Genomic DNA, 57,671 nt, shown 5'->3' with positions numbered 1-57,671 from the left:
CAATCAGCAGTCCCAGTGCAATCCAGATAGTGTTGAAACCCTGCACAAACATGGCACCGGGTAAGCCCATCAGCATCCAGCCACTCATATCAGAAGCGCCCGCCGATAGCGCGGTCACCTGAGGACTGACTTTACGTCCCCCAAGAATGTAGCCGGAAATATCATCTGTGGAATTGCGATAGGCAAATAGACCTATCGCTAACATGACCAGAAAATAGATGGCCAAAGCAATATACGTTGAATTATCCATGTAGTGGGTGCCTGTGTTTATTTGCCAATAATTTGGTTGAATTTTTGTTTGCACATGGGGAATAGGTAGGTCGCCAGTATTAGCCAGAAACAACTGAGCTGTAGCAGGTAACTGGCATGCTCTTTCAGGCTGATATGGTGATGACTGTCAGCCTCCAGAGAGTTGTTGGCATTCATCGTAAGTTCTCCTTGCATGATTGTCGTTGCAACACTGTCACGGAAAACTATTTGAGTACTAACCAAACAATTAATTAGTGTTCAAATAGTTTTTATTGGACGGTATTATTCAATATTTGACAACAATTATCAACTTTATCACGCTGTTAGGCTCTTGCTAAGGTAGGACTTTATAAATATAATTTATTGAAATAATTAATTTTTACTAAAAATAAAAAGGTTTTTTGACAACAAGGTTAGCGTTTTATTTTGGATGGTTACAACTTCTCTACATGATGTTTTTCTTATAAATGCCATAAATATAATTTGAGTTAAAAACAATTTTTAGAAATTATTCAATCATTGCTACAGATCACATTGTCATCAAAATTTCATCAACATATATGTTTTTACGTATATATTAATATCCATATGTATAAGCTCGTTCGCTGTTGTCAATGACCATGGCGCACTAACCGATGCTGGAGTATCCAATGGAACCAAGCGTATTTTTCAAGGCGATGGCGGATGACACCCGTCTGTGTTGTTTGCTGCTGATCCAACAGCAGGGCGAGCTATGTGTGTGCGAACTGACGGCAGCATTAGCACAGAGCCAGCCAAAAGTGTCCAGGCATCTGGCGCAATTGCGTAATCAGGGGATTTTGCAAGATCGCCGTCAAGGTCAATGGGTGTTTTATCGCTTTGACGAGACACTGCCCACATGGTGCCGACAGGTCCTAGAGGCGACCTTGCAAGACAATCAAGCCATGCTGGCAGCCCCCATTGAACGACTGCATGCGATGCACTGGCGTCCAGAACGTTGCTGCGCTGCGGCCGCTTGTGGTGATTGATTGTGTCCTAACCGTTATTGCTGCCTGAGGTACTCAAATGTTCGCAATTTTCACCGCGTTAGCGGATTGGCTGGTTTACGGGGTGTTGTCGCTGGCGCCTCAAAGTCGTCTGGGCGAAGCGCTGCATTTTTTTGTGGAAGACACCAGCAAGATTTTTGTGCTGTTGCTGTTGATGATTTATGTGATTGCCTTGTTACGGGCATCGCTCAATGTTGAAAAAGTCCGGGATTATCTTGCAGGTAAAAACCGCCTGACAGGTTATCTGCTCGGTTCCGCCTTTGGCGCAGTGACCCCTTTCTGTTCCTGTTCCAGTATTCCGGCATTTCTTGGATTTACCTCGGCGGGGATCCCTATAGGGATCACTATGGCGTTTCTCATCACTTCACCGCTTATCAATGAAGTGGCGGTGTTGTTGCTTGTGGGCTTGTTGGGATGGCAGTTCACGTTGATTTATGTGGTCGTCGGTATGTTGGTGGGGGTGGTGTCGGGTGCTTTTCTGGATGCGATTCACGCTGAGCGCTGGTTACAGTCGTTTGCTGCCAAAGCGCTACAGCGAGGGCAGCAGCAACAAGTTAGCTGCTGCGGAACGCCACAAACACTCCCGCAATTGAGTTGGCAAGCGCGCCACGATTTCGCGGCGGCGGAAACCAAAGAGATTGTCGGCCGGGTTTGGAAATGGGTGTTTATTGGTGTTGGACTCGGTGCCGCGTTACACGGTTTTGTGCCAGAAGGCTGGGTGGCAGACCATTTAGGGCAGGGACAATGGTGGTCAGTACCGCTGGCAGTGTTAATCGGAGTGCCGTTGTATTCCAACGTGACGGGCATTGTGCCCGTGATGGAAAGCCTGTTGCAAAACGGTTTACCCGTTGGTACCACTTTGGCGTTTTGTATGGCGACAGTTGCCGCCAGTTTTCCTGAATTTGTGTTGTTGAAACAGGTAATGCAGTGGCGTTTGTTAGCCAGTGTTTTTGGCATTTTGCTGCTGGCATTCACCTTGATCGGTTGGTTATTTAATCTGATAGGTCCAATGCTTTAAGGAGCAAAATATGAAAAATATCATTGTGTTGGGAAGTGGTTGTACTAAGTGTGTCAAAACTGCGGAGTTGATTGCTGAAGTTGTGAAAGAACACGGCGTTGCTGCCACCGTCAGCAAAGAAACCAATCCAGAAGTGATCATGGGTTACGGTGTGATGAGCACGCCGGCAGTAGTCATCGATGAACAGGTAGTGCACAGCGGTTCTATGCCACAGAAAGCACAGATTGAAGCCTGGTTAGCCAAATAAATAAAGAGGATATCCGATGACGATCCGTGTAGGAATCAATGGCTTTGGCCGTATTGGCCGACTGGTATTACGTGCCGCCTGGGAATGGCCAGAGCTGGAGTTTGTGCAGATCAACGATCCGGCTGGTAGTGCTGCCACCCTAGCGCATCTGCTGGAGTTTGATTCGGTGCACGGTCGTTGGCGGCGACAGATTAGTGCCAACGGTGAACAATTACTGATTGATGGCAAGGCGATTGCGGTGAGCGGCAACAAAGCCATTGCGGATAGCGACTGGTTCGGCTGCGATGTGGTGATTGAAGCCTCGGGCAAAATGCGCAGTAAGGCGCTGTTACAAGCTTATTTGCAACAAGGGGTGAAACGGGTCGTGGTTACTGCCCCGGTCAAAGAGGAAGGGGTACTCAATGTAGTGATGGGGGTGAACCAGCAGTTATTTGATCCGGCATTGCACTCCATTGTCACGGCTGCCTCCTGTACCACTAACTGTCTGGCGCCGGTGGTGAAAGTGATCCATGAAAAACTGGGGATCCGCCATGGGTCAATGACCACCATTCATGATTTAACCAATACCCAAACAATTCTCGATGCACCGCATAAAGACTTGCGCCGTGCCCGCGCGTGTGGTGAAAGCCTGATCCCGACCACTACTGGCAGCGCCACGGCGATTACCCATATCTTCCCGGAACTCAAGGGCAAGCTGAATGGCCATGCAGTGAGGATCCCGTTAGCTAATGCTTCGCTGACCGATTGTGTGTTTGAATTGCAACGGTCAACGACTGAAGCCGAGGTGAATCAGTTACTGCGAGAAGCCGCTGACGGCGAATTGAAAGGTATTCTGGGTTATGAAGAACGGCCGTTGGTGTCAGTGGACTACCGTACCGATCCGCGCTCCAGCATCATTGATGCTTTGTCTACTATGGTGATCAACGGCACTCAGCTAAAGCTGTATTGCTGGTACGACAATGAATGGGGTTATGCCAATCGTACCGCTGAACTGGCAGTGCTGGTCGGTCAGGCCGATAGTGGAGATGCCCATTAATGATCCCTGTGAGTCCGGCACTGCGCCAGTATCTGATTATTACCGGCAATTATTGGGCGTTTACGCTGACTGATGGTGCCTTACGGATGTTGGTGGTGCTGTATTTCAATGATTTGGGGTACAGCGCCCTATCGATTGCCATGCTGTTTCTGTTCTACGAGTTTTTTGGGGTGGTCACTAATCTGATTGGCGGTTGGCTCGGTGCCAGAATCGGCCTCAATCGCACCATGAACCTAGGCCTTGGCATACAGATTATTGCGTTGGCGATGCTGTTGGTGCCCGCAGCTTGGTTGACGGTGCCTTGGGTGATGGCCGCACAGGCCATGTCTGGGATTGCCAAAGATCTCAATAAAATGAGTGCCAAGAGCGCGGTGAAAACTCTGGTCAGTGGCAATGATACGCAAGGTCGCTTGTACCGTTATGTGGCGTTACTGACCGGCTCGAAAAATACTCTGAAAGGCGTAGGTTTTTTCCTCGGCGGCGCGCTACTGACGCTATTAGGTTTTGAAGGTGCAGTGCTGGTGATGGCGCTAGGATTGCTGGTGGTCTGGCAGTTGTCGCTGACCCTCTTGCGTCAGGATTTAGGCAAGGCCAAAAATAAACCTAAGTTTCGTGATATTTTTTCCAAAAGCCGCGCGGTGAATATCTTGTCTGCGGCAAGGTTATGTTTATTTGCTTCCCGCGATGTGTGGTTTGTGGTGGCGGTGCCGGTGTATTTAAGTGTGCATCTAGGCTGGGATAACTGGCTGGTCGGCTCATTTTTGGCGAGTTGGGTGATAGCGTATGGCATAGTGCAGGCACTCGCGCCAGTGCTCACTGGCACCAAAAAAGGGGCAGTGCAAACACCGGGCCGGATGATGGCCGTGTTTTGGGTGGCATTGTTGATGGCGTTACCGGCAGTTATGGCCTCAATGTTACAGGCGGGCGCTGATCCGCACTGGTGGCTACTGGGAGGACTGTGGCTGTTTGGGGCGGTGTTTGCAGTGAACTCGTCACTGCACAGTTTTCTGATTGTGCATTATGCCAGCGAAGACGGGGTATCTCTGGATGTTGGTTTCTACTACATGGCGAATGCTGCCGGGCGTTTGCTGGGGACCGTTCTTTCAGGAGTTTTGTATCAACAATATGGATTGAACGCTTGTTTGTGGTTTAGCAGCGGTTTGTTGTTACTCACGTTTGCCATCTCTTTTGCCCTACCAAAACAGTAAAAATGCTAAACGAAACAGGCTTTTTGTCGCAATAGCGCGTAGGATTAAGGTAAAGGACAGCTGGCGGAGATGGCTTATGACTATGACGCTGCAATGCTTGGGTGCCACAGGAGAAGTGACGGGTTCCTGTCACTTGTTGGAACTCAATGGTGCTCAGTTACTGCTGGATTGTGGCTTAATTCAGGGCGGTAAAAAGGACGAACTGCGTAATCAAGACCCTTTTGCGTTTGACCCCCATACGCTCACTGCCGTGGTGCTTAGCCACGCACATATTGACCATTCCGGTCGGTTACCATTGTTGATGAAGCGCGGTTATGACGGCCCCATTTATACTCAAAAAGCGACCGCTGAGCTGTGCGCTTTCATGTTGCGTGACGCGGCATCGCTGCAACAACGTCAAGTTGAACGAGAAAACGAAAAGCGCTTAAAGCAGGATCTGCCGCCATTGGCACCACTGTTTGATGACCAAGATGTCGATAATGTCTTGCGGCACTTTGTGCCGTTAGAATACGGCGTACGTTTTGAACCTGTTCCCGGCATCAGTGTGTGCTTGAGTGATGCTGGGCATATTCTCGGCTCCGCGATGTTGGAGCTGTGGCTGGACGATGGCCGTTGTCAAAAAAAACTGGTGTTCAGTGGTGATCTCGGGCGTGCTGGCATGCCAATTTTACGGGATCCCACCTTAATCGACGCAGCAGATCTGGTGTTGATGGAAAGCACTTATGGTGACCGCAGCCACCGTAGCTGGCAAGCAACGCTAGAGGAACTGAAAGCCATTTTTGCCAAGGCGATCAGTGAAAGCCGTGGCAATATTCTGATCCCGGCATTTTCCGTAGGGCGGGCACAGGAGCTGCTGTATCTGTTTCATCTGTATGCTAAGGAGTGGGATCTGGGCCGTTGGCAAGTGTGTCTCGACAGCCCGATGGCCATTGAGGCCACTAAAGTTTACGTGCGCAATTATCCCTTGATGGATGACGACTTCCGTCGTTTTGTACAGCTTAATCCTGGTAACCATCCGTTACTCAGTAATGTGCAGTTTATTCAAAGCACTGAAGAGTCGAAAGCGCTGAACCATATCCACCAAGGGCTGATCATCATTGCGGGCAGCGGTATGTGTAATGGCGGCCGCATCCGCAGTCATTTGGCACATAACCTGTTCCGGCCTGAATGTGACATTATCATTTGTGGCTTCCAGGCGCGGGGCACGCCAGGACGCTTATTAGTGGATGGTGCCACTGAGCTGACGGTACATGGTGAAAGTGTGCCGGTAAATGCGCTGATCCATACGGTCGGTGGTCTGTCAGCCCATGCGGATCAACAAGAACTATTGCATTGGTACCAACATTTCAACAATTCGCCACCATTATTGCTAGTGCACGGTGAACCAACGGCACAGGAAACTCTGCAGCAGGTGTTACGTCAGCAGGGAGGTGCGGAAGTAGTGATTGTCAATCTGGCCGATAAACTGGATTTGACGCAGTTACCCCGTTTAGCGTGGCTGAACTGATATTGCGGCCTATGTAAAAATGCTGGCGCATATCCAATAGCGCTTGGCGGCGGTGCGCTATTTCGGCAAAATACAGTGGTCCGGCATAGTCGCTGTTCGCGAATCCTTCCCTGCAGTCGTGCCTCGTTCGTTGTTCCGGAGTCTTCCTTGTCTGCTAGTGCTGCCCGTTTAGGGTTAATTTTTATGTCCACCACGGTTATATTTTGGGGGGTAATGCCTATTGCCCTGAAATTGTCTGCGGAGTTTATTGATCCTGTGACCTTGACTTGGTTCCGGTTTGGCGTTGCATTTGTGGCAACCTTGTTGCAGCAATGCTTGCTTGGTGGCTTGCAGCAATTTGCGCAATTACGTCGGCGAGATTGGTTGAAGTTGGCGCTGGCTGCGCTGTTGCTCATCGGTAACTATGTCAGCTTTGTGTTTGCCTTGAAATACTTGGCACCTGGTACAGTGCAGCTCAATTTCCAGACCTCATCGTTCTTTTTGGCGCTTGGTGGCGTACTGTTTTTTGGGGAGCGTTTCTCTCGTACTCAGTTGCTGTGTTTTTCTGCCCTCGCTGGCGGCATGTTACTATTTTTCAATCCATTTCTTAGCGGTGCCAGCGGTGCGGGTAAGATCCTAGTGGGTGTCGCTATTGTGCAGCTATCGGTGATCAGTTGGGTCAGTTATGCGTTATTGCAGAAGTCACTAGGACGTCGTTTGTCGCCTGCAAATGTGTTGCTGTTCATCTATGGTTTTTCTTTGCCGGTGTTATTGCCATTTAGTGACATATCGCCGTTCTATACGATGAATATTGAACAATGGTGGATCGCCATTTTCTGTGCAGTAAGTACTTTGGTGGCTTATGGCTGTTTTGGCCAAGCAATGAAATACTGGCCAGCGGCACAGGTAGGCGCGTTGATGGCACTGACGCCGGTGCTGAGCTTTGCCGCTACCGATCTGGTGGTGCAGTTGGGTTGGTGGCGTGGCAGTTTTTCTGCTACTCCATTGAATCTGCTATCTCAGGCGGGAATAGTGCTTATTGTACTGTCAGTCATGTTGGTACAGTTGTTACCTCACTGGCAGCAACGCCAGCGCCATTGCCCACAGAACTGAATCTCGCAAACATCGGCTTACAGAAGATACCACCGTAGGTGGCATTGGCTATTTCCAATTGTTAATCATTCGTTGTAACCTGAGGCTTCATTGTGCCAGTCATGGGTTTTTCTACTAAGTCTGGCATGACGTTTATAACAATAACAACGACATGAGGTTTGGATGGAAGTCATAGTCTCGCTGGTCAATCAAGTTAATTCACTGGTATGGGGGGTTCCTATGCTGGTGATGATCCTCGGTGTAGGATTGTTTCTCTCTATTGGTTTGAAATTGATGCCAGTACTTAAATTAGGTACTGGCTTTAAATTGCTTTGGTCTGGCCGTATTCCGGAAAAAGATGCGGATGTAAAAGGGCAGATCAGCCCGTTTAATGCCTTGATGACCTCGCTGTCAGCCACTATTGGTACTGGCAATATTGCAGGCGTTGCTACCGCCATTGCGGTGGGCGGACCTGGTGCGTTGTTCTGGATGTGGTGTACAGCCTTGGTCGGTATGGCGACTAAGTTTTCTGAAGCGGTGCTCGCTGTGAAGTACCGCGAAGAAGATGAACACGGCAACCATATCGGTGGTCCGATGTATTACATCAAGAATGGTCTTGGCAGTAAATGGGCTTGGTTGGGTACCTTGTTCGCCTTTTTTGGCGCGTTTGCTGGTTTTGGTATCGGTAATACGGTGCAGGCAAATTCAGTCGCCGATGCGTTGTCCTCTAACTTTCACGTTGAGCCGTGGATTACCGGTGTGGTAATGATGTTGTTGGTGGGGGCGGTGTTGATGGGTGGTATCAAACGCATCGCTGATGTTGCTGGCAAGCTGGTACCTCTGATGACGATTTTTTATGTGGTATCAGGTTTGGCCGTATTAGTCGTTTATATCGATGATGTTCCAGCTGCGTTTGTGTTGGTGGTAAAAAGTGCCTTTACACCGGTGGCAGCACAGGGTGGTTTCGCTGGCGCCGCCGTCTGGGCAGCTATCCGTTATGGTGTTGCCCGAGGGGTTTTTTCCAATGAAGCAGGTCTTGGTAGTGCGCCAATTGCCCATGCGGCTGCTCAGACTAATAACCCGGTAACTCAGGGGTTGGTAGCCATGCTCGGTACGTTCATCGATACCATAGTGGTGTGTTCCATTACTGGGTTGGCCATTGTGGTTTCTGGTGCCTGGAGTTCTGGTGAAAACGGTGCGGCGCTGACATCTTATGCCTTCAGTCATGCCTTTCCTATTGGCAATTATGTGGTTGCCGTAGCGCTGGCGATATTTGCCTTTACCACCATTCTTGGTTGGAGTTTCTACAGCGAGAAATGTGTGCAGTTTTTGTTTGGTGTTAATGCCATTAAACCGTTTCGCTTGCTCTTTACGCTGGTGGTACCGATTGGCGCGATAGCAAAACTGGAGTTTATCTGGTTACTGGCTGACACCCTCAATGCCATGATGGCATTGCCAAATCTTATCGCTTTGTTGCTATTGAGTCCGGTAGTGTTCCGCTTGACCCGCGAATATTTTAAAAAGCAGAAAGCGCTGGCGGCGCAGAAGTCAATGTGAGTGGAAAATCCCATTAAAGAGGGCAGCAACCGCTGCCCTCTTGGGTTAATCAGGATGGGTCGTTTAGTAAGAGCCTGTCAGGGTGACGCCAGAATATGCTGAGTATCCCTTCAACATGATATAGAAGGTTCCCGCGCTTGGACGTCTGAAGCTGCAACTTTCGGTGTTGCCACTGCGATAGGGGCGACAATCATAGCTGCTGCTGGTAGGCTCGCTGCCATATTTCACATACAGATCCACATCACCGCTACCACCACTGGTGGAGATAGTCACTGTTTGCACCCCAGAAGGTACGGCAAAGGTCCAGCGTTGTTCAGAGCCACTAGTCCCTGTGATACCGCTAATCGGCTGACCGTTTAACAGCTCGCCAGTTGTGGCAGGTGGCGGGGTGGTATTACAGCTTGCATCCACATCAACGCCAGCAAAAGCAGTTTCCACATCGCTAGCACTGTAGCCCAGATCGTTTGCTGCTTGAGAAACGCCGCATGCGGCGTCATCAAAGCCAGAGTTAGCGTTCCAGTAGAGCTGGTTGGCTTTTACAAAAACTTCAAAGGCCTTTTTGGTATCCCAGCCGCTGCTGGTTGCCAGCAGATAGAAGGCTCGGTTAAATACGCCGGAGCTATAATGTACATCCAGTCCGTTGTAATAATCGTTGGCACTGTCGATAGACGTGCCATCGCGACTCGGTTGATCCATGTAGCGTAGCGCACCGCTACCCTTGAATATCTCGGCTCCCACCATCCAGTCGTTGCTGCCTTTCATATAATATTCTGCCGCTTCTCCCGCCATATCTGAGAAGGCTTCGTTAATCCCGCCACTTTCACCGGAATACATCAAACCTGAGTTCTGTTCAGTGAAACCATGGGATACTTCGTGAGCCGAAACATCAAGACTCACCAACGGGTAAAAGGTGGTAGCACCATCACCAAATGTCATGCCGGTACCGTCCCAGAAGGCATTTTCATAGCTGCGGCCGTAGTGCACGCGCATCTGCAGCTTAAACGTCAGCGGAGAAGTGTTGAACCAGTCAGAATACATGTCAAAGATCACCCCACCGAAGTAGTGGGCATCATTTTCGGCTGAGTAGGCACCATTTACGTAGTTTTCTGGACTGTCAGGACACGTAAATTGCACCACTGTGCCACTGCCGCTGGTGCGATTATTCATGTCCAGTGTGGTGACATTGGTGTTGTCCATCTGGCAACTGTTGTTGACCTGCAGATACCCGTAATCGGTACCATAGAAGTATTCTCCGGTCTTTTCATTGCCGCCTGGCCCTGTTGCCTGCTGTGCATAGGTTAACTGTTGCCATTGTTTGAGAACATCACCGCTCAGCGCATCAATCACAGTAAACGGCCTGCTGGGTTGCGGATCTGATACAAACAGGTCAACTAGATAAGCCAGATGTGCCTGTTGGCTTTCGTCTAGCCAGATATAGAGCTTTGCCTGACTGCGCTGGGCGCTCTCCATATGATTAGCCTTCAATGCCAGGGCGATGGCCTGTTTGTCATTAAATGCCGGTGTGACATTGCTGACATCCGTATCGAGACCCGTGACATACTGACCGGACAGATTGGAATAAACGCCCATAGGGCTGACATCGGCAGCCATCGAGACACCATAAACCTCCACGCCTTTATGGAACTGGCGAATACGTGATTTTGTGTGTTTGCCAACGCTGATCTTTTTGTCTTTAAAACTCTGGCTGTCAGAGAGCCCCAACGCCTTAGCTGGATTAACCGCCGGTGTCAGTGATTGGGCTGTGGCAGAACCAGGTTTAAGGTGTACAACTGATGCGGCAAAAACAGTGGGGGTGAAGGTAGATGCAGCAATAAGCGCTGCGGTGAGTGTTTTCATTTTCATTGGTAAGGATCCTTCCTCATAGTCATAGACACTGTTACTTTTTGTAACAGTTAATTATGAATAATTAATAAAAAGTTAAAAATCAATAAATTTATTGTTATTTATTAGTTTTTATTGAATAAGGAGAAAAAGTGACTCATTGATGGGGAAAAACCGTCAATAAAACAGATATTGTCAAAATAACAACATGTTACTGCGACAACTAAAAGTGTACTCATTAGTCAACGGAATGGCAGTATTGTTAACAATTTTTCAGACTGTCCCTCGCTGCCTCCTTTTGGTGCGCTTGCCTGAAATTGTTTCATCCGCCCCTGACTCATAATTTTTAATATGTTGTTTTAAATGGTATTTCTTATTGGCATCAAAACTGCTTGAAGTGCATGACGTTTTGACCAACGGGAGTGGTGGGTATGGCCAGTATGAGTTATCTCAGTGTGATCGAGCGCTACCATGAATATGAAACGTTGGTGCATGAGTTGCTGGAGTCGATTTTGACGGGAATGTCAGATACGCAACTGTTTGCTGATACAGGAAAAGCGATAAAGGTTTTCAGTGAGGTTGCCGCACGTTATCCGTTTGTGGAGCTGATGTATCTGCTGGACAATGCTGGGCGACAGATCAGCCCTAATTTGGCTTTGATTAATCAGCAAGTAAAGCTATTGTCGGTGGGGGAAAGCCCAGATCGTAGTCAACGCCCGTATTACCTGAATGTCCGTGATAAAACCGGCACTCAAATCACGCAGCCTTATCTTTCCAATGCTTCGGGTCAGCTATGCCTGTCGGCGTCGCTGGCGCTGACGTTGCCCTCCGGCCAAAAGGGATATGTGGTGGTCGATATCAATCTCACTCGTCTGATTGAATTTATGATGGGGGATAGCACGCGGCGTAAAGTCACGCCGTTATTTAAAGCAGTATACGCACTCTTGGTTGCCGGTTTGTTTGTGATTGTGGCAGTGCTGATGTTAATCGCCACTCGGGATATCTGGCATCTGTTGGTGCTTGGCAGCGATCTGCAACATGACTCGCTCAAGCCATTCGGTATTATTATCTTTATCACCTTAGCCTTGGCGGTATTTGATCTTGGTAAAACCATCCTTGAAGAGGAGGTGTTGATGCATAAAGATATCTTCAGACACAGTTCTACGCGGCGTACTATCACCCGCTTTATTTCCACCATTCTGATCGCCATTTCCATCGAAGCGCTGCTGACAATGTTTAAGGCATCCTTGGGAGAAATTGAATATCTTCAGAGTGCAATCTTGATGATGTTGGCAGTGGTAGGGTTGCTGATTGCCTTGGGACTGTACGTCTATCTTGGTGCCAAGGCAGAGATGCTGCTGACACACAATCAAAACTTTAAAGGAAAACAGGGCTGATGCCCTGTTTTAGTTAATACTCTTCGTCATCATCCAGTCCGAGAGCCTTGCGCAATTGTAGGCGCTCCAAGTAATCCTCGAGACGGCGTTTCACTTCGCGTCGGTGTTTCAGCGCGTGCTCCGCCTGACGGTTTTTGGGAGTGGTCATTGCTTCAATTTCTGCATCGTCGGGCACTAAGTCAACTATATGGGTCATAAAGAACTCCTGTATGACAGATATATGCGAAATTTCTAGCCAAAAAAAATGCGGCTGCAAAGCAAAAAATATTCGTCAGAACTGCAAAAAAATTTTGTTGCTCTCCGGCAATAACTTGGTTCCTTGATGAGTAATTTAGCAATTGAGCTGTTGCTAAAGTGCGATCATCGCAGCAATTTGCAAACTTGTTCCTCCAAGTATTTGTCGTTTAGCATTATTTGCCTGACATCTTGATTTTTCTCAATTAACTACCAGACTTCATCTGTCGATACCTGAAGGATGAGTCGCCTCAGATGGTAAAGGATTACGTCAGTTCCGAGCCCCAAAAACTAAACCAGGAGTTTCCTGAGTTTTCGATTCCATTGTCATTGTGGTTGGTGATGACCTTTGCGTTGGTATTTATTCTGGTCGGCGGATATCTGTTTAATTTCTACATTGAACAGCGCGGAGTCGAGCGTTTTGAGTTCCAGACCCGTTTGTTGAAAAATGCGATTAGCGACAGGATGCGGGCTTACGAGCAGGTATTGCGGGGTGGCTTGGGGCTGTTTATGTCATCCACTAATGGCGTAACCAGAGCAGAGTGGCGCCATTATGTGTCAAACGCGCGATTAGATGAATTCTATCCCGGGATCCAAGGCATGGGCTACAGCCAGTTTCTGACCCCAGAGCAGGTGGTGGCGGAGGAACAGGTTATTCGGGCGGAAGGGTTCCCCGATTATAAGGTGCATCCCGAAGGAGAACGGGCTCTCTATTTGGCTATCGTTTATTTGGAGCCGTTTGACTGGCGAAATCGACGGGCCTTTGGTTATGACATGTATTCGGAGCCAATAAGACGCAACGCGATAGATCGTGCGGTGGCGACTGGAGAGGCGGCGGTATCAGGGCGAATAACGCTAGTACAGGAAACTGGTCAGGATCAGCAAGCCGGTTTTCTGATGTACCTCCCGTTGTTTACTGAAAGCAAAAATGGTCAGCGTCAGGCCAAAGGGATGGTCTATGCGCCGTTTCGGATGAACAATCTGATGGAGGGGATTATCGGTGACCGCTTCTCGGCGTTGCAGTTGGAGATCTATGATGGCGAGCAGTCGGACGAATCTCAGTTGATGTATCGCAGCAACCCGCGCCCGCCAGAAATTTATCATAACAATGAAGCTGTGTTGACAATAGGTGGGCATCAATGGCTATTGGTGACACGCAGCACTGGCAGTTTTGTGTCAGCGACAGAGTCATTACAGCGTGCATTGTTACTGGCATTTGGTGGATTGTTCTGGGTGCTGTTGTTCTATTTTTTGTATCACAATGCTAAAGCACGCTTTAAAGAAAGCCTGTTAGCACAGGAGTTGCTCGCTAACGAGGAGCGTTTCAGGTTAGTGATTGAAGCATCACCGTCGGCCTTGGTGATAGTGAACCACGATGGCGTGATGACGTTGGTCAATGCACACGCCGAGCGCTTGTTTAAATACTCCCGCGATGAAATGCTTGGGCAAGGGGTCAATATGCTGTTGCCAAGTGCGCAGCGCAGTAATCACAGCCACTATATGGCGGAGTACTTCTGCCACCCGATTGCCAAGAATATGTCCAGCCGCGATGATCTCTACGGGCAGTGTAGTGATGGCTCATTGGTGGCGGTGGAAGTGGGATTGACGCCGTTAGTGTTCAGTAATGGTCCTGCGGTTCTGGCAACGATTAACGATATTTCACAGCGCAAACAAGTGGAGCTGGAAAAAGCCCGACATACAGCCGAGCTGGAACGGATTAACAGCGAATTAGACAGTTTTGCCTATATTGCGTCGCATGATCTTAAATCACCACTGCGGGGGATTGAACAACTGTCTGATTGGCTGGCAGAGGATTTAGCTGACAATGCCAGCGATACAGTACAGAAATATTTGCGGCTGATCCGTAGCCGGGTACAACGCATGGAATTGCTGCTGGAAGGATTGCTAACATTTTCTCGCATCGGTCGTGTTGATGCCCAATTGGTCATGACGGATTCGGCGCAGTTGGTTCGAGAGGTGTTTTCTCTGGTGAACGTGCAGCCCACCTACCATCTGGCAATTGTCACTGAACTTCCCCAATTTGTCACCGCCCGAGTGCCGTTGGAGCTGGTATTTCGCAATCTGTTGAGTAATGCCATCAAACACCATGACAAAGACAGTGGCGTTATCAACGTCAGTTGTAGCGAACAGCACGATTTTTACTGCTTTTGTGTGGAGGACGACGGCCCTGGGATCCCAAAACAATTCCATGAAAAAGTGTTTGCCATTTTTCAGACACTGCGTCCACGGGATGAAGTGGAGGGAAGTGGACTAGGATTATCACTGGTAAGAAAGTGTGTTGAAAGTCTTGGCGGCAGCATCTGGCTAGTGTCAGAAGGTCGTGGTAGCCGCTTCTATTTTACCTGGCCAAAAAACCTCAAGGAGTTCCATAAATGACAGCCACACCTTATAGGGAGGTGACCATACTACTGATTGACGACGATGACATCGACCATATGGCCGTCGTGCGTACAATGAAACAACTGCGTCTGTTGAATCCGCTGATACGCGCCAGAGATGGGCTAGAAGCGTTGCAAATGCTGCGACAAAAACAAGTAAGTCAGCCGTATCTAATTTTGCTGGATCTGAACATGCCACGGATGAGTGGCCTAGAATTTCTTGAGCAGTTGCGCAATGACGAGGAGCTTTCGCTATCGGTTGTCTTTGTGTTGACCACCTCTGCGGCTGATGAAGATAAGGTCGCCGCGTACCAGCACCATGTTGCTGGTTACATCGTCAAACACTATATCAAAGACGAGTTTCTGCGCATTTTTAACATGCTGGAAAATTATTGGCAGGTTGTGGTGTTACCATTTGATGCAGGGTGAAAACAAGATGGATCTATTGCTGATTGATGACGACGAGATTGACAGAACCGCGATTATAAGGGCTCTGGCGCAGTCAGATATCGGCTTTAATGTTGTCGAAGCTAACTGTGGTCGAGTGGGGCTGGATTTGGTTCGTCAGCAACATTTTGACGGAATTATCCTTGATTATCGTTTGCCTGATGCGGATGGTTTGGAACTGTTACACAGTCTGCACTCGTCAGCGGGTGATGCCACGGCCGTGGTGATGATCTCGCGTTATGAGGATGAATATCTGGCAGATCGCTGTATTGAAATGGGCGCACAGGACTTTCTGCTGAAAGATGAAGTCAATACCCGGCGCCTGACCCGCGCTATTCGATTGGCAAAACAACGCGCCAGTATGAGTCGCGCTCTGCAAAAAACACATGAGCGCCTGCGTAACCTCGCGGAGCACGACTCTCTTACCGACTTGCTAAATCGTTATGGTTTTGAGATGAGCCTCAGCCGAGCGCTGGCGTTAGCGCGAAGCAAAAATAGCGAACTGGCCCTTATTTTATTGGATCTAGATGATTTCAAAGGGGTGAACGATACTCATGGACATCAGATGGGTGACCGTTTATTGGTGGAGGTTGCAGCTCGTTTGAGTCAAGTCGTTCCAGACAACAGTCTGCTGGCTCGCATTGGCGGCGATGAGTTTGTGGTGGTGTTGACTGGCAATAATGTTTCAGGCATCGCTGAGGGACTGACAACCGCTCTGCTGCAAGCACTACAACCCGTATTTCTAGTCGATGCGCAGCCGCTATTTATCGGCGCTTGCGCCGGTATAGCCTGTTATGGGCGCTTAGCGTCTGACAGTTCTGGATTATTGAAATGCGCTGATATTGCGTTATATCGCGCTAAACAGCGTGGACGTAGCCAGTTGCAGTTTTATTCTGAGGCATTAGATTTGGCGGTTCGACGGCGTCAGCATATTGCCACCGGGCTGCGGCAGGCACTTGAGCTTGAACAATTTCGACTGTTTTATCAGGGAAAATTCAATGCCCACACCGGCGTGTTGGAAGGAATGGAAGCATTACTGCGCTGGCAACATCCCCAAGACGGATTGATCGCGCCAGATAGTTTTTTGCCTATTGCCGAAGAGCTAGGAATGATGGATGCCATTTGTGAATGGGTATTGCAGACGGCTTGCCAACAAACCCAACTATGGTTGCAACAACTCGCGCCAGGCAGACGTTTGAGTATTGCCGTCAATCTGTCGGCCTCGCAGAATCTTCGTGAAAAACTGTTACAACAGGTTGAAAGTGCGTTACTTTCCAGTGGGTTACCAGCGGAGCTGTTGGAGCTTGAAATCACTGAAAACGCCCTGATCGAAAAACCTAGAGAGTTAGCAGAAGTGTTGGAGGCGGTCGCGGCAATAGGTGTGACGCTGTCCTTGGACGATTTTGGCACTGGCTTTTCATCATTGGAACATGTGAAGGATTTTCCAATTAAGGTGTTGAAAATAGACAAGAGTTTCGTTGCCGGTATCGAACAGGATGAACGGGCGCGACGCTTGCTGGCGGCGCTCATCAATTTTGCCAGTGGTTTTGATGTGCTGTCGGTGGCGGAAGGGGTTGAAACTGAAGCTCAAGCCCAGTTTTGTCGTGATCATGGTTGCCATCTGTTACAAGGTTACCTTTACTGTAAGCCGATGCCACCTGAGCAATTTATGACACAATTTCTGCAGCCACAGTGATGCAGGCTGATCAAACAAAACCCGTCATCCGCAACGCGGATGACGGGTCGGATTCAGGCACGGCTGAAGTTTAGCATGGATCATCATAGTGGCCATCCTGGCATCACCTTGACCCGTTCAGATTATTATTGTTATTGCTTAATATTATTATTGTAATTCATTGATATTTATTAGAATTCAAATTCGTAGGTGTAGCCAAGTACAAATTTGACGTCATCGTCTGGCAGATTGGTGTCTGCCAGTTTGAAGGAAATAGCGCCGATACTGGTGTCTTTGGTGACCGACACATTGTATTCAGAGTAGTCATCGACACCGTACCAACTGGTAATCACGTCACCTGTAGAGTAGGCGTAATAGGCTCCCAAAGTGATGCTGTCCGCCAGAGGATAACTAGCGGCGATATGATAGTAGGTGTAATCCTTGTCATCCAAACCATCGGCAGCGACATCATCACCAGCGGTCACAAATTTAGCCACACCTACTTCTAACCACTTCCAGTTAAGCTTCAGGTACAACTCGCCAAAATCGATAGAGTCAGTAGCGTCTGGATAGCCATAGTATAGATAGCCTACGTCATAGCTAAAGTCATCATTGAGGGAGTGGGAAAAACCGCCGTAAATATCCATTTCATAACTGGTGTCGTTGCCAAAGTCGACATTGGAACCCCAGGTGCCCAGATAGAAGCCGGATTCATGACTGTAATCAATGCCGCCTTGCACTGCCGCAGCATCCGCAGTTTGAGTGACACCGCGCCATAGATAATTCGACGTTGCCCCGATATTTCCAGTCACCGTGGCCTGGCTCATTGGTGCAATCATCATTAAGCTTGCAAGCACGCTCAGCGACAGCAGTTTTTGTTTCATACTCATCCCCTTTATCCCTCTTATAGTTGCCGGAGATCCGGAAATCTGCCGGAACGTCGGCTTTTCATTGTGCTGATGTAATTCCAAAGAAAGATGAGCTAAAGCTGTGCCAAAAATTAATAATGAGTTTTTACAAAAACTTAACCAAATATTGCCTTGTATGTAAACAAACTGCTGCATTATTATGGCGCTAGTTGCACAAAAATAGTGCAATGTAAAAGTTTCACACAAATAAAAACGCCTCTATAGCAAGAGGCGTTTTTTACTGAGCAATACAAATTCAGCTAATGCTGTCTTTCAACGCCTTACCAGCTTTGAACTTTGGCACAGTGGCTTCAGCAATTTGAATTTCTTTGCCTGTCAGCGGATTGCGGCCAGTTCGGGCGGCCCGAGTTGTTGTTTCGAAAGAGCCAAATCCCACAATGGAGACTTTGTCACCGGCTTTTAGTGCTTCGGTTACCGCAGCTTCAAAAGACTTAAGTGCCAGGGCGGTTTCTGCTTTTGTTAGCTCAGATTTCTCAGCCATACTGGCAATCAGTTCGGTTTTATTCATTTTTTTATACTCTCTGTCTTTCCGTAGATATTGTTATAGCGCTGTTAACTTGCCATAAGGCTCTAGCTAATGAAAGTGAATTTTCCGAATTATCAGGTAAAACATCACTAAAAAAGTGGCCGAGCTAGCGCGTTAGTTAATAACGCTATGACACCGGAAGACAGCGCTGTCATTGACGATAGCATAAGCTATTAGTGATTGCGCATCTCTTCGCAAACATATCCCTGACGGCGGGAATCAAAGCGGCAGCCACCACCACATTCCCAAGGCGCGTTTTCATATTTGGCCGATTGAGTTCGGGCATAGTCACGGCACTGTTGATAATCAGTAAAGCCTTCCTTTTTCAAATAGTTTGCGGATCCAAAGCCGTGGTGATAAACAAAAGCAGTCCAGTCGTTAGGGATGGTATGCTGTGAATTTCGATTGATCCAGAAAACCACTGCAGACACGGTGATCAGTAGGCAGCAGGTAAAGATGACTGGGACTGATAATTTCACGAAGCTCTCCCGCATAGATGCAATTATATTGCTGTAAAGAATGATAAAGTTAACTTAAAGTTGGAACTCGGTGCTATATCCAACATCCAAATATCCAGCGACGTTTAGTGTAACCCTAAGTACCATAAAGACGGCTATTGCCAAAGGTGATATCGTCGTTAGGTTGCCGACAAGGAGGCAAAGATGAAAATTGGCTATCTGTTTTTCGCCAGCGTACTGAGCATTATGAGCGCTGGTTGTGCTGTGGCTACCGAAGATGCCGCCGCGGCTAATCCAGTAACGACCTCTGGTAAAGTCAAGATTGAGTGGCAAACTCCAAATAAGTATACCGATATTCGTACTGCAACAGAGGTACAAAAACGCTATGAGCAGCGGATGTTTGAAGAGCTCACTAAAGCGCTCGATAAGGCGTCTGCAAAGGCTTTGAAAGGTAAGGAGAAACTGGAGTTAGTGGTGACAGATGTGGACTTAGCGGGCGATTTACGGCCAACCTTTGGTCAGGCATCAACCAGTGATATCCGCATCGTCAAAGACATTTATCCGCCACGGATTAACTTCTCTTATCGGGTTCTGGATGGTGATCAGGTGATAATGGTCGGGTCCGAAAAATTGCGGGATATGCGCTTTATGGATCGCATCAGCAATATTGATAATTCCAGTTTCAGGTATGAAAAAGCCCTATTAAGCGATTGGTTTGAGAATACCGTTGCCCCAAAACTGTAATTTTCAGGCGATCTGTTCTTGTGGGATCTGTAGCAGGCAAAATCCACTTTCTGTGAGTTTTGCCTGTTTTTTTGCCTGAGCACATAGATGTGACAGCTGTTCCTCACTCGCGGCTTTGGTAAGCTGTGGCGGAATAATCCCAACACTCAGGCTCATTAGCGGCTGGATACACAGCTCATGTTGACGGTTTCGCGCCAGAAATTTCTGTTCTGTCCAATGCTGTTCGGTAAAGAAACGCCGCTTGAGCACTTCAAACTCGGCTAGGATCTGGCGGCAGTGTTCTACCATGACCGTATCGGCAGCAATCATCACAAAATCGTCACCACCAACATGACCAATGAAGTGCCGGCGCCCGTGAAATCTTAATAGCTCCGCGACACAGCGGATCACCTCATCACCTTTGGCAAAGCCGTAAACGTCGTTGTAGGCCTTGAAGTTGGTGAGATCCAGATATGCTAAATAAAACGGCTGTTGTTGTTGCCCCAGTCGTAACAATTCCTGTTGAATCGGCACATTCCCCGGCAGATCCGTGAGTGGGTTGGCATGGCGGGCGGTCTGGATCCGCTGCTCAGTAATTCTTTGCAGCAAATCTCGGGTGTGTCCCAGTCCACGGAACTTTCCCTGCTGCAAAATGATGAATTGTTGCGCCACATATTGGTTGTTATCGGATGTCAGTTGTTGGCTGACGGAGGATAAAGGTTCACAGCCCTCGACCATCAGCACGCCGCCATCCATGATTTCCGTGACCGGATGGTTTTCATGTAGTGCTCGGCCATAGGGGGTGGAGAACAGCTCCAACAAGCTCTGGCGATACACCAATCCTAATGGGAAATCGTATTCAATAATGGCGACTGCTTGTAAGGCTGGTCGCTCTAGAAACAAATGGCTAAGGCTTTTTAGTCGCGTGGTAGGTGGCAGCGAAATTGCCTCTTGGCACAGGCAATCGGCCGTTTCGTTATAGCGTGGTTGCGGTTGTTGGCGAAATGACCGAAACCAAGTGTGTGGTTTGGGGGATGGGCGCGGTTGTGGCTTACCCAGCAGAAATCCCTGACACAACTGAATACCTAAACGTTGTAACACCGCCAGTTCTGCCTCGGTTTCAATACCTTCAGCGATCACTTGACAGGTAAGACTCTGGCATAAGGTAACAATGGAACGTACAAATTCCTGTTTTACCGGAAACTGATCAATACGGTCGATAAAATGACGGTCAATTTTAACGTAATCGGGGGCTAGTTCTGACCATAGGCGTAAACCAGAATAACCGGCACCGAGATCATCCAGCGCCACTTGAAATCCCTGATGGCGGTAATAGTCGAGGCAGCTTTTTAATAGATCAATATCCTCAGCTGGATATTGCTCGGACAGTTCAATGACAATCGATGAAGGCGGTAGCCCCAGTTGCTGTGCCAGTCGCAACGTGTGGCCTTTGGGATGACGCGGATCGAGCAACGCCATCGGGCTGATGTTGATGAATAATTTTCCCGGCAGTTGCTGTTGTTGAAACTGCTGCACTGCTAGGGTGCGGCACAGTGTTTCTAGCTCAGAGAGTCGCCCCTGCTGTTCTGCTGCGCGGAACAGATGTATCGGGGAATAGAGCGGGCTTTGTTCAGGCCCGCGGCTCAGCGCTTCAAAACCGTACATGCGGTTTGCGTCAATGTTGACGATTGGCTGAAAATGTATCGCAATATCTGCCTGCTGGATTATCTGTTCCAGCAGTACCTCGTGCTCGGGAGTCATCTGCCTGTACCGCGTTCAACTGAACCGGGGCAGCAGCATATGAATTTTCAGTGACAAACAGATGACAGTGAAACCGCGCTTGCCTGTTCTGTGATCGAGCGCTACTGACGGCCCTGTTCTTTGAAGCGTGCCAGTGTCTGCAGCAAAATTGCCAGTTGTTTCACTAAGTGTTCCAGTTGCTGCTGTGACGGTGCTTTATCTTCTTCCAACTCTGCAACCATTTCAGCCAGTTCCTGCACATAGGGCAAGAAGCGGTTACTGGATGTTGTAAACCCCTGATCATCTGTGAAGATTTTGGCAAACTTGGCGTGGCCTTGCTGCTGTAGCTGGTCAAGACTGTTATCTGCATCCACTGCTTGTCGATAAGCCGTCTGCAAATTGGTCTTGAGTTGCGCTATGACCTTGGTATATGGCATAACGAGAGTCCTATAACGAATTTGTGAAAATTATAAGGAAGCGCAATGGCATCAACAAGCCGTTGGAAGAAATTGCTGGGGGCACTTGCCCTGGTTTTGAGCAATGTTGCCATTGCTGCACCATCGATAACGCCTTTGTTTTTTCAGGTGGATTATCAGGGAAAAACCGCATGGGTGTTGGGGTCCTTTCATGTTGGTAAAGCAGATTTTTACCCGTTGCCGACGCAAATTGATCAGGCATTCAAGCACGCTTCTGCGCTGGTGTTAGAAGCAGACGTGCAAGATCCCCAAATGTCGTTGTGGGTGCAACAGTATGGCATGCACCCGCTAAAAGCGGACATCGAAACGCAGAAAATGCTGGATGATTACTGTCAGCCGTTGGCCATTTGCCAACAGTTGGCGCAGTTTTCGCCCTGGTTGCAGTCAGTGCAGATCAGCATGTTACGACTTGCCAGCATGGGATTGTCACCGCAGTTTGGCGTAGAGCAGCAGCTGTTGAACTTAAAAGGTAACAAGCCCTTGTTGCAATTGGAAACGGCCAAAGGACAGTTACAGATGCTAGCAGCATTTGATGAAACAACTCAGTGGGCTATGGTACGCGACAGTATTCAGGCACCCGCGACTGATATTCAGGCATTAGTGACGGCTTGGCAGCGAGGCGATCGGCACACCATCGCCAAACTCACGCAGGAGCAATTGCAGGCGCAAGGTGGGGGGGTGATGCTTGATAAAATGTTGTGGCAGCGCAATCGCCAGATGGCGCAGCGGCTGCAGCAACTGTTACAGCAGCAACCCAAACCGCTATTTGTGGCGGTTGGCAGCGCCCACCTCGCCGGAGCACACAACTTGCTTGATTATCTGCAGCAAGCTGGTGCTCAAGTCCGCAATTGTTGGCAAACTTCGTGTGATATCAGCACTGATGGATCAGCGTTTTTGCCCGAGAAAATGAATATAACGCCCCAGTGACAGATAGGGTTCGCGGCGCGAGTATTCTAGTTCAACGGCAATGAGCTGGCGCTCATCATAATTATCAGGTAGGCGTTTGTTCATGTAATCATGGATTACTCGAACGCCGGAAGCACAAAGCAGGGTGACCGACCAGTCATCGAACCATTGGCGAACCGTTGGGATCTCTAACGGATGCTCTGGACTTAAGCGGTTTTTCTTTTTTGATTTAAGCCCGTTTTTTACGTAATCGAAGTTACCGGCAGTTAGCGCATGAAACCGCATCGCTTCTTTGTTGTAGAACATTAGGGAAAAAAGCCCGCCGGGATGTAACAACGTCAGCAGTTGTGCCAGCGTCTCTCTGGCATCGACCAACCACTCGGCCACCGCATGACACAAAATGAGATCAAATTGTCCGTGTTCGACAATGTGCAGTTGCTGTATCGGGGCATGGACTAAGGTGATATCCACCGCTTCTGGCTCAGCGTCAATCAGCTGCTGGGCTTGCTGCAACATGGTTTCAGAGATGTCGCAAAGCACCACCTGATGGCCAAGCCGTGCGAGTTTAAGACTGAAATAACCAAAACCACCGCCAGCATCCAGCACTCGTAATGGGCGGTTGCCAAGCAAGGGTAACTGCTCTTGCAAATCGCGCCAGAGTACGGCCATACGGATGTCACCTTTGGTGGTGCCATAAATATTATGGGCAAACTTTTGCGCCAATTTGTCGAAATTCTTGTCCTGCACGGCGGAATAACTTAGGGTGTGGAAAGCGCTTAGTGTCTCATATTCATAGTCGATTAGCACAGTGTCAGCAGGTAATAGCGCAAATTCGGACTAAGACCTGAGACAAACTATGGTTATAATGTTCGCTTCAATCAATAGGAGTGGTAACCGTTGGTGATGGAATCCTGTTTGGAATTGCGGGCTATGCCCTCGTTGTTTTCCTTGTATCGCAAGATTTTTTTCGGGCGTAAGCCTGGCTGGGACCAGCAACCTTTGCCGCATCTTCAGGTAAGCGCTAGACAAGTACCACTGTCTGCGGTGAAAGTGGCTGAATACGCTGATGTCTGTGGCTTTGCTTTTGATGGCAGAGTATTGCCACCCACTTATCTGTATGTCGCAGCGTTTCGACTGCATGCCACCATTTTTACCCATGAAGCCATTACCTTTCCGCTGTTAGGTCTGATCCACCTGCGTAACCAGATCCGCTGTTACCGCAGTGTTGCTGTCGATGAGCTGCTAGATATTGACTGTGCCGTGGGTGAGAGCCGGGAAACCGACTCCGGGCTGGAGTTTGAGTTATTGTCCAAAGTGTATAGTGGTGATGAATTGGTGTGGGATGCCGTATCAACCTATCTGTACCGCATGGACAAACCAGGTCGCCGAGCCAGACCTCCCAAAGGTACTGATATGGACTGGCAGGAGCCTGTCTTTTGGGAATTAGGCGAAGATCTAGGCCGCCGCTATGCCAGAGCATCAGGCGATTATAATCTGATCCATTTGCATCCGCTGTTGTCCAAGCGTTTTGGTTTTGACCGGGTATTGGTACATGGTATGTGGTCTAAGGCGCGCTGTGTGGCGGAACTCATGCCGCAAATTGGTCAGCGGCCGTTTGCGATTGATGTCGCGTTTAAGTTGCCCCTGTTTATGCCTGCTTGTGTCAGTTTTAATGCGGAAACTTCTGCTGACGGTATCTTGTTTGAGCTTCGGGATCAAAAAGGCCGTCGGCCACATTTAGTGGGCCACGTCGTCTTCTTGGATTAAGGCTCTGGTCAATGGCTTTTTTGATACGGATTCAGTGTTTACGCTTTGAAACAGCGCGCGACTGTTGTCTGGGTGGCGATTGCTCTAGTATGCATGCTCAATAATAAAACCCGCCTCAGAGCAGGACTTCTACATGCTGTCAGATATTGAAATTTCCCGTCAAACCCCACGGCGGCCTATTGCTGAAGTCGCCCAATCATTGGGATTAGCCGCCGATGAATATCACACCGTAGGTGACGCCAAAGCGAAAGTACAACTACAGGTTTTACCACGCTTGGCATCGAACCCTTGTGGTAAGTTTATTGTCGTCACTGCAGTTAATCCAACGCCCCATGGTGAGGGCAAAACCGTCACCAGTATTGGCCTTGCTCAGGCATTACATGCCCTCAACAAACGTGTATGTGCTTGCTTGCGTCAGCCAAGTATGGGGCCGGTATTTGGCGTGAAAGGTGGTGCTGCTGGTGGCGGTTACGCGCAAGTGGTGCCGATGGAAGAGCTTAACCTACATCTGACCGGTGATATTCATGCCGTCACCAGTGCCCACAATTTGGCGGCTGCGGCTTTGGACGCAAGATTACACCATGAAATCCGGCTTGGCGCAGAAGCGTTTTGGCAGCAAAGTGGCTTGCGACCGCTGAATATTGACCCTGAGCGATTACTGTGGTCGCGAGTGATGGATCATAACGACCGAGCGCTGCGGCAGGTAACTGTCGGCCAGGGTCGCAATAACGGCCCGGAACACAGTTCCTCTTTTACCATCACGGCCGCCTCTGAACTGATGGCGGTGTTGGCACTTAGCCGTGATTTGCAGGATATGCGTCAACGTATCGGCAAGCTGTTACTGGCCTTTGACAAGGACGGGCAACCGATAACGGCAGAAAAACTAGGCGTTGCTGGTGCCATGACGGCTATCATGCGTCAGGCGATTGAGCCGACGCTCATGCAAACCCTTAACGGCGCACCATGCCTGATCCACGCAGGGCCATTTGCCAATATTGCCCACGGCAATTCGTCGATTATTGCCGATGAGATAGCCCTGAAACTGGCTGACTATGTTGTCACTGAAGGTGGTTTCGGTTCTGATATGGGCTTTGAAAAATTCTGCAATATCAAGGTGCGCGCTTCTGGTCATGCGCCAGACTGTGCTGTCTTAGTGGTAACCCTTCGGGCGTTGAAAAGCCATGCGCCTAAACCACCAGAGGATATTGGTGCCGTTGATCTCTTAGCCTTACAACAGGGGTTTGCGAATCTGGTGTGGCATCTCAATAATGTCCGACGCTATGGGCTTCCTGTGGTGGTGGCCATTAATCGCTTTCCGCAGGATACCGAACAGGAACTGGCTTGGCTGCAGCAAGCCGCTATTGCCGCCGGTGCGGCAGATTGCGTGGTCAGTGAGGCTTTTAGTCACGGGGCGGCTGGCGCATTAGGGCTGGCGCAAGCGGTGTTGCGGACTCTGCAGCAACCTGCGGCATTTCAGCCGCTGTATCACCCAGAAGCAGGTTTGCGGGCCAGTTTAGCAACATTGGCAGAGCTGGGGTATGGCGCTGCTGGTGTCTCTTTGTCCACCCAAGCACAGCAGCAGTTGCTGGAGATCCAGCAACTCGGCGCAGACCAATTACCTGTGTGTATCGCTAAAACGCCGATGTCCATCAGCCACGATCCTTCTTTAAAAGGAGTCCCTCACGACTTTGTTATCCCTATTAATGAGTTAAAACTCAATGCCGGTGCCGGCTTTGTCACGGCCTTGGCTGGCAATGTGATGACAATGCCGGGACTCGGTGTCACGCCTGGATACCTGCACATTGATATTGATGCAGAGGGTAATATCTGCGGTCTCTAGAAAGTGTTGAGCCGTGCTACGACTCTAGGCAATACGCCTTGATCTTAATCAAGGATATTACTGCGATTGGCCCTGAAAAGGGCCAGGTTATCAGTGCATTCACACTTTGAAATAATTAATGCCAGTAATTTACGTTTTTTCCTGTCATCGGCGCTTGGCGATAAAACACACTTGCTTTATCGTGCTGGCTGTATCTGTGTATTCCAAGAATTCATCTCATGATAAAAACAATAACACTACTGTCCGCAGCCTTGTTGCTGACGGGCATACTGACCGCCTGCCAGGAACAGCATAAACCTGAACAAATTGAAACTACAGTCGGAGTCGTCAAGGTAACGCAGCAGGTGCTGCCACTAACGATTATGTTGCAAGGGCGAACGGTGGCGTCTATGAGTGCGGAAGTCCGGCCGCAAGTAAATGGGATTATCCAACAGCGGCTATTTTCTGAAGGCGCTAAAGTGAAGGCGGGGGATGTACTCTATCAGATAGATGCGGCCTCCTATGAAGCGACTTATGCGAAAGCGGATGCTGATTTACGTACCGCTCAGGCAACGCTGGAAGCGGCCAGACTGAAAGATCAGCGCTATCAGGCATTATTGCAGGATAAGAGTATCTCTCACCAAGATGCAGAAGATGCCCATGCGGCCTTTGTGGAGGCCGATGCCCGAGTCGCTGGCTATCAGGCGGCATTAAAAAGTGCCCGAATTGATTTGCAACGTACCCAAATTACTGCACCCATCAGCGGTTATGTCGGCATCTCGAATGTTACGCCCGGGGCTCTAGTCAGTGCCGCTCAGAGCTCGGCATTGACCACCATCAATACACTCGACCCCATGAATGTTGACCTGAATGAATCCAGTAAGGATTTGTTGGAACTGCGTAAAATGCTGTCCCGCGCCGGCGTGGTCAAGGGGAGTGCCGATGTCAGTTTAATTCTTGAAGATGGTTCCACATACCCACACAAGGGGCAACTGAAAGTCCGTGAGGTCTCGGTCGATCGCTCTACTGGTTCGGTGGTGTTACGGGCACAGTTTGCTAATCCTGATGATGTGTTACTGCCGGGAATGTTTGTCCGCGCTAAACTGGAAGTCGCTATTGATCAGCATGGCATCAAGGTGCCACAGCAGGGGATTTCAAGGGATAATCAAGGGCATGCCTATGCCTTGGTGGTAGCTAAGGATGGCAAGATAGCGAAGAAGATGGTAACCACTGAGCAGGCCATAGGTGACCAGTGGGTAATATCTTCGGGGTTAGCTGCTGGTGATATGCTGGTGGTGGAAGGGGCAAATAAAGTCAGGATTGGTCAGACCGTTAAAAGCGAAGTTGTCGCACTTGCGCAAACTAGCAAGGAAGGACGCTGATTATGCTGGCGCGTTTTTTTATTGATCGTCCGGTCTTTGCCTGGGTTATTGCCATCATCATCATGCTGACAGGGGTCTTTGCTATTGTGTCGTTGCCCATTGCACAATACCCAGACGTAGCGCCTCCGACGATTAACATCTCTGCCAGTTACACCGGTGCTGATGCTCAGACGGTAGAAAACAGCGTTACTCAGGTGTTGGAGCAACAGCTCACCGGGATTGATGGATTACTGTATTTCTCTTCATCTTCCAGTTCTGGTCGGGCGCAGATTTCGGTGGTCTTTGAGCAGGGCACTGATCCAGATACTGCCCAGGTGCAGGTGCAAAATAAGGTGCAACAGGTGACTTCGCGCTTGCCTACGGCAGTGCAGTCGCAGGGGGTCACAGTTACTAAATCCCAAACCGACTTTCTGATGGTGTTTTCCTTATATGACACCACCGATAAGGCTAGCTCTTATGATGTTGCCGATTTTCTTGCATCCAACATGCAGGATCCTATCGCTCGCCTTGAAGGGGTAGGGGATGTGCGAGTGTTTGGTGCCCAGCATGCGATGCGGATCTGGCTAGATCCGGCCAAGTTAGCTGCCTATGAGTTAATTCCTGCCGATATTACCAGCGCGTTGAAGGTTCAGAATGCCCAAGTGGCGGCTGGGAGCATTGGCGAGCTGCCGACGGTTGATGGGCAGGAACTCAATGCCACAGTGACTGCGCAATCAATGTTGCAAACCCCAGAACAGTTTCGCGAGATCATTGTTAAACATAACGACAATGGTGCCGACGTGAAACTCAAGGACGTTGCCAGAGTGGAACTGGGTAGCGAGAGCTACAGTTTCCAGCCGCGGCTTAATGGTCATCCCGCTTCGGGCATGGCAATTAACTTAGCACCTGGCGCCAATGCACTGACCACCTCCAATCTGGTGAAAGGTACCATCGCCCGCATGGCCAGTACCTTCCCAGAGGGTTATCAGGTTGCCTATCCTCGAGACAGTACGGATTTTATTCAAGAGTCTATTAAGGAAGTCGTTAAGACGCTGTTTGAGGCCATCTTGTTGGTGGTGTTGGTGATGTGGATTTTCTTGCAGAACTGGCGTGCCACATTGATCCCGGCCATTGCAGTCCCTGTGGTGTTACTGGGCACTTTTGGCGTGCTGAAGGCATTTGGTTATTCCATCAATACCCTGACAATGTTTGGGATGGTACTGTCGATTGGGCTGCTGGTGGATGATGCCATTGTCGTGGTTGAGAACGTTGAACGTCTGATGCGTGAAGAGAAGATGTCGCCGCGTGCTGCTACCATTAAGTCGATGCATGAGATCAGTTCAGCGTTGGTGGGGATTGCTGTGGTATTGTCGGCGGTGTTTCTGCCGATGGCATTCTTTGGCGGTTCTACTGGGGTCATTTATCGGCAGTTTTCCATTACCATCGTGTCATCAATGATCCTGTCCGTGCTGGTTGCTTTGACATTGAGTCCAACCCTCTGCGCCAGTCTGCTGAAACCTATGGATCACGAACGTGAACCGCGAGGCTTGTTTATCTGGTTCAACCGCAACTTTGAGCGTCTCAGTGCTAGTTACGGCGGCGGTGTCGCGCGAGTTCTGCGGCGACCGCTGCGCTGGATGATGGTTTATGGTCTTATCATTGCTGCACTTGCGGGGATCTTGTCACATTTGCCGGGAGGTTTTTTACCGGACGAGGACCAGGGCATTCTGATGGTGCAGTACAATCTGCCAACCGGCGCTTCGGTTAAACGTACACGCGCCGTTGCTAAGCAGATCCAACACTATTTTATGACTGAGGAAAACGCTAACCTCAAGACTATTTTTACCATTTCTGGTTTTAGCTTCGGTGGTAGTGGGCAGAATGCCGGCATGGCGTTTATTGCCTTAAAAAACTGGGATCAACGTCCTGGTGCCCACAACAGTGCTAAGGCTATTGCAGAGCGTGCCAGCCGTTATTTTGCGACTATCCGTGATGCCAGGGTCTTTGCCATGTCGCCATCACCCGTGCGTGGCCTCGGGCGGAGTAGTGGTTTTTCCTATCAGCTGTTGGCGGCCGTTGGAACTGATCGTGAACAGTTGACTCAGTATAAAGAGGCGTTGTTGACAGCCGCCAGACAGGATCCATTCCTGTCATCTATCCGTGAAGGCAGTCTTAGCGATACCCCAGAACTGAAAGTACATATTGATTCCGCCAAGGCTGCTACATTGGGGCTGAATCTAGCAGACGTTAATAATACGCTCAGTACTGCTTGGGCCGGTAGTTACATCAATGACTTCATTGATAAAAACCGAGTGAAGAAGGTGTATGTTCAGGGCGATGCGCCTTATCGCTCTCAGCCGGATGACTTGCGTTACTGGTATGTGCGAGGTACTGACAGCAACGGCAAAGTGGCGATGACGCCGTTTTCAGCCTTCAGTGATGTTACTTGGGGTGCTGGACCACAAAGTCTCAACCGTTTTAATGGCTATGCCTCCTATGAAATTCAAGGGGCTGCTAACGGTATCAGTTCCGGTGAGGCGATGCATGAGATTGTGCGTCTGGCTGAAGCTCTGCCAAGTGGTGCTACTACCTATGCTTGGAGTGGTTTGTCCTATCAGGAACAACTTTCCGGTGGGCAGTCTACCTTGCTTTATAGCATCTCCATTCTGGTGGTATTTCTGTGTCTGGCTGCGTTGTATGAGAGTTGGACTGTTCCTTTGTCGGTGATTATGGTGATCCCGTTAGGGGTTATAGGTGCGGCGCTAGCGGCCATGTTGCGCGGACTGGAAAATGATATCTACTTTCAGGTGGCGCTGCTGACGACGATAGGTTTGTCATCTAAAAACGCCATTTTGATCGTCGAATTTGCTGAAGCTGCTTACGAGCGCGGCAAAACGGCGTTAGATGCCGCGATGGAAGGCGCTAAGCTCAGGCTACGGCCAATTTTGATGACATCCATGGCATTTATTTTCGGTACGTTGCCACTGGCAGTGTCAACCGGCGCTGGCGCAGCTAGCCGTATGTCAATCGGTACCGGGATCGTCGGTGGCACATTGACCGCAACGGTGTTGGCAATATTCCTCGTACCGCTGTTTTTCGTGTTGGTTCGTAAACTGTTTCCTGCCCGCAGACCGGTACATGATGACTAATGTGTGTTTGGCATAATTAACCAATCACGGCGCATTTCTGTTAGAATGCGCCGTTTTTTATTGATTTTAGAGTAGCAGATGATCTGTCCGAATTGTGGCAAGGCCATAAAAGTTGAAGCAATTACCCAACAGCGGGGCAGCGGTTTTTCAGCGCAGATCCAGTGTCCACATTGCCTGGTTTGGCTAGGGCGCACGCCCTGGTTGCTAAAAGTGAAAATGGTGAGTTTTTACTTGCTGCTCTTGTCCGGGGGGATGCTTTGGCTATGGCCGGAAACTCGTCATCTGGGGATCCCGCTGGCGATTCTGATATTGATCACGTTGTTGATGTCACATCTGATGGATCAACTGAAAGTTATTGAGCGGCCACCTAGAAAGGATGACGGCGAGCAGCGCCAGAAATACCGCTGATCAGTTAACAACCCGTTCCTGAGATTCCAGAGAGTGTTCCACGTAATAGATGCCACCGAATACTACGCCAAAAAACAAGATGGCGAATAGGATGATCCCTATGTTATTGCGGATAAAAGCTAGCATATTCCATTCCTCTGCATACTGAAGTTGTCTTTGAGTCTATTGCTTGCGGCTTAAGATCAACTTAACCACCACTTAACGTTGATAACCGTTGTTTAATGCTACTCGGGAACACCAACTGGACGATATAAACCGAACTTACTTATCTTCGTTTACCATACGCTGCCATCACCAAATGCCGCAATCATTATTTAGATGATGCTGAATAATTAACACTATGCTTTCCTTATCGCCGTGCGTTGTGAGTTGTTAGTGGTATACTGGCGCACTTTCCTGTGAGGAGCAAAATAGTGCTGTTAGTGTTCAGAAGCATAGTACTGGCGTTACTGCTGGTATTGCTGTTCTGTTTTAGTATTGTATTGTGTCTGTTGCGGCCCATGCATAAAGATAATGTTTATGTATTGGCGCGTTGTTTTGCCGCAGTTACCCCCTTGCTAGGGCTGCGGGTGATCATCCGTAACCTTGCACGCAATCAGTGTCAGCCCTGTATTTTCCTCGCTAATCATCAAAATAATTTTGATCTGTTTACCTTATCAAAGGTAGTGCCTACGGGAACCGTGTCGCTGGGCAAAAAGAGTCTGTTGTGGATCCCCTTGTTCGGTATTATTTACTGGTTGTCAGGCAACATTCTGATCGATCGTAACAACCGTTCTCGAGCGGTTGCTACGTTGAGTAAAGTGGCCCGTAAAATTAAACAGAATAGGCTATCATTGTGGGTCTTCCCAGAAGGCACACGCAGTCGAGGCCGAGGGTTATTGCCCTTTAAAATGGGCGCATTCCACACAGCGATAGCAACCGGTGTCCCTGTGGTACCTATTATTGCGTCTTGCCAGAGTCATATCCGCCTTAACCGACGTAACAATGGAGTGGTGATTATTGAATTACTTGAGCCCATCGCCACTGACAATGTTGCACCGAGTCAGCTTCGTGACTTTGCTGCGGCAATCCACCAAAAGATGGCCGCTAAACTGGAACAGTTAAACCTTGAAGCGGCGCAACTGATGGCTGCGCCATCACATCGTCCTGAAGTATAATCAGCGCTAATGCCTCAACTGGAGATTAATAAATGAGTGTTCAACAACAACTGCAGGCTCAGCAGCAGGAAAATCGCGATATTGTAGAGTCACTGCTGAACGATGGTTCTGATGCCGATGCTGAATACACCATTGAGCATCATTTTTCTTCCAGTGATTTTGATCGCCTGGAGAAAGCCGCTGTCGATGCGTTCAAATTGGGCTTTGAAGTAAATGATGCCGAAGAAGTGGAACTAGATGATGGTAGTGTGCTGTTTTGCTTCGATGCTATTGCCTATCACGCATTGGATGTGGCATTGCTGGATAAAGCCTGCGAGCAACTATTACAGTTAGCCAGCAAACATAAGGTTGACTATGATGGCTGGGGCACCTACTTCATGGGTGATGACGAAGATATAGAAGAAGATGAAGATCTTAATGATGAAGAGTCTAGCTGGCGTCATTAAGTCTTGCTAAACAGATATAAAAACACCGGGTTCATCCCGGTGTTTTGTTATGGGCGGCGACGGCTAACGGTAATTTCTCAGTTGTAGCGTACCGGTTTTTCACCCATCACGACTGGGATATCCAGTGTTTTACCGTCGCGGATAATCTGCACGTCTACCTTGGTTCCCGGTTTGGTTTCAGCAATGCGGTCCATCAACATATCCACTCCGGTAACATCTTCATGCTGATATTTGATGATGACGTCACGAGGTCGCAGTCCTGCGCGGAATGCGGGGCCGCCTGAGTCTAGGCTGGTAATAAATATGCCTTTCAAATCCGGCAGATTGAGGATTTGCGCTATCACTTGATTTACGGGCTCGCCGGAAATACCTAACGCCCCACGAATTACCCGACCATCTTTGATCAGTTTTCCCATCACTTTGTATGCCAGTTCGATAGGGATGGCAAAGTTGATACCGTGCCCGGCTTTATCATCATTGGTCAACTGATAGGCCGCAGTATTAATGCCGATAAGACTGCCTGTAGTATCGATCAGCGCACCGCCCGAGTTGCCGGCATTAATTGCAGCATCTGTTTGCAGAAAATCTAAGTAGCGACTGCTCAAACCGCTGCGCCCAGTAGCACTGATAATACCTTGGGTGATGGTTTGCCCTAAGTTGTAGGGGTTGCCAATCGCCAGCACCACATCACCAACCCGAGGAGCGTGCTTCAGATTAACTGGTACTACCGGTAGGTTATCGCCCTCAATTTTAAGCACCGCAAGGTCAGTTTCTGGATCAAGTCCCACCACATCGGCACTGAATTTACGGCCATCTTGCAGTGCTACGACAATTTCATCGGCTTTATTAATCACATGATAATTAGTGATTATGTAGCCCTGTTTACTCATTATCACCCCAGAGCCGAGCCCTTGCAGTTTGCTAGAGTTAAGCGGTTGCTCTTGGTTGATACTGAGACTGTAGATATTGACGACTGCCGGTGCAGCTTTGCGTACCGCAGAAGAAAATGATAACTCGTTACCGCTGTTAAATTGCAGTAGACCACCATTGGGATCTGCAACAAAGCGGGTAAATACAATAAACACGGCGGCCATTACCAAGCCAAAGGCAACGGCTTTCGCGAGGTAAATCAGCGAGGATCTGAGCATTATTAGTGGCTATCCGTGTTCGAGTTGAGTGAAAAAAGTTGAGCTAGATTAGCATGTTTTATACGGCATCGCTCGTTGAAAAATGGCAGATGTAGTAATGGATGTGTTTGTAAAAAAGGAGCCGCTATTGCGGCTCCCTGGTCATCGATATGACACTATCCGCGCAATACTAGATACAGCAGACCGTTACCACGACGGATTTTCAGGGCTACGCCACCTTCTTGATCCTTGAGCGCTTCTTTTAGCTGTTTCAGGTTATCAATACGTGAGCGATTTACCCCTATGATCAGATCATCTTTTTGCAGACCACTCATGGCAGCAGGAGAGCCTTGAGCAATTGCGGTGATGGCAACCCCTTTATCACTATTTTCCAGTGTTGCTCCTGCCAGCATTGGATGTACATCACCCGCTGACGCTTCTTTCATCTCACCCGCATCACCCAAAGTCACCTTAACGGTTTTTTGATCACCATCGCGGATAATCCCCAACTCAACTTTGGTGCCTGCTCCCATGGTGCCTATTTTGGCCCGCAATTCTTGGAAGGTTTTCACCGGACGTCCATCCAAACTGACAATAACATCGCCCGCTTTGATGCCGGCTTTAGCGGCAGGACTGTCGGCAACAACTTCATTAACAAAGCCACCGTGCTGTGATTTCAGACCAAAACCTTCAGCAAGCTTGCTGTCCAAATCACGTCCCATGACCCCAAGTACCCCACGGCGCACTTCGCCATGTTCGATAATTTGATTCACTAGGTTGTGTACCATATTGGCTGGGATCGCAAAACCAATACCCACGTTGCCACCGTTTGGACCAACAATCGCGGTGTTGATGCCAATCAGTTCGCCTTTGAGGTTAACCAATGCACCACCGGAGTTACCACTGTTAATGGCGGCATCGGTTTGAATGAAGTTTTCCAGCATCTCGATGCCTAGGCCGCTGCGACCAAGGGCGCTGACAATACCTGATGTCACGGTTTGCCCAAGACCAAAAGGGTTACCAATGGCGACGGCAAAATCACCGACCCGCAAAGAATCAGAGTCTGCCGCTTTTATGGCGGTCAGATTGTCAGCCTTGATCTGCAACAGCGCGACATCTGACTCTTTATCTGTGCCCAACAATTTGGCGGTCACTTCGCGGCCATCATGCAGACCTACTTTGATTTCATCGGCACCATCGACAACATGGTTATTGGTGACAATGTAACCTTTGTCCGCATCAATAATTACCCCCGAACCCAGTCCGCGGAAAGGCTGTTCCTGCACTTGCTCCTGAGGGGCATTAGGACCAAAAAAGTAGCGGAAAATATCGGGTACGCGCTGCCGTGACACATGGGTGCCCGATACAGCAACTGATACTACGGCTGGTGTCACTTTTTCCAACATTGGGGCAAGACTAGGAACATTCTGCCCGTCTACTGCCTGTGGAATGGAAGCTTGTGACACTACAGGGTTTAACATCAGGCTAGCCCCTAACAGGGCCGCGGAAATCAGTGATAACTTGGTCTTCATCTATGTATTGCTCCTCATCCGGACTCATTCAGATGTTCTGTTCTGCCAGGTGGCGGCGAAAATGTTAAATGCTCATTGAGCTATCGGTACTTAATCCGACTGAACAGGATTTTGAAAAGTTCGAGTCATTAACAAAGATTAATTATCTATAGCGACGTTTTATCGCTTTCAAATATAGTAAAAAATATTAAAAACAATGTGTTAAAAATTGTCGCCTGTGACATGTCTATACCAGCTTTGGCTTCACATGTTAACATTTGGCCTCTATTGAAAGGCCGTATATTTCACATAGGGCATAACGAGAAGATTTCAAGTGTCACAAATTACTCCGTGGGAACATTATCAGCAGGATCTGGAACGCGCCGATTTTAGTTATGACGCCGCTCAGGAACGTGCCGTCAGAGCTTTGCAGCAAGTCTATGATTTATTGCAACAACCTGCCAAAGGTGGATGGCGGCATTGGATAGGTCGCGCTAAACCGCAACCCGTGCAGGGACTATATCTATGGGGCGGTGTCGGTCGTGGTAAGACTTATCTGATGGATATTTTTTTCGAATCGTTACCAGATAGCCGAAAATTGCGGTCACATTTCCATCATTTTATGGCCAACATCCATCAACAGCTGAATGAGCTCAAGGGCACTCGTGATCCTTTATTGGTGATTGCCGAGCGGATGGCAAAGCAATATCGGGTCATCTGTTTTGATGAATTTTTTGTGTCTGATATTACCGATGCCATGCTACTTGGCACCTTGTTTACTGCCCTTTTTGAAAAGGGAGTGGTGTTGGTTACGACCTCGAATATTATTCCGGACGATCTGTATAAAAATGGTTTGCAGCGGGCGCGCTTTTTGCCTGCAATTGCGCAGATTAAACAGCATTGTCAGGTGCTGAATGTGGATTCCGGTATCGACTATCGTCTGCGCACCCTAGAGCAGGCCGAAATTTACCACTTTCCATTGGATCAGAAAGCGGAAAGCAATCTGCAAAGTTACTTCCGCCAATTGACCGATGGCACGGAAATCATCACCGCACCGCTGGAAATCAATGGCCGTCATATCAATATCCAGCGACGCAATAAAGGCGTATTGTTTGCAGATTTTCGCGCGCTATGTGATGGTCCTCGGAGTCAGCGAGATTATATGGCGCTGGCGCATCAGTTCCATACGGTGCTACTGAGTGGTGTTGAACAGATGGGCCTGTTACAGACTGGAGATGACATTCCCCGGCGTTTTTTGGCTTTGGTGGATGAGTTTTACGAGCGGCGGGTAAAATTGATTATTTCGGCAGCAGTACCGCTGTCGCAAATCTATACTGAAGGACAATTGAGCTTCGAATTTCGGCGTTGTCGTTCCCGGTTGATAGAAATGCAATCCAAAGAGTATCTGGCGTTGGAACATCTGCCATAATTTTTTAGGTAAAAATATTGGGTTGGCTGCAAAAAGCAGATGATTTTTAGTTCAGCTTTGTCTATAATCCTGCGCCTGCCCACGTTACTCCGTCCTTTGTTGGGCGGTTAAAGCCAACTACATGCTCGAAGGGGTATGGAACGGTATATAGTGTTGTCTGCATCCGCGGCAACATGTGACAGAATTTAACTTTGGGTTTTTGTAATAATGAAGACTTTTACTGCCAAGCCAGAAACTGTAGCTCGCGACTGGTATGTTGTTGATGCCGAAGGTAAGACTTTGGGCCGTATCGCCACCGAAATCGCTTTGCGCCTCCGTGGTAAGCACAAGCCTGAATTTACTCCTCACGTAGACACCGGTGATTACGTCATCGTGATCAACGCTGAGAAAGTGACCGTTACCGGTAACAAAGCTTTGGGTAAGACATACTACTCCCATTCCGGCTTCCCAGGTGGCATCAAGCAGATCAGCTTTGATAAGCTGCAAGCTCATAAGCCAGAAATGATCATCGAGAAAGCGGTTAAAGGTATGCTGCCAAAAGGCCCATTGGGCCGTGCCATGTTCCGTAAACTGAAAGTTTACGCGGGCGCAGAGCACAACCACGCTGCACAACAACCTCAAGTTCTTGATATCTAAACGGGATTAAGCAAATGGCTGCAACTCAGTACTACGGCACTGGCCGTCGCAAAACTTCAACTGCCCGCGTATTTGCCAAAGCAGGCAGTGGTAATATCGTTGTTAACAAGCGTCCTCTGGATGTTTATTTCGGTCGTGAAACTGCCCGCATGGTAGTTCGTCAACCACTCGAATTGGTTGAAATGATCGATAAACTGGATCTGTATGTAACCGTTAAAGGCGGTGGCATCACTGGTCAAGCTGGCGCTATCCGTCACGGTATTACCCGTGCGCTGATGGAACTGGATGAAACTCTGCGTCCTACTCTGCGTGCTGCTGGTTTCGTTACCCGCGATGCTCGTCAGGTTGAACGTAAGAAAGTGGGTCTGCGTAAAGCACGTCGTAAACCACAGTTCTCTAAGCGTTAATATCGCTTTTATGTTTGCAAAAACCCGGCATCAGCCGGGTTTTTTTATGGCAGAATGAACCGATAGTTAAACAATTCAGGGCATAAATAATGGGATGGCATCTTTGGTTAACGGCATTGGGCATAGTGTTGTTGTTTGAAGGTTTGGGGCCGCTTCTATTCCCTAACCGTTGGCGCCAATATCTGCAGCAGATAGCCTCAATGCCAGCAAGCAGCATGCAACGTCTCGGGGCCGCATTAGTGTTAGCTGGCGCAGCAATACTGATTATTTTTTCGTAAACTCTTGCCCTTCACCGGTCAAAATCTGTTAGAATCCTGCTTTAACCGCAACCTTGCAGCAAACAATGGGCAAAAACGTAGTCGTTCTCGGCACTCAATGGGGTGACGAGGGAAAAGGTAAGATTGTCGACCTTCTGACAGAACAGGCAAAATACGTGGTTCGGTATCAGGGTGGCCATAACGCTGGTCATACACTGGTCATCGATGGTGAAAAAACCGTTCTTCATCTGATCCCATCTGGTATTCTCCGCGATAACGTCAAGTGCGTCATCGCTAATGGTGTGGTGCTATCACCAGAAGCGCTGATGACAGAAATTAAAATGCTGAAGGATAAAGGCGTTCCTGTTGAAGAACGTCTGTTGTTGTCCGAGGCATGTCCGCTGATCCTGCCATTTCACTGTGCATTAGACGTCGCTCGTGAGAAAGCGCGCGGCAATAAAGCCATCGGTACTACCGGGCGTGGTATTGGCCCTGCATATGAAGACAAGATCTCCCGTCGCGGTTTGCGTTTGGGCGATCTGTTCAATCCTACGCAGTTCGCTGAAAAGCTGAAAGAAGTCATGGAATACCATAATTTCACCCTCACTGAATATTACAAGTGTGAGCCGGTGGATTATGAGAAAACTCTGGAAGACTCGCTAGCGCTGGCTGATTATCTCAAGAGCATGTGCGTTGATGTCGCCGAGTTACTCGACAGTGCCCGTAAGAATGGCGATTCCATTCTGTTTGAAGGTGCTCAGGGCACCATGCTGGATATTGACCACGGGACTTATCCGTTTGTGACTTCATCCAACACTACCGCCGGTGGCGTTGCTACAGGTAGTGGCTTGGGACCGCGTTACATTGATTATGTACTGGGTATTATCAAAGCTTATTCTACTCGCGTAGGCGGTGGTCCGTTCCCGACAGAGCTGACTTGCGACATTGGTGAGCACTTGTCGATTAAAGGGCATGAATTTGGTGCCACAACCGGACGTAGACGTCGCCCAGGTTGGTTAGATGTAGTGGCCATGCGCCGTGCTATCCAGATTAACAGTCTAAGTGGTCTATGCCTGACTAAACTGGATGTGCTGGATGGGCTAAAAGAGGTCAAAATCTGTGTCGGTTATCGACTCCCAGATGGGTCTGTCAGCAAAGTTACTCCGTTGGCAGCTGAGGGCTATGAGCAGGTAACACCTGTGTACGAGACCTTACCTGGTTGGAGTGAAAGCACATTTGGGGCAACCTCGTTGGAGCAGTTACCACAAGCCGCTATAGACTATATCAAGCGGATAGAAGCATTACTGGAAACGCCGATAGATATTATCTCGACCGGGCCAGACCGTAACGAAACGATGATTCTGGTGAATCCGTTTAAAGAATAAGTTACTCCAAAGGCCGCCTAAGCGGCCTTTTTTACAATGTATGAACTTGCAGCATCCCTTCAGAATTGCGTTATACTGCCGATGATCCTTATGTCTTTAACTGTCTCGGAAAAGCTTTATGTTGCGACTGATACTGATGTTATCCCTGCTGATAGCGGCGCCCTTGATGGCGGAGCAAAAAGCGGTAGATATCTACTCACAGGCACAATTGCTGAAAATGATCCGCAGCCATACCTATCTGCAACAGATAAAAGCCGATAACTGCCAAATTGTGCAGGATATTGAAGCACATGCAGATGTATTGAAAGAGCCACTGTATCAGTATTTGTGGGGAGAAATGCTTAATTACGGTGTTTGCGTCAAGGCCGATCCCGCTAGTGGTATCCAACAACTGCGGGCCGCTGCGGATCAGGGCAGTGCCGAGGCAATGGTTCGGCTTGCGGAATACTATGCGCAAGGCAAGTTTTTGATGAAAGATAAACAGCGGGCAGTGCAGTATGTTTATCCTGCGGCTGCTAATGGTGATTTGCCCGCACAAATGATGCTGGTGAAGTTATTTGGCGAAGGGTATGGCAGCCCACGTGATTACATGATGGCTTATCATTGGCTCTATAACCAGACGTTCAATGATACCAAAACCCAAGAACAGGCCAGTGTCTTACTGGCGAAACTGGCGGGTAAGTTACCCGCCAGTCAATTAGAACAAGCGAAAAAGGCCACGGTACACAGATGAGTAGCCGTGGTTAACTAACTGATGGAATTTGAATGATTAAAGATCCTCATTTTGAGAGAGAACAGCAGAAATACGAGAAACCCATTCCCAGTCGGGAATTTATTCTGGATTACCTGAAAAGCCAGCCGTCCCCCCTGAACCGCGACCATATTGCCGAAGCTCTGGATATTCACGACGAAGAACAGCAAGAAGCGCTGCGTCGCCGTTTGCGCGCCATGGAACGTGATGGACAGATAGTGTTTACCCGTGGTCAATGTTATGGGTTGCCGGAACGGATGGATTTGATCGCTGGCACCATCATAGGTCACAAAGATGGCTATGGCTTCTTCCATCCTGATGAAGCTGGAGAAGATCTCTATATTCATCATGGCGATATGCTCAAGTATTTTCATGGTGATCGGGTATTAGCACAAAAAGCTGGCGGACATGGTCGTACTGAAGCGCGGATTGTCCGCCTGTTAGAAGAACGCGCTGCGCCTTTGGTTGGGCGGTTTCATCTGGATTGCGGCATGGGATTTGTGGTCGCTGATGACAAACGCATCACCCAGGAAATCTTGATCGATAACGCTGACCGCAATGGTGCCAGAGAAAATGATGTAGTGGTGGTCGAACTAACCCGCCGTCCTGGCCGTTATGTGAAAGCGGCCGGTAAAATTACCGAAGTATTGGGTAAGGATATGGCGCCAGGTATGGAAATCGAAATTGCCTTACGTAATTACGATTTGCCCCACACTTGGTCGGCGGCCATTGAGAAGCGGTTGCGTAAAATCCCGGATGAAGTCCTGGACACCGATAAAGCCGGACGCGTTGATTTGCGCCAGTTGCCTTTGGTCACCATCGACGGTGAAGATGCCCGTGACTTTGATGATGCCGTATATGCAGAGCGTAAACGTGGTGGTGGCTGGCGGTTGTGGGTCGCGATTGCTGACGTAAGCTATTATGTACGTAGCGAATCGGTGCTGGATATTGAAGCGCGATCTCGCGGTAACTCGGTTTACTTCCCGTCGCAAGTGATCCCAATGTTACCGGAAAAGCTCTCTAACGGACTATGTTCCCTCAATCCAGGCGTAGACCGGCTGTGTATGGTTGCAGAGATGACTATCGCTGCCAGCGGCAAACTCTCTAGCTATAAATTTTATCCAGCAGTCATGCATTCCCATGCCCGTTTTACATATACAGTCGTCGCTGACATGCTGGAGAGCGGTCATGTTCCTGAACAGTATCGCGAACTATATCCGCATCTACAGGTGTTGCAGGAGCTTTACCGGACGCTAGAGCAGCAACGGCAAGAGCGTGGTGCTATTGGTTTTGAGACTGAAGAAACGCAATTCATCTTCAATGCGCAGCGCAAGATAGACCGGATTGTGCCGCGGGTGCGCAATGAGGCGCATAAGATCATTGAAGAATGCATGATCATGGCCAATGTGGCGGCGGCTAAATTTGTCAAAAAACATAAAGGTCATACGTTGTACCGGGTACATGAAGCACCATCGGAGCAGAAGCTGACGCAGTTCAAGGAGTTTCTGGCTGAACGCGGTTTGAAGCTCAATGGTGGACTGGAACCCCAACCTGCTGATTATCAGGCGTTGATGGAGCAGGTGCGAGAACGACCTGACGCACAACTTATCCAGGTGATGTTGCTGCGCTCAATGCGCCAGGCCATCTACACCCCAGATAATGAAGGCCATTTTGGTCTAGCGTTGGAAGAGTATGCCCATTTTACGTCGCCTATCCGCCGTTATCCTGATCTGGTGTTGCATCGTGTTATCCGCTATCTGTTAGCCAAAACTGAGGCAGATGTGCAGGATAAGTGGACGCCAGATGGCGGTTACAATTATCAGTTGGAAGAGTTGGATCTCCTCGGGGAAGAATGCTCCAATACCGAGCGCCGCGCAGATGAAGCAACCCGCGATGTTGCCGACTGGCTCAAGTGCGAGTTTATGCAGGATCATGTTGGAGACGTATTTGAAGCCGTGGTGGCCTCGGTCACAAGCTTTGGCTTGTTTGTGCGGCTGAAAGATCTGTTCATTGATGGGCTGGTGCATATCTCAACGCTGGGGAGTGACTACTATCAATATGATCCGTTGCGGCAGCGCCTGATCGGTGAGCATACTGGCAAAGTCTACCAAATTGGCGATCCAGTAACGGTCAAAGTGGCTGCGGTGAATCTTGACGATCGCCAGATTGATCTGTTGATGGTGGATGATATGGGACAGCGCAGCCGTGGACACAGCCGCAGTGCTAGCCGACCACTGACCGCACGCGAACGTGTCAACCGTGAAGGTGCCAAACTCGCGGCCAACAAAGGTCGCGCTAAAAGCAGGGATAAGCGCAATAAAAGTACCGATAAGGTAGCTGCTAAAAAGCCTGCTAAGACTGAAAAAAGTAAGGCTGTGAAACGGCCCAAGAGAAAGAAATAAAGTATGAAGAAACCGGAACTGGTGTTTGGCATTCATGCCGTAACCTCTTTGTTTGAACATTCCCCTGAACGGGTACTGGAAATGTGGCTACTTAATGGCCGTCAGGATGAACGTATCCGTCCATTGTTGGCATTAGCGGATACTATCGGCATTAAACCACAGATGGCTGCCCGTAAAACGCTGGACGAGAAAGCGGAAAGCACTCAGCACCAGGGCATTGTGGTACGCGTTCGTTCGGCCAAAATACTGACTGAGAATGATCTAGAAGCGTTACTAGATAAGACAGACACGCCATTTCTACTCATCCTGGATGGTGTGACAGATCCGCACAATTTGGGTGCCTGCTTACGTAATGCCGATGCTGCCGGTGTGCACGGTGTGATTGTGCCCAAAGATAACTCGGCCGGGCTTACAGCCTCGGTGAGTAAAGTGGCCTGCGGCGCGGCAGAAACAGTCCCTTTATTTCAAGTAACCAACCTTGCGCGCACCATGAAGCAGTTGCAGGAGCGAGGTATTTGGATTGTGGGAACCGCAGGTGAAGCTGACAGCACCTTATATCAGGCTAATCTGTGTGGACCGCTGGCAATCGCTATGGGGGCTGAGGAAAAAGGACTGCGGCGTTTGAGTCGCGAGGGGTGTGACACTCTCATTTCTATTCCCATGGCCGGCAGTGTTTCCAGTCTTAATGTTTCAGTGGCAACGGGCATCTGTCTGTTTGAGGCTGTACGCCAACGGCAAGCCTGAGACAATACTTTGTGAGCATAATAAGGGATGGTGAAAACCATCCCTTTGTTTTTACTGAAAGGTGTAAAGCAGGTTAAAGGTAGTAATGGTGTCTGTCTGCTGGCTACCTTCTGGCACGATTTCAGTATATTTAACGTAGAAACCGACTTTAAACGCCCAGTCTTGAAAGAGGGTGTTCTTATAACCCATATCCAGCGTCACAGTGTTGTTGTTCTCACCAATTTCTGCAGTGAGATCAGCATTGAACGTGGTGTATTCGTGGATTTTTTGTTCAAATCTGGCAGCGGTACGCAAAATGACATCGGTTTCTGACGAGGGATCGGGCTCATCATCAGTGGCTATGGGTAAGTTATAACGATAACCAGGACCGACTTCCAAACTCAGCTTGGTTCTGCCAGTACTGACGGCATCAAAACCGTAACCACTGGAAATTGTATAAATATCGGTGTAACTGCCGAATTTGTCCCAGACGAATTCCCCTCGTCCAAAGACATAGCCTTGCTTGAGCTTATAGTTGGACTGTAGCTGCAGGTCATATTTTTCAGCGGTGGTATTTTCGGAATCAGCGGCATAATACGCTTTGAAGGTACCTTCTTGCGTGGTTTTGCTGGTGTCATACACCAGTTTGGTACGACCGTTGAAACTGGTAGAATCGGTGTTACCCGTATTGAGTTGGAAACCAGCTTCGATTTCGGCGGTAAAGTTATTTGGGGGCTCACGATAATCTGGAGGAACCAGAGCCCAGGCCGGCGATGACAAAAAGCAAAAAAGCGCCAGTAGAGATAATCTTGTCATTGTGTTCGGGTCTTTATGCTGTTACTGCTGCAAATCAGCGTCACATAATAACTGCAGACTGTCTACAGGCAAAGTTATTGCTTGAGTTTATGTTCCCCTTTATGTACCATTTCGCGCCTAAATCAGTCACTTTACTTTCGTTCCTTGCCTCGTAGGGGTTTGACTGAGCCACAAAGAGGCTAAATAACCGTAAGGAGCAATAAATGCGTCATTACGAAATCGTATTTTTAGTTCACCCCGATCAGAGTGAACAGGTTCCTGGCATGATCGAGCGTTACACCGGTGCTATCACCGCTGTAGGCGGCAAGATCCACCGCCTGGAAGACTGGGGCCGTCGCCAACTGGCATATCCTATTCAGGACCTGCACAAAGCTCACTATGTTCTGCTGAACGTAGAAGCTACTGCAGAGTCTATCGAAGAGCTGGAAACTGCTTTCCGTTTCAACGACGCTGTTCTGCGTAGTCTGGTTATGCGCACCAAAACTGCCATCACCGAAGTTTCTCCAATGGCCAAAGCAAAAGATGAACGTGACTCACGTCGCGCTGCCAACAGCGACAGAGCTGTTGACGAAGATTCTGCTGAGTTCGAAGAAGAAAACGCTGAAGAGATTGCTGAGTAAGTTTTTCTGTGACCACCAACCATCTGGAATTATCCGGAAAGATTCTGCGTTGTCGACGCTTTAAAAGCCCGGCAGGCATCGAACACACGGTAATTCAACTGGAACACAGGTCACAGCGTTTCGACGCAGAACTGCCAAGAAACGTCTACTGTGTACTGCAAGTGGTATTGAGTGGTGAACGCTTTGAAAGCGTTACAGATGAGCTGAAAGCAGGTGTGGATATCCAGGTCAGCGGCTTTCTGACTCTACAACAGAGTCGCAATGGCCAAAGTAGACTGGTGTTACACGCCGAAAATGTCGAATTGAAAATTTAGGAGACTGTCAAAATGGCACGTTATTTCCGTCGTCGTAAATTCTGCCGTTTCACTGCTGAAGGTGTTACGGAGATCGATTACAAAGATATCGCTACGTTGAAAAACTATATCACCGAAAGCGGTAAGATTGTTCCCAGCCGTATTACTGGCACCAGCGCTAAATATCAGCGCCAGTTGGCTCGTGCTATCAAGCGCGCTCGTTATCTGTCTCTGCTGCCTTACACTGATCTGCATCAGTAAGCTGGCATTGATCCAAATCGAATTGAGAGGAATTGATAATGAACGTTATTCTGCTTGATAAAATTGCCAATCTGGGCAACCTGGGTGACCAGGTTTCTGTAAAAGCTGGCTATGCTCGCAACTATCTGTTGCCGCAGGGCAAAGCAGTTGTTGCAAACGATGAAAACGTCAAAGTTTTCGAAGCTCGCCGTGCTGAACTGGAAGCTAAAGTGGCTGCCGAACTGGCAACTGCCAATGCTCGTGCTGAAAAGATTGCAGCACTGGAAGCAGTAGTTATTGCTTCTAAAGCTGGTGATGAAGGTAAACTGTTCGGTTCAGTTGGTACTCGTGATATCGCTGATGCCGTAACTGCTGCAGGTGTTGAACTGGCTAAATCCGAAGTGCGTTTACCACTGGGCGCTCTGCGTTCTACTGGTGACTTCGAAGTTGAAGTGCAGTTGCACTCCGAAGTTAAAGCGGTTGTTAAAGTTACTATCGTAGCTGAAGCATAATCGGTCTTTGACGAAAAAACACCGCCTGATGGCGGTGTTTTTTTATGGGTAAACTTCCCCCCCTCCAACTATTGAACACAAGGAACACCGCCTATGGCGGTGTTCTCGTCTGAAGCAATACAATAGCTATTTAGAACTTCACGCTGGCGCTAAATTCTACGTAACGAGGCGTTTGGTAAGCGGTGGTTGCACCGTAGTATGGGTTCAGATCACCAGGGCCACTCTGTTCATAGAATTCGTATTTACGGATGCTAGCAGAAGAATTGAACACGTTGTATACGTTAGCCTTCAGCAGTACATCAAGGTTATCAGTGATTTTCCAGTTATAAGAAGCTGACAGATCCACACGATATACCCAGTCAGTACGACCAGCAGTCCCACGGCTGTTCATAGTGTAGGTGCCATCTGCATTTTGGGTATAGTAAGTATCTCCATAAGATGGAAGACCAGATGGGCTACCAATACCAAACTTGTTCAACGGACGGCCAGATTCAACGCTAATATTAGCGCCCACAGTGAAGTTTTCAGTGACTGAGTATGCACCAAATACTTTTATCATATGACGGCGATCATTTGGCAGATAACCATCAGCGCCCTCCATCAATACCGGAAAGTCAAAGTCTTGGGTCAGACCTGCATCAGTCTGGGCATTATCTGATTTTACTAGGCCTTCAGTATTACCGTAGCTCTGTGACCATGTGTAGTTAACACTCATAGTCCAGTCATCTGCCCAAGAGCGGGTGAAGTTCAGATCAATGGAATTATAGGTACGTTTGGCTTTAGGGTAACCAAGTGCATCTCCTGGAATAGTGACCATTTCATAATCACCGTTACCTGTTGTATCAACACTAACGGTCATGTCTTCGCCAGGGTTACCCAATACATATATGTTGGAAGTTGGGGTATAACCGTAGGTTGCCTTAATCCAATGATCAATCGTCATGTCATCAATGGCGCCATTCAGTTTTCGCTGGGTAGCTTTGATACCCCATGACCAGTCTTCGGTGAGCATTGCCTGATAGCCGATGATGTACTCATCTTGGTACATTGGATCTAGGCTTTGGTCTACGATGGAATCAGTATTAGGGACTGTCCCATCTGCATTTACTTGATCTGGGCCAATTTGATCTCCGAGAATTGGTGTCGGAACGGTAACACCGTTGATTACTTCATCCTGAGTACCTTCCAGTATGTAAAAACGTCTTACATCGTATTCATTACCAGATAATCGTACGTTAGTGTTGCTGGCCACTGGCAAATAATAACGTCCCACGTTAGCAAACAGCTTTGATTCACCATCACCATTGATATCCCATGATGCACCGATACGTGGAGCAATCATGTTATCAATTTTTGCAAAAGAGGCACCCTCAGCGTTTTTATTATTAAAAGAATCCCAACGCAGTCCCAGATTCAAGGTGACAGTATCTGTGACTGTCCAAGTATCTTCGATGTATAAGGCTTTGGATACAGTTTCAAAATTTCCGCCCACTGTACGTTCACGACTACGGGCATACTGAGTGACTCCTACTGGTGTTTTGACTCCATTAGGTAAGGATGTACCAACTGTTGGGTCGGCCACATCATAGTAGTACCAATATACACCGCCTGGGCCTGAATAGAACTGCTGAGAATAGGAACTGTTCTTTTCTAAGTCATAACCAAAGGCCAGTGTATGACTATCATTTATGGTCCATTCAAAATCAGCGCGGAACTCTTTGCGTTGATCATTACCAGCTTCCAAGAAATAGTCAGCAGTTGATGCGCAGCCTGGGTAGGTTGATGTCGCAACATCTCGAGTATCAACAATAAGGTTACACAGTTCAGATGAATTGCTGACGGTCGAAGAGTTAGCTTTGTTTACACCATAGGTCAGTTTGGTTGTAAAACTATCTGTCAGTTGGCCTATGTATGTCGCAACATAGTTATCACCACCGGTTTTATTGGTCGTGGTTGACAAATAGTTCCAACTGCCATCGATATCTGCGAAGCTGTCAATATCTTCATTGTTTTTGTCAGAAAAAGCTAAAAATGCCAGTGTGTGATTTTCCGCAATGTTCCAGTCCAGTTTTAAGCCCCAGAAAGGGTTGTTTGAGGCACTTTTCTGTTTAGCCGTACCTTCTTCTGTGATGGAATCTTTTGTGATTCTTCGTGGCTGATACATCGCATAGAAGAACAGTTTGTCTTTGACTATAGGACCTGAAGCATAGACGTTGCCTTCGATCTTGTTATAAGTGGTGTTAGCGTTATCAATGTACAGATCACCATTAGACAGATAGCTGTTTGGTGAATTTTCTGACAATGAATCTGGACGCCAATAAACGTTACTGCCAAAATGCCAATCATTAGTTCCACGCTTGACTACGGCGTTAACCACGCCACCAGTAGAACGACCAAATTCGGCACCATAACCACCAGTTTTCACTTCAAACTGCTCGTAAAAATCAAATGGAACATTGGAGAAACCAAGACCATTTCGGAAGTTTGTAACATTAAGACCATTAATAAAGAAGGCGTTTTCCGCCACTGATGCTCCACCGAAGGAAGCAAAGTTACCAAAGCGATCATCGCCTCGAGTAGTACCTGGTGCCAATAGGGCCACGCTAGTGATGTCTTTGGGCATTGGCAAACGCTCAATATCTGCCTGACTTATGACGAGAGACGATTCTGAGGAGGTTGTGTCAATTGCGGCAACGCGACTACCAACCACAGAAAGGCGTTCCATCCCAGTCTGATTCATCACTGAGGTTACGTTGGCATTACCACCAATCGTTACTGAAACATTGTCTGTAACTTTATCATTATAACCTGTCGCGGATACAGTAACGGTATAGTTACCGATCGGAAGGCGAGGAATACGGTATTTGCCACTTTCGTCCGTTGTTATAGTCCGAGTCAAGCCCGTGTCTTTGCTTTTGATAGTAATTGTTGCATTACTCAACGGTGCATCAGCAGTCGTTACAACCGAACCTTGAATTGAACCGTCTGTATTACTAGCGGAATAGGCAGGCAAACTAAGCGCGAAAAAGGCGGATACCGAGACCGCGACCAACGTCCTCCTAAATGTAACTCTTTTCATTATTATATCTTCCTTCTTAGACAAAATTATTAAGGTTATTTTTTTGTTTTTACAGCGTCAGAATTGTTGCATTTTTGTTTTTTAAATGCAATTTTCAATTCGTTAAAGTATCAGAATACTAACATTTAATTCTTTTTTATAACTTATTATGGGTTTTATGTGATGATAACTTAGTTATCCCAGTCATTTAGGCTTTGTGGCAGTTGTATAGGCCAATTTTCAAGTGTCTTCATGGCATCTGTAGGCGTGTGCTGTTTAAAAAGGTTATACTGTCCACCGCTAATTTGAGGATTGGTGATACCTCATTTTTAGTATCTTCAATTTTCTATAGTTGTGTCTCCTAACCCTATAGTTTTTACTTTTGAGAGACGGGGTTTACAACTGTAAATATTTGTTTTTATATAATTTTTTATTTTTTGTTCAATATTGGAGACTTTCCGATTTATGCCACAGCAGAGTGCTTTCAAAGTCAGAGGTGACAAGCGTAAAGAGGCGCAGGTTGACGCCTTGAAGTTGCCACCCCATTCCATTGAAGCAGAGCAGTCGGTGCTGGGCGGCCTGATGTTGGAAGCCGAGGCGTGGGATAAGGTGGCTGAAGCATTGGTTAAAGAGGATTTCTATTCCCGCGCCCACAAGCTGATTTTCAGCGCCATGCAGAAGCTTGTAGATAGTGGGCAACCACTTGATTTAATCACGGTATCAGAACAGCTGGAACTGACTGATGAACTGGAAGATGCTGGTGGTTTCGCCTATTTGGGTGAGATAGCCAAAAACACGCCCAGTGCTGGCAATATTCTGTCCTATGCCGAGATTGTGCGTGAGCGGGCAGTGGTGCGTGAGATGATCCGTGTCGCTCACGAGATAGCCGACGCTGGCTACAATCCTGAAGGGCGGGATTCAGGCGCCTTGCTGGACTTGGCCGAGACCAAGGTTTTTAAGATTGCCGAACAGCGTGCCAATAGCAATGAAGGTCCAGAAGGCATCAAAAGCATTCTTGAAAAAACCGTCGATAAGATCGAGCAACTTTATAATAACCCGCATAACGGGGTGACTGGTGTATCGTCTGGTTTTGCGGATCTTGATGATAAAACGGCGGGCTTCCAGGCGGGCGATCTGATCATTGTTGCTGCGCGTCCTTCCATGGGGAAAACCACTTTTGCAATGAACCTGTGCGAATATGCCGCCCTTAATGAAGATAAACCGGTGTTGATCTTCAGTCTGGAAATGCCTTCCGAACAAATCATGATGCGTATGCTGGCCTCGCTTGGCCGCGTTGATCAAACCCGTATTCGTACCGGTAAGCTTGATGATGATGATTGGGCGCGTGTTTCTTCTACCATGGGGCTAATGCTGGAAAAAGGTAAAATGTTCATTGATGACAGCTCGGGGCTGACACCAACGGAAGTGCGTAGCCGTGCCCGTCGTGTCGCTCGTGAACATGGTGGGCTGTCAATGATTATGGTGGACTATTTGCAACTGATGCAAGTACCGGCTTTGGCCGATAATCGCACCTTGGAAATTGCCGAAATTTCCCGGTCATTGAAGGCGTTGGCAAAAGAGCTGGAGATCCCGGTTATTGCTTTGTCACAGCTTAACCGTTCATTGGAGCAGCGTTCAGATAAACGTCCGGTGAACTCAGACTTGCGTGAATCTGGTTCTATTGAACAGGATGCCGACCTTATCATGTTCATTTATCGTGATGAGGTTTATCATGAAGACTCACAAGATAAAGGTGTCGCTGAGATTATTATTGGTAAACAGCGTAACGGTCCTATCGGTAAGGTCAGATTGACTTTTCAGGGACAATTTTCCCGTTTTGACAACTATGCTGGACCGCAATTCGACGAGGATTAGACCTCCGTCTGACCATTCTGGAGCGACCTTTGTCACTCCATACTCATAAGTTTATGAAGGTATTAATTGAAACCCTTTCCCAGAGCTGAAATCAGCAGTCAGGCGCTCAAACATAATTTAGCGCGCCTTCGAGAAGTAGCTCCTCACAGTAAAGTGATTGCCGTTGTAAAAGCCAATGGTTACGGCCATGGTCTTCTAAATGTTGCGAACAGTGTGCCGGATGCCGATGGCTTTGGCTTGGCGCGACTGGAAGAAGCATTGGAAATGCGAAAGGGTGGCGTTAAGGCTAAACTGCTACTTCTGGAAGGTTTTTTCAGAAGCGAAGATTTACCTCTGCTGGTTGAGCATAATATTGATACCGCCGTGCATCATGAATCTCAGTTGCAGATGTTGGAGCAGGCGCATCTGGATAAACCGGTAACCGTGTGGATGAAGCTCGATACCGGAATGCACCGTTTGGGTTTTTCTCCTGCACAATTCCAAGAAATTTATCAGCGTTTATTGCGTTGTCCTCAGGTTGCCAAACCGATTAATTTTATGACGCATTTTGCCTGTGCTGATGAACTGCAGAAAGACTATACCGCCAAACAGCTCGCCATATTTAATGAGCTTACTCGAGATTTGCCGGGTGAACGAACAACTGCAAATTCGGCGGGAACCTTGTTTTGGCCAGCGAGCCAAGCTGACTGGATCCGCCCGGGAATTGCCTTGTATGGCGTGTCGCCGGTGGACGGTGATCGTGGTGTCAAGCATGGGTTGGTACCCGCTATGACGTTAGTGTCGCAGTTAATTGCGGTCAGAACACATAAAGCGGGTGACACTGTGGGTTATGGCGGTCATTGGCTGTCCGACAGAGACACCCAGTTGGGCGTGGTGGCGATTGGTTATGGTGACGGTTACCCCCGTAATGCGTTACAAGGTACGCCAGTGTTGATTAATGGCAGACGAGTCCCGATTGTTGGACGGGTTTCCATGGATATGCTGATTGTTGATTTGGGGCCGAATGCCACCGATAAAGTCGGTGATGATGCTATTTTATGGGGGCCACAGTTGCCTGTAGAAGAAGTGGCGGAAAAGATCGGTACATTCGCCTACGAACTCGTCACCAAGCTTACCCCCCGTGTTGCGGTCTGTTTAGACTGATTGAATGCGAGTCCCAGAATGATGGAATCGTACAGATCCTATCGTTTCTGGGACTTTTTGCTGCCGCTATATTTCCCTCTGCTTTAGCCGGTAGGTTTTTACTGGTGTGCTTTTTGCTCTGTATCACACTTTTTAAGTGTTCCACATTTTTTGCACAGTATTTGTCATTTTTTTGCGAAGTCTGTTTCTAGATTGCTAACGATTGCTTCAACAGAAATCTGTATGGACAACATGCAATGCTCATCAAGACAATGACAATGCTGATGATGACTCTGATCCTGACAGCTTGTGCTTCTGGAAGTCAGAACACTGCTGGTAAAAATGGCTCAGGTTCCAAAGTTTTACCCCCCGCCGGAGAACCGGTGCAACAGTTGGATGACGCGGATCCAGATGATCCTTACTACGCATTGATAGATCCCGCGGATGAGCCAGTATCAGCGCTCCCCACAGGCTCGATTTTTAATATTCATCAAGCGCAAAGTATTTATGTGGAGCAGGCTCACTTTCGGGTGGGAGACATTATTTCAGTGAAACTCGCCGAATCGACCAAAGCCAGTAAAAGTGGCAGCACTCAGATGAATAAAAGCACTGGTTTTACACTGGATCCCATCGCCGTGCCCGGTGGTAATCTGAAAATTGCCGGGAAGGAGGTGAATCTTGACCTCAGTCAGCAACAGAAATTTAAAGGTGATGGTAGTTCAAGTCAGTCCAATGATTTTGAAGGCGAGATAACCGTTTCTGTGATGAAAGTGATGAAAAACAACACGCTGTTGATCCGCGGTGATAAATGGTTATTGATCAACAATGGTAAAGAGTTTATTCGGTTGACGGGCATTATCCGTGCCAAGGATATTCTGCCAGACAATACCGTGCCATCAACCAAGATAGCCAATGCCAGAATTGAATACTCTGGTAACGGTGAATTGGCTAACAGCCAACGTTTAGGTTGGCTGACTGACAAACTGAATAACCCAACCGTGTGGCCCTTCTGATGCGCTTTTTATTATTCTTCACGATCCTTTGGCTATTGACTGCATGCACTCATGAACAATTAGTGCGCTACGAACTTGTTGCCCCTGAGCATGCTCAGGTGTTTCAGGCGACTGGCTATGCGCCGATTGCATCACAAGTCGGCCCAACTTATGAAGAAAAACTGATGCAGGCCATGGAAGCCTCCCGTTTGGATGCTTATCGGCGGTTGGCTGAACAACTCTATGGGCAGCAATTACGCGCATATACCCGTATGACTGGTGAAACGACTAACCGCAAGACCTTGGATGCCAAAGTCCAAGGTGTTGTCCGAGGGGCAAAAGTCGTCAGCCAAAACGTGCAAGGGGCTTTTTACACCACAGAGTTGTCACTTGATACCAAGGTGCTGGCTGATTTGGGCTCAGTTGAAAACAAACCAATAGAGACGGAAAACAAATGGTGGTACTGAGAGCGTTGATGTTGTTACTGCTATTGCCTTGGCCAGTCACCGCTGCTTGGTATAAAGGCGTAGGCTCTGCTCCCGTTATTAATGGCAATGAAGATTATGCCAAAGAGCAAGCCGCGCGAGCAGCGCTTAGAGATGCGATTTTACAGGCGGGTGCCTCCGTATCGCTACTCAGTGAGGTGGATGAAGGCAGCCTTAACGGCAACACCTTTCAAGTGCGGGCTAACGGTCATGTTACTCAAATCCAAAAAATGGAGGAATACAGCAAGGATGATCGGGTAACTGTCACCTTACGTGCCGATATCTGGAATGATGGCGCATTATGTGAAAACCAGCATCTCACCAGTAAGTCAATCATCATGGCGCCTCTAGCGCTCGCTGACCGTGATTATGCCGGATATGGCGGTCTCAGCGATTTCCCTCAGGAAGTGTCACAACGGCTATTTTTCGAGTTTGATCAGGCTAAAGCTGATTTCTTGGCAAAAAGCTTATTGCAACACCCCTTGGCTATTGACCCCGATCGTATGTCCAATCAAGACCAGCAGCAACTGCAATATCTGTCAGAGCAATCTCGGGCGCAGTATATCGTTATGGGGCGGATCACCGATCTTGCTGTAGGCAAAGTGGCGAGCGGCCTACTCAGCCGTGACAAGTTAGTGCGGGAATTTGGCATCAGCATGTATCTTATTGATGGTATCTCCGGGCTGCCAATCATGAAAAAAGATTACCACACTCGTACCTATTGGCCCTTTTCTCTCACTCAAAAGGTAGCGCCAGGGAGTGAACAGTTGTGGCAGTCAGATTATGGCTTGGAAGTCACCAGATTATTGAAAGTGGCTGTTGAAGACATGAGTGACCTCCTCAAATGTGCTCACCCTAAATCGAGGATCGTGCGTGTCGGCAGTAACACGCTGGAAGTCGCGATGGGGGGGCGTCAAGGCGTGAAGATTGGTGATATGTTCAAATTGCAATATCAGTTTAACTATGTGGATGAACAAGGGGTTAAATACGCTAACTTCAGCGACGAACAGGTAGAGTTTGAAGTGGTAAAAGTATATCCGGACCACAGCCAATTAGTGCCGTTAAATAATGACATGCCATTAGGCATACAAATCCGAGATGTTGTACAACTAGACAATTTCTGGAACTGAAAAACGATGAATATCAGTAGTTTTATCCCTTCTTGGTTTGACAGCACATCCTCCTCTTCATCCGCAACAACAGCCGCCAAAGTGAATGACAGTGTGGATCTGTCTACAGGATTGGACTCGATGTTTGGACAGGTCATCGAGAATGCTTTGGATAAAGTATCTAGTGGGGTAACCGCTGCCTCAGCAAGCACGAGCAATGATAGTCTGAGTTTATTGGGGGAGGGGTTGGCCGACGGCCTATTAACCTCATTCTACCAATCAAAGATCAGCAACAGTCTGACCCAAGTGTTTAATCCGATGGATGCGGCTGGGACACCCAGTACCACCACACAAGCGGTCCCAAGTGACAGCACCGGCGGTGCTGCCCAAGCCAGCGACAGCAGTGGTGATGGTTTATTGCAACCATTTACTAATGGCCAACAATTCAGTTTCGGCGACATCCTTGATGTGGTGAATCCTTTGCAGCATATTCCATTAATTAACTACTACTATCGTGATCTGACTGGTGATGAAATTGGCTTTGTCCCTCAGGTTGTTGGCAGCTCAATTTATGGTGGGGCGCTGGGAGCTGTCAGTTCGCTCGCAGAAATCGGTGTCTCAAGCCTGCTGGGCGAATCTCCTGTCAAATATGTGCTTAATACCGTTACGGGTAATACAGATAGCTGATCAGAAGACAGTCTCTATTTTAGGCAGACTTAACTATGATGAGGTGTTCACCTCGATATCGGTAACCCGTACCATAGCGGGATTCAATCGCGTCTTTCTGACAGTATTCAGATGGCAGTTTTTGTAATTTCTTTCGCAGTTTTTTGATATGACTGTCGATAGTGCGTTCAGATACCACGCGAAAATCACCGTACATGGCACTCATCAGCTGATTGCGGCTGTAGATCCAGCCTGGTTTTTCTGACAAGGTCTTAAACAGCCGAAATTCAATTTTGGTTAATGGTACGACGACAGAAGAAAAGTGGATCTCATAACGAGTCTCGTCGAGAATAATGGGTTTAGGCGAGTGAAGGGCTGCTTTTTGTTGATGTAGTGTTTGCCATTGCCCGTACCTGTATTGCAGCATTGCCTGTATTTTGGCAATTAGCGTTCGTGGACTAAAAGGCTTGCCGACGAAATCATTAGCTTCCAGCGACAGGCATTCCAAACGTGTCTTTTCGTCGTTGTGGGCACAAATCATAATGATAGGAACGGTCGAAATATGGCGGATTTGCTGACATAGCATCGTACCTTTCACATGTGTCAGCTCAATATCCAGTAATACCAGATCAAATTTCTGTTGAGTGAATATCTGAAGCGCCTGTAGCCCATCGGTTGCCAACACTACCCTGATGCCTACAGTATGCAGATAGTCCCTGACCAGAAACGCTATCTGTAACTCATCTTCTATTAGCAAAATATTTGGATTTTCAGTCACTTTGGTGTTTCTCAACGAGTGGTAGCCGTATAGAAATTGCCATTTCCTCTGAGTCTCTTTGAGAGAACTGCTGTTCTCTATGAAGTTGTTTTACTCGTCGTTGACATTTGCAATGTATGAGTCCGTAATTGTTGATGTTTGCAGTGCCTGCACAGTACTGAATCTGCTTTATTTCAATCGCAGTAATTCCTGCGGTTGTGGAACAGGAGCTGAATTTTGGTGAGCTTGAAACTTTTTTAAGGACATCTCAACATAACCTGGAGCATAAGTATATTTTAGACTTTTATTAAATGGTTATGAGTCGTACATTAAGAATACTAATTCAGCAAGAAAAATATAGAGTCGGTGTAACGCTAACTGCAAGTTTTAATTTATCATTTTCAATTTTCATATTAATGTGATGTGACACTAATATAATAAATGATGAAATATTTAAAATGTCATTATTTTTCCATAATTTTTTGAAATCTCTGCAAATGAGTATGAATAATTCATTGACCTGTCATGAGTTAAAAGTAATAACTGCATATGTGAAAATTCTTTACTATAATAATTTTATCATATTACCATTTATAATGGTTTGACAGTTATTATCCGAAAAATTCATTATTAAAAAGTCAATCATAAATATTTTTAATCAATTTAATGTATTAGTATTTTTATTGGTTAATCATACCTGCACTATTTATAAAAACAATTAATGAAAGGTTATATAGTGTAAAGAATATAAAATTATAAAAATTATTTGTAAGTATTGTAAGGCTAATTTTTAGCCTGTTGATGTTATTTGACTTTGTGCTTTTTCAGCGATTTTATCTGTCTTATTTTAGCAGGGCGGGATTAAGCTTTGTTAAATGTGTTAACCAAAGAAAAGCTCAGATCTAAAGTCCCCATTCCACGCCGCTTTGCGCATCTTACTCGGCTTACTCACCTTTAATGGGTGTTGCTGCAACAAGTTGAGCACAATACGGTGAAATAACGCCATTTTCTTCGCATTGTCTCTATCGCCTATCCGCGACATATCTTCTTTGAACGTGACATCCAGTACCCAATGTTGTTGATTCTCGATGTGCCAATGCTGCCTAACAGCCCGAGCGGCGAGTTCTACCTCAATATCCAATGAACTCAGGTAGTAATGCGTATCGATAGTCGTCGTTCCATTGCGCTTACGTTCGCGCTCAACGGCGATTAGCGATTTGACGGATGGCCACTGTTTGGCAAGTTCTTTTGGCAACAAGGCAGGAATTTGAAACGTGGTACGATGTTCTTCTCGACCGTGTCCCTTGTTGCTTTCTATAAACATTGGGATATCGGTGGCATTCGTCTCCCAGTGTGGCTGAAATAGCGCTTCAATCGTTTTTCTCAGTGTTGGTTGATTACCTTTCACTTGAACAACATAGTCACCTTTACGCTTTACAATTTGAGCAAGTGTTTCTTTGTTGCAATGCAGTGCATCAAAGGTCAATACGGCATCTTGGATATCCAACATATGCAGTAATTCGCGAACGGTCGCTACTTCGCTGCCTTTGGTTTTGGTGTCTTGTTGATAGAGCACAAGTCCTTGCTCGGTATCCAGGGCGGGATCGTACTTTTTAGCCCGTGTTGAGTTGTAGCTCTATGCTGTGATCTAATGGCTGCCCATTTCGCAATTAGCAGCCCTGATGGACTTACTCGAACACTTGACGGTTGTTGAAGAAACC

At 48.0% G+C, this 57,671-nt stretch carries 55 protein-coding genes and 1 pseudogene (1 of these 56 running past the window's edge); 39 read left to right on the top strand and 17 right to left on the bottom strand.

Going from position 1 to position 57,671, the window contains the following annotated elements; all coding sequences use genetic code 11:
* Positions 1-250: the start of a sodium/proline symporter PutP gene (gene putP, locus IE064_RS14230; RefSeq protein WP_189618334.1), read on the bottom strand. 1,247 nt of this gene lie to the left of the window's left edge; the window shows 250 of its 1,497 coding nt (coding positions 1-250); it begins with the start codon at positions 248-250; its stop codon lies off the left edge, out of view.
* A 17-nt stretch (positions 251-267) separates the two neighbouring features.
* Positions 268-426, bottom strand: a complete 159-nt coding sequence (locus IE064_RS14225; RefSeq protein WP_189618333.1) for a hypothetical protein — start codon at positions 424-426, stop codon at positions 268-270.
* A 473-nt stretch (positions 427-899) separates the two neighbouring features.
* On the opposite strand from IE064_RS14225, the gene IE064_RS14220 reads away from it, so the two are divergent.
* From IE064_RS14220 to IE064_RS14185, 8 genes are all read left to right on the top strand, one after another.
* Positions 900-1,256, top strand: coding sequence for a metalloregulator ArsR/SmtB family transcription factor (locus tag IE064_RS14220; protein ID WP_189618332.1), 357 nt, complete (start codon positions 900-902; stop codon positions 1,254-1,256).
* A 37-nt stretch (positions 1,257-1,293) separates the two neighbouring features.
* Positions 1,294-2,292 (top strand): permease, encoded by a 999-nt coding sequence (locus IE064_RS14215; protein WP_189618331.1) that lies wholly within the window; start codon positions 1,294-1,296, stop codon positions 2,290-2,292.
* A 10-nt stretch (positions 2,293-2,302) separates the two neighbouring features.
* On the top strand, positions 2,303-2,539 hold the full coding sequence (locus IE064_RS14210) for a thioredoxin family protein (protein ID WP_133037385.1): 237 nt from the start codon (positions 2,303-2,305) through the stop codon (positions 2,537-2,539).
* A 16-nt stretch (positions 2,540-2,555) separates the two neighbouring features.
* A complete protein-coding gene (locus IE064_RS14205) occupies positions 2,556-3,575 on the top strand; it encodes an ArsJ-associated glyceraldehyde-3-phosphate dehydrogenase (protein WP_189618330.1) in 1,020 nt (339 codons plus the stop codon).
* Complete coding sequence (arsJ, locus tag IE064_RS14200) at positions 3,575-4,783, top strand: organoarsenical effux MFS transporter ArsJ (RefSeq protein ID WP_189618329.1); 1,209 nt, start codon at positions 3,575-3,577, stop codon at positions 4,781-4,783. The genes IE064_RS14205 and arsJ overlap by 1 nt, the downstream gene beginning before the upstream one ends.
* 76 nt (positions 4,784-4,859) lie before the next feature.
* Positions 4,860-6,290, top strand: coding sequence for an MBL fold metallo-hydrolase RNA specificity domain-containing protein (locus IE064_RS14195; protein ID WP_189618328.1), 1,431 nt, complete (start codon positions 4,860-4,862; stop codon positions 6,288-6,290).
* A gap of 147 nt (positions 6,291-6,437) precedes the next feature.
* Complete coding sequence (locus IE064_RS14190) at positions 6,438-7,382, top strand: DMT family transporter (protein ID WP_268244772.1); 945 nt, start codon at positions 6,438-6,440, stop codon at positions 7,380-7,382.
* Positions 7,383-7,544: 162 nt separating this feature from the next.
* Positions 7,545-8,918 carry an alanine/glycine:cation symporter family protein gene (locus IE064_RS14185; protein ID WP_189618327.1) on the top strand — a complete coding sequence of 458 codons (1,374 nt, stop codon included), beginning with the start codon at positions 7,545-7,547 and terminating at the stop codon, positions 8,916-8,918.
* A 63-nt stretch (positions 8,919-8,981) separates the two neighbouring features.
* On the opposite strand, the gene IE064_RS14180 is transcribed toward IE064_RS14185, so the two are convergent.
* A complete protein-coding gene (locus tag IE064_RS14180; RefSeq protein WP_229800064.1) occupies positions 8,982-10,781 on the bottom strand; it encodes a M4 family metallopeptidase in 1,800 nt (599 codons plus the stop codon).
* Positions 10,782-11,191: 410 nt separating this feature from the next.
* On the opposite strand from IE064_RS14180, the gene IE064_RS14175 reads away from it, so the two are divergent.
* Entirely contained in the window at positions 11,192-12,157 is a 966-nt protein-coding gene (locus IE064_RS14175; RefSeq protein ID WP_189618326.1) for a PDC sensor domain-containing protein, read from the top strand.
* Positions 12,158-12,170: 13 nt separating this feature from the next.
* Here IE064_RS14175 and IE064_RS14170 read toward each other — a convergent pair whose 3' ends face one another.
* Positions 12,171-12,353, bottom strand: coding sequence for a PA3496 family putative envelope integrity protein (locus IE064_RS14170; RefSeq protein ID WP_133037379.1), 183 nt, complete (start codon positions 12,351-12,353; stop codon positions 12,171-12,173).
* A 293-nt stretch (positions 12,354-12,646) separates the two neighbouring features.
* Here IE064_RS14170 and IE064_RS14165 point away from each other — a divergent pair, with 293 nt between their 5' ends.
* Genes IE064_RS14165 through IE064_RS14155 form a run of 3 tightly spaced genes read left to right on the top strand, consistent with a single transcriptional unit; the run spans position 12,647 to position 16,933 of the window.
* Positions 12,647-14,788, top strand: coding sequence for a CHASE domain-containing protein (locus IE064_RS14165; RefSeq protein ID WP_189618325.1), 2,142 nt, complete (start codon positions 12,647-12,649; stop codon positions 14,786-14,788).
* Positions 14,785-15,219 carry a response regulator gene (locus tag IE064_RS14160; RefSeq protein WP_189618324.1) on the top strand — a complete coding sequence of 145 codons (435 nt, stop codon included), beginning with the start codon at positions 14,785-14,787 and terminating at the stop codon, positions 15,217-15,219. The genes IE064_RS14165 and IE064_RS14160 overlap by 4 nt, the downstream gene beginning before the upstream one ends.
* 7 nt (positions 15,220-15,226) lie before the next feature.
* Positions 15,227-16,933, top strand: coding sequence for a putative bifunctional diguanylate cyclase/phosphodiesterase (locus IE064_RS14155; RefSeq protein WP_189618323.1), 1,707 nt, complete (start codon positions 15,227-15,229; stop codon positions 16,931-16,933).
* Between the two features lie 170 nt (positions 16,934-17,103).
* Here the strand turns inward: IE064_RS14155 and IE064_RS14150 are convergent, their stop codons facing one another.
* From IE064_RS14150 to IE064_RS14140, 3 genes are all read right to left on the bottom strand, one after another.
* On the bottom strand, positions 17,104-17,796 hold the full coding sequence (locus tag IE064_RS14150) for a TorF family putative porin (protein WP_189618322.1): 693 nt from the start codon (positions 17,794-17,796) through the stop codon (positions 17,104-17,106).
* Between the two features lie 280 nt (positions 17,797-18,076).
* Positions 18,077-18,349: an HU family DNA-binding protein gene (locus tag IE064_RS14145; protein ID WP_133037374.1), complete on the bottom strand. Its 273-nt coding sequence runs from the start codon at positions 18,347-18,349 to the stop codon at positions 18,077-18,079.
* 191 nt (positions 18,350-18,540) lie between these two features.
* On the bottom strand, positions 18,541-18,846 hold the full coding sequence (locus IE064_RS14140; RefSeq protein ID WP_189618321.1) for a hypothetical protein: 306 nt from the start codon (positions 18,844-18,846) through the stop codon (positions 18,541-18,543).
* A gap of 183 nt (positions 18,847-19,029) precedes the next feature.
* On the opposite strand from IE064_RS14140, the gene IE064_RS14135 reads away from it, so the two are divergent.
* A complete protein-coding gene (locus tag IE064_RS14135) occupies positions 19,030-19,569 on the top strand; it encodes a DUF3016 domain-containing protein (RefSeq protein WP_189618320.1) in 540 nt (179 codons plus the stop codon).
* A gap of 3 nt (positions 19,570-19,572) precedes the next feature.
* On the opposite strand, the gene IE064_RS14130 is transcribed toward IE064_RS14135, so the two are convergent.
* The gene (locus tag IE064_RS14130; RefSeq protein ID WP_189618319.1) at positions 19,573-21,309 is read right to left on the bottom strand and encodes a GGDEF domain-containing protein; all 1,737 of its coding nucleotides are present in this window, start codon (positions 21,307-21,309) and stop codon (positions 19,573-19,575) included.
* A 101-nt stretch (positions 21,310-21,410) separates the two neighbouring features.
* On the bottom strand, positions 21,411-21,725 hold the full coding sequence (locus IE064_RS14125) for a prephenate dehydrogenase (protein ID WP_133037370.1): 315 nt from the start codon (positions 21,723-21,725) through the stop codon (positions 21,411-21,413).
* Between the two features lie 45 nt (positions 21,726-21,770).
* On the opposite strand from IE064_RS14125, the gene IE064_RS14120 reads away from it, so the two are divergent.
* Positions 21,771-22,691 carry a TraB/GumN family protein gene (locus IE064_RS14120; RefSeq protein WP_189618318.1) on the top strand — a complete coding sequence of 307 codons (921 nt, stop codon included), beginning with the start codon at positions 21,771-21,773 and terminating at the stop codon, positions 22,689-22,691.
* Here IE064_RS14120 and IE064_RS14115 read toward each other — a convergent pair.
* Positions 22,650-23,417 (bottom strand): methyltransferase domain-containing protein, encoded by a 768-nt coding sequence (locus IE064_RS14115; RefSeq protein ID WP_189618379.1) that lies wholly within the window; start codon positions 23,415-23,417, stop codon positions 22,650-22,652. The two genes, IE064_RS14120 and IE064_RS14115, sit on opposite strands and share 42 nt — an antisense overlap.
* Positions 23,418-23,600: 183 nt before the next feature.
* Between IE064_RS14115 and IE064_RS14110 the strand changes: the two genes are divergently transcribed.
* The 5 genes from IE064_RS14110 to IE064_RS14090 all read left to right on the top strand — a co-directional run bounded on the left by IE064_RS14110 (position 23,601) and on the right by IE064_RS14090 (position 31,174).
* A complete protein-coding gene (locus IE064_RS14110; RefSeq protein WP_133037520.1) occupies positions 23,601-24,437 on the top strand; it encodes a MaoC family dehydratase in 837 nt (278 codons plus the stop codon).
* Positions 24,438-24,570: 133 nt separating this feature from the next.
* Entirely contained in the window at positions 24,571-26,277 is a 1,707-nt protein-coding gene (locus IE064_RS14105; RefSeq protein WP_189618317.1) for a formate--tetrahydrofolate ligase, read from the top strand.
* Positions 26,278-26,495: 218 nt separating this feature from the next.
* Entirely contained in the window at positions 26,496-27,638 is a 1,143-nt protein-coding gene (locus IE064_RS14100; RefSeq protein WP_229800062.1) for an efflux RND transporter periplasmic adaptor subunit, read from the top strand.
* Between the two features lie 2 nt (positions 27,639-27,640).
* On the top strand, positions 27,641-30,766 hold the full coding sequence (locus IE064_RS14095) for an efflux RND transporter permease subunit (protein WP_189618316.1): 3,126 nt from the start codon (positions 27,641-27,643) through the stop codon (positions 30,764-30,766).
* A 78-nt stretch (positions 30,767-30,844) separates the two neighbouring features.
* On the top strand, positions 30,845-31,174 hold the full coding sequence (locus IE064_RS14090; RefSeq protein ID WP_133037366.1) for a hypothetical protein: 330 nt from the start codon (positions 30,845-30,847) through the stop codon (positions 31,172-31,174).
* On the opposite strand, the gene IE064_RS18240 is transcribed toward IE064_RS14090, so the two are convergent.
* On the bottom strand, positions 31,175-31,300 hold the full coding sequence (locus tag IE064_RS18240) for a hypothetical protein (protein ID WP_268244771.1): 126 nt from the start codon (positions 31,298-31,300) through the stop codon (positions 31,175-31,177).
* 287 nt (positions 31,301-31,587) lie between these two features.
* Here IE064_RS18240 and IE064_RS14085 point away from each other — a divergent pair, with 287 nt between their 5' ends.
* Positions 31,588-32,331, top strand: coding sequence for a 1-acylglycerol-3-phosphate O-acyltransferase (locus IE064_RS14085; protein ID WP_189618315.1), 744 nt, complete (start codon positions 31,588-31,590; stop codon positions 32,329-32,331).
* A gap of 32 nt (positions 32,332-32,363) precedes the next feature.
* Positions 32,364-32,777 carry a ribonuclease E inhibitor RraB gene (gene rraB / locus IE064_RS14080; RefSeq protein ID WP_189618314.1) on the top strand — a complete coding sequence of 138 codons (414 nt, stop codon included), beginning with the start codon at positions 32,364-32,366 and terminating at the stop codon, positions 32,775-32,777.
* Positions 32,778-32,854: 77 nt separating this feature from the next.
* Here rraB and degS read toward each other — a convergent pair whose 3' ends face one another.
* Positions 32,855-33,928 (bottom strand): outer membrane-stress sensor serine endopeptidase DegS, encoded by a 1,074-nt coding sequence (gene degS / locus IE064_RS14075; RefSeq protein ID WP_189618375.1) that lies wholly within the window; start codon positions 33,926-33,928, stop codon positions 32,855-32,857.
* Positions 33,929-34,080: 152 nt separating this feature from the next.
* Positions 34,081-35,436: a Do family serine endopeptidase DegQ gene (gene degQ, locus IE064_RS14070; RefSeq protein WP_189618313.1), complete on the bottom strand. Its 1,356-nt coding sequence runs from the start codon at positions 35,434-35,436 to the stop codon at positions 34,081-34,083.
* A 313-nt stretch (positions 35,437-35,749) separates the two neighbouring features.
* Between degQ and zapE the strand changes: the two genes are divergently transcribed.
* From zapE to rlmB, 8 genes are all read left to right on the top strand, one after another.
* Positions 35,750-36,844: a cell division protein ZapE gene (zapE, locus tag IE064_RS14065; RefSeq protein WP_189618312.1), complete on the top strand. Its 1,095-nt coding sequence runs from the start codon at positions 35,750-35,752 to the stop codon at positions 36,842-36,844.
* A gap of 207 nt (positions 36,845-37,051) precedes the next feature.
* Positions 37,052-37,480, top strand: coding sequence for a 50S ribosomal protein L13 (gene rplM, locus IE064_RS14060; protein ID WP_189618311.1), 429 nt, complete (start codon positions 37,052-37,054; stop codon positions 37,478-37,480).
* Between the two features lie 14 nt (positions 37,481-37,494).
* Positions 37,495-37,887, top strand: a complete 393-nt coding sequence (gene rpsI / locus IE064_RS14055) for a 30S ribosomal protein S9 (RefSeq protein WP_133037359.1) — start codon at positions 37,495-37,497, stop codon at positions 37,885-37,887.
* Between the two features lie 89 nt (positions 37,888-37,976).
* Complete coding sequence (locus IE064_RS14050; protein ID WP_189618310.1) at positions 37,977-38,165, top strand: DUF2065 domain-containing protein; 189 nt, start codon at positions 37,977-37,979, stop codon at positions 38,163-38,165.
* Between the two features lie 65 nt (positions 38,166-38,230).
* Complete coding sequence (locus tag IE064_RS14045; protein ID WP_189618309.1) at positions 38,231-39,529, top strand: adenylosuccinate synthase; 1,299 nt, start codon at positions 38,231-38,233, stop codon at positions 39,527-39,529.
* Between the two features lie 118 nt (positions 39,530-39,647).
* Positions 39,648-40,262, top strand: a complete 615-nt coding sequence (locus IE064_RS14040; RefSeq protein ID WP_189618308.1) for a tetratricopeptide repeat protein — start codon at positions 39,648-39,650, stop codon at positions 40,260-40,262.
* 32 nt (positions 40,263-40,294) lie between these two features.
* Positions 40,295-42,682: a ribonuclease R gene (gene rnr, locus IE064_RS14035; protein WP_189618307.1), complete on the top strand. Its 2,388-nt coding sequence runs from the start codon at positions 40,295-40,297 to the stop codon at positions 42,680-42,682.
* 3 nt (positions 42,683-42,685) lie between these two features.
* Complete coding sequence (gene rlmB / locus IE064_RS14030; RefSeq protein WP_189618306.1) at positions 42,686-43,426, top strand: 23S rRNA (guanosine(2251)-2'-O)-methyltransferase RlmB; 741 nt, start codon at positions 42,686-42,688, stop codon at positions 43,424-43,426.
* Positions 43,427-43,477: 51 nt separating this feature from the next.
* Here the strand turns inward: rlmB and IE064_RS14025 are convergent, their stop codons facing one another.
* Positions 43,478-44,221 carry a DUF481 domain-containing protein gene (locus IE064_RS14025; RefSeq protein WP_189618305.1) on the bottom strand — a complete coding sequence of 248 codons (744 nt, stop codon included), beginning with the start codon at positions 44,219-44,221 and terminating at the stop codon, positions 43,478-43,480.
* 203 nt (positions 44,222-44,424) lie between these two features.
* On the opposite strand from IE064_RS14025, the gene rpsF reads away from it, so the two are divergent.
* Genes rpsF through rplI form a run of 4 tightly spaced genes read left to right on the top strand, consistent with a single transcriptional unit; the run spans position 44,425 to position 45,886 of the window.
* The gene (gene rpsF / locus IE064_RS14020; protein WP_133037352.1) at positions 44,425-44,841 is read left to right on the top strand and encodes a 30S ribosomal protein S6; all 417 of its coding nucleotides are present in this window, start codon (positions 44,425-44,427) and stop codon (positions 44,839-44,841) included.
* Positions 44,842-44,849: 8 nt separating this feature from the next.
* Positions 44,850-45,155 carry a primosomal replication protein N gene (priB, locus tag IE064_RS14015; protein ID WP_189618304.1) on the top strand — a complete coding sequence of 102 codons (306 nt, stop codon included), beginning with the start codon at positions 44,850-44,852 and terminating at the stop codon, positions 45,153-45,155.
* 12 nt (positions 45,156-45,167) lie between these two features.
* A complete protein-coding gene (rpsR, locus tag IE064_RS14010; RefSeq protein ID WP_025009344.1) occupies positions 45,168-45,395 on the top strand; it encodes a 30S ribosomal protein S18 in 228 nt (75 codons plus the stop codon).
* 38 nt (positions 45,396-45,433) lie between these two features.
* On the top strand, positions 45,434-45,886 hold the full coding sequence (gene rplI, locus IE064_RS14005) for a 50S ribosomal protein L9 (RefSeq protein ID WP_133037350.1): 453 nt from the start codon (positions 45,434-45,436) through the stop codon (positions 45,884-45,886).
* A gap of 130 nt (positions 45,887-46,016) precedes the next feature.
* Here rplI and IE064_RS14000 read toward each other — a convergent pair whose 3' ends face one another.
* Positions 46,017-48,965, bottom strand: coding sequence for a TonB-dependent receptor (locus tag IE064_RS14000; RefSeq protein WP_189618303.1), 2,949 nt, complete (start codon positions 48,963-48,965; stop codon positions 46,017-46,019).
* 444 nt (positions 48,966-49,409) lie between these two features.
* Here IE064_RS14000 and dnaB point away from each other — a divergent pair, with 444 nt between their 5' ends.
* The 6 genes from dnaB (at position 49,410) to IE064_RS13970 (ending at position 55,214) form a co-directional block, all read left to right on the top strand.
* Positions 49,410-50,819: a replicative DNA helicase gene (gene dnaB / locus IE064_RS13995; protein ID WP_133037348.1), complete on the top strand. Its 1,410-nt coding sequence runs from the start codon at positions 49,410-49,412 to the stop codon at positions 50,817-50,819.
* Positions 50,820-50,885: 66 nt separating this feature from the next.
* Positions 50,886-51,962, top strand: coding sequence for an alanine racemase (alr, locus tag IE064_RS13990; RefSeq protein ID WP_189618302.1), 1,077 nt, complete (start codon positions 50,886-50,888; stop codon positions 51,960-51,962).
* Between the two features lie 236 nt (positions 51,963-52,198).
* On the top strand, positions 52,199-52,954 hold the full coding sequence (locus IE064_RS13985) for a flagellar basal body L-ring protein FlgH (RefSeq protein ID WP_229800061.1): 756 nt from the start codon (positions 52,199-52,201) through the stop codon (positions 52,952-52,954).
* Positions 52,955-53,016: 62 nt separating this feature from the next.
* Positions 53,017-53,400 (top strand): LPP20 family lipoprotein, encoded by a 384-nt coding sequence (locus IE064_RS13980; RefSeq protein ID WP_189618301.1) that lies wholly within the window; start codon positions 53,017-53,019, stop codon positions 53,398-53,400.
* The gene (locus IE064_RS13975) at positions 53,388-54,548 is read left to right on the top strand and encodes a flagellar assembly protein T N-terminal domain-containing protein (protein ID WP_189618300.1); all 1,161 of its coding nucleotides are present in this window, start codon (positions 53,388-53,390) and stop codon (positions 54,546-54,548) included. Before IE064_RS13980 ends, IE064_RS13975 begins: the two co-directional genes overlap by 13 nt.
* A gap of 6 nt (positions 54,549-54,554) precedes the next feature.
* The gene (locus tag IE064_RS13970; RefSeq protein WP_189618299.1) at positions 54,555-55,214 is read left to right on the top strand and encodes a hypothetical protein; all 660 of its coding nucleotides are present in this window, start codon (positions 54,555-54,557) and stop codon (positions 55,212-55,214) included.
* A 19-nt stretch (positions 55,215-55,233) separates the two neighbouring features.
* Here IE064_RS13970 and IE064_RS13965 read toward each other — a convergent pair whose 3' ends face one another.
* The gene (locus IE064_RS13965; protein WP_189618298.1) at positions 55,234-55,971 is read right to left on the bottom strand and encodes a response regulator; all 738 of its coding nucleotides are present in this window, start codon (positions 55,969-55,971) and stop codon (positions 55,234-55,236) included.
* 859 nt (positions 55,972-56,830) lie between these two features.
* Positions 56,831-57,550: pseudogene (locus IE064_RS13960) on the bottom strand (ISAs1 family transposase); the annotation flags it as partial.
* Between the last annotated feature and the right edge of the window lie 121 nt (positions 57,551-57,671).

Source organism: Shewanella fodinae (assembly GCF_014651955.1).
GTDB lineage: Bacteria > Pseudomonadota > Gammaproteobacteria > Enterobacterales > Shewanellaceae > Shewanella > Shewanella fodinae.
This window is presented reverse-complemented; position numbering and strand designations above follow the sequence as displayed.

What these genes read in the sequence shown, in the direction of transcription:
- IE064_RS14225 (WP_189618333.1), bottom strand. Translation starts at nt 426, where the DNA reads ATGAATGCCAACAACTCTCTGGAGGCTGACAGTCATCACCATATCAGC.
- IE064_RS14220 (WP_189618332.1), top strand. Translation starts at nt 900, where the DNA reads ATGGAACCAAGCGTATTTTTCAAGGCGATGGCGGATGACACCCGTCTG.
- IE064_RS14215 (WP_189618331.1), top strand. Translation starts at nt 1,294, where the DNA reads ATGTTCGCAATTTTCACCGCGTTAGCGGATTGGCTGGTTTACGGGGTG.
- IE064_RS14210 (WP_133037385.1), top strand. Translation starts at nt 2,303, where the DNA reads ATGAAAAATATCATTGTGTTGGGAAGTGGTTGTACTAAGTGTGTCAAA.
- IE064_RS14205 (WP_189618330.1), top strand. Translation starts at nt 2,556, where the DNA reads ATGACGATCCGTGTAGGAATCAATGGCTTTGGCCGTATTGGCCGACTG.
- arsJ (WP_189618329.1), top strand. Translation starts at nt 3,575, where the DNA reads ATGATCCCTGTGAGTCCGGCACTGCGCCAGTATCTGATTATTACCGGC.
- IE064_RS14195 (WP_189618328.1), top strand. Translation starts at nt 4,860, where the DNA reads ATGACTATGACGCTGCAATGCTTGGGTGCCACAGGAGAAGTGACGGGT.
- IE064_RS14185 (WP_189618327.1), top strand. Translation starts at nt 7,545, where the DNA reads ATGGAAGTCATAGTCTCGCTGGTCAATCAAGTTAATTCACTGGTATGG.
- IE064_RS14180 (WP_229800064.1), bottom strand. Translation starts at nt 10,781, where the DNA reads ATGAAAATGAAAACACTCACCGCAGCGCTTATTGCTGCATCTACCTTC.
- IE064_RS14175 (WP_189618326.1), top strand. Translation starts at nt 11,192, where the DNA reads ATGGCCAGTATGAGTTATCTCAGTGTGATCGAGCGCTACCATGAATAT.
- IE064_RS14170 (WP_133037379.1), bottom strand. Translation starts at nt 12,353, where the DNA reads ATGACCCATATAGTTGACTTAGTGCCCGACGATGCAGAAATTGAAGCA.
- IE064_RS14165 (WP_189618325.1), top strand. Translation starts at nt 12,647, where the DNA reads ATGGTAAAGGATTACGTCAGTTCCGAGCCCCAAAAACTAAACCAGGAG.
- IE064_RS14160 (WP_189618324.1), top strand. Translation starts at nt 14,785, where the DNA reads ATGACAGCCACACCTTATAGGGAGGTGACCATACTACTGATTGACGAC.
- IE064_RS14155 (WP_189618323.1), top strand. Translation starts at nt 15,227, where the DNA reads ATGGATCTATTGCTGATTGATGACGACGAGATTGACAGAACCGCGATT.
- IE064_RS14150 (WP_189618322.1), bottom strand. Translation starts at nt 17,796, where the DNA reads ATGAAACAAAAACTGCTGTCGCTGAGCGTGCTTGCAAGCTTAATGATG.
- IE064_RS14145 (WP_133037374.1), bottom strand. Translation starts at nt 18,349, where the DNA reads ATGAATAAAACCGAACTGATTGCCAGTATGGCTGAGAAATCTGAGCTA.
- IE064_RS14135 (WP_189618320.1), top strand. Translation starts at nt 19,030, where the DNA reads ATGAAAATTGGCTATCTGTTTTTCGCCAGCGTACTGAGCATTATGAGC.
- IE064_RS14130 (WP_189618319.1), bottom strand. Translation starts at nt 21,309, where the DNA reads ATGACTCCCGAGCACGAGGTACTGCTGGAACAGATAATCCAGCAGGCA.
- IE064_RS14125 (WP_133037370.1), bottom strand. Translation starts at nt 21,725, where the DNA reads ATGCCATATACCAAGGTCATAGCGCAACTCAAGACCAATTTGCAGACG.
- IE064_RS14120 (WP_189618318.1), top strand. Translation starts at nt 21,771, where the DNA reads ATGGCATCAACAAGCCGTTGGAAGAAATTGCTGGGGGCACTTGCCCTG.
- IE064_RS14110 (WP_133037520.1), top strand. Translation starts at nt 23,601, where the DNA reads ATGCCCTCGTTGTTTTCCTTGTATCGCAAGATTTTTTTCGGGCGTAAG.
- IE064_RS14105 (WP_189618317.1), top strand. Translation starts at nt 24,571, where the DNA reads ATGCTGTCAGATATTGAAATTTCCCGTCAAACCCCACGGCGGCCTATT.
- IE064_RS14100 (WP_229800062.1), top strand. Translation starts at nt 26,496, where the DNA reads ATGATAAAAACAATAACACTACTGTCCGCAGCCTTGTTGCTGACGGGC.
- IE064_RS14095 (WP_189618316.1), top strand. Translation starts at nt 27,641, where the DNA reads ATGCTGGCGCGTTTTTTTATTGATCGTCCGGTCTTTGCCTGGGTTATT.
- IE064_RS14090 (WP_133037366.1), top strand. Translation starts at nt 30,845, where the DNA reads ATGATCTGTCCGAATTGTGGCAAGGCCATAAAAGTTGAAGCAATTACC.
- IE064_RS18240 (WP_268244771.1), bottom strand. Translation starts at nt 31,300, where the DNA reads ATGCTAGCTTTTATCCGCAATAACATAGGGATCATCCTATTCGCCATC.
- rraB (WP_189618314.1), top strand. Translation starts at nt 32,364, where the DNA reads ATGAGTGTTCAACAACAACTGCAGGCTCAGCAGCAGGAAAATCGCGAT.
- degQ (WP_189618313.1), bottom strand. Translation starts at nt 35,436, where the DNA reads ATGAAGACCAAGTTATCACTGATTTCCGCGGCCCTGTTAGGGGCTAGC.
- rplM (WP_189618311.1), top strand. Translation starts at nt 37,052, where the DNA reads ATGAAGACTTTTACTGCCAAGCCAGAAACTGTAGCTCGCGACTGGTAT.
- rpsI (WP_133037359.1), top strand. Translation starts at nt 37,495, where the DNA reads ATGGCTGCAACTCAGTACTACGGCACTGGCCGTCGCAAAACTTCAACT.
- IE064_RS14050 (WP_189618310.1), top strand. Translation starts at nt 37,977, where the DNA reads ATGGGATGGCATCTTTGGTTAACGGCATTGGGCATAGTGTTGTTGTTT.
- IE064_RS14045 (WP_189618309.1), top strand. Translation starts at nt 38,231, where the DNA reads ATGGGCAAAAACGTAGTCGTTCTCGGCACTCAATGGGGTGACGAGGGA.
- IE064_RS14040 (WP_189618308.1), top strand. Translation starts at nt 39,648, where the DNA reads ATGTTGCGACTGATACTGATGTTATCCCTGCTGATAGCGGCGCCCTTG.
- rnr (WP_189618307.1), top strand. Translation starts at nt 40,295, where the DNA reads ATGATTAAAGATCCTCATTTTGAGAGAGAACAGCAGAAATACGAGAAA.
- rlmB (WP_189618306.1), top strand. Translation starts at nt 42,686, where the DNA reads ATGAAGAAACCGGAACTGGTGTTTGGCATTCATGCCGTAACCTCTTTG.
- IE064_RS14025 (WP_189618305.1), bottom strand. Translation starts at nt 44,221, where the DNA reads ATGACAAGATTATCTCTACTGGCGCTTTTTTGCTTTTTGTCATCGCCG.
- rpsF (WP_133037352.1), top strand. Translation starts at nt 44,425, where the DNA reads ATGCGTCATTACGAAATCGTATTTTTAGTTCACCCCGATCAGAGTGAA.
- rpsR (WP_025009344.1), top strand. Translation starts at nt 45,168, where the DNA reads ATGGCACGTTATTTCCGTCGTCGTAAATTCTGCCGTTTCACTGCTGAA.
- rplI (WP_133037350.1), top strand. Translation starts at nt 45,434, where the DNA reads ATGAACGTTATTCTGCTTGATAAAATTGCCAATCTGGGCAACCTGGGT.
- IE064_RS14000 (WP_189618303.1), bottom strand. Translation starts at nt 48,965, where the DNA reads ATGAAAAGAGTTACATTTAGGAGGACGTTGGTCGCGGTCTCGGTATCC.
- dnaB (WP_133037348.1), top strand. Translation starts at nt 49,410, where the DNA reads ATGCCACAGCAGAGTGCTTTCAAAGTCAGAGGTGACAAGCGTAAAGAG.
- IE064_RS13985 (WP_229800061.1), top strand. Translation starts at nt 52,199, where the DNA reads ATGCTCATCAAGACAATGACAATGCTGATGATGACTCTGATCCTGACA.
- IE064_RS13975 (WP_189618300.1), top strand. Translation starts at nt 53,388, where the DNA reads ATGGTGGTACTGAGAGCGTTGATGTTGTTACTGCTATTGCCTTGGCCA.
- IE064_RS13970 (WP_189618299.1), top strand. Translation starts at nt 54,555, where the DNA reads ATGAATATCAGTAGTTTTATCCCTTCTTGGTTTGACAGCACATCCTCC.